Origin of the sequence: Sphingobium estronivorans, assembly GCF_008692605.1 — a bacterium.
GTDB lineage: Bacteria > Pseudomonadota > Alphaproteobacteria > Sphingomonadales > Sphingomonadaceae > Sphingobium > Sphingobium estronivorans.
Window position 1 is genome coordinate 57,672 of sequence record NZ_LFCT01000024.1, and the last position, 40,487, is coordinate 98,158.

A 40,487-nucleotide genomic window follows, 5' to 3' on the forward strand; every position below is an offset into this window, starting at 1 on the left:
TCGGCCGGGACGGTGGACGTCAGGAGGCGTGTCGGTCCTGATGGCGAGCGATGATTGTGCGCGCGAGCTGCTCGATCTCGGCCCGGTCGGCAGTCGCCGTGCAATCGCCGGAAAGAACCACGAGATCGTCCAAGGCTGCGCTACCCTTGCTGATGAAGATCCGCCAGACATTGCGCCGGATCTCGCCTTGCTCGCGGGGCTTCGTGTCGGGGTGGAACATATCCGCCCATTGGCGCCGATCGGGATCGTCGGAGACGTCGGTCCAGTCGCCCAGCATGCCCCAGACGGCATAGCCGTCGATACGGGCGTGATGCTCGTGGGCCGCGCGGCGTTCGGCCTCTCGCTTGGGCGCCTCTCGCTTGGCCTTGGCTTCGGCCTGTTTCCACTGGACCGACGCCAGGCCGCGTTCGAGGCCATGGATGACATCGGCGGCCACAGCTTCCTGGCGTTGGGGCAGGACATAACAATGCCGGGCGGCGGCGATCTGCTCGGCGCCATATTGCGCGAGCTTGAGCAGGGCCTGCAATTCGGTCTTCGAGAGCGTGACCCGTAGTCCGCTCGCCATCGCATGGGTTTTCATGTCCGGCGCTCCTTGTGCCAGGGTCTGAGACCGGCGAGCGGAAGCTTGTGCTCGCGTGCGCTGTGATGGTGGTTGTCGGAAAAGAAGCCCCAATGTCCGGTCGATGAGTATCGCCGAAAGAAGAGCTTCTCGCCTTCCTCCGTTCGGATCCACATGCCGGGTTCTATGGGATATTGATCGGCACCATCCATTGGATTGCCCTCATGAAGATTGCTGGTGGAGAAACCCGCGCCGACCTCGCCAGCGGCCCCGAGCGGGAAATTCGCCGATGGTGCCGACCTGCCGCAATGTCGGGCATGGGCTATCGGACGAATTGGGTATGGGCGACGGTGTCGCAGGTGCGAAGCCCGGCGGCGGCGCGCTGCCGGCCGACCGCCTGGGACGTCGTAGTCAGGCGACGCGCAGGACCAGATTTTCGTCGTTGGCCGGACGCGCTTCCGTCACGCGGAACGGCTGGACGGGATCGCCGGTCCGAATGACGAACTGGTTGCGACCGGTGGCGGTCCAGCGCTGGATCGCGCAGGCGTAGGCGTGAGGGAATGAAGCGAGGCTCGCCCGAAGCGGGGACAAGGAGGACATGGGTTTCTCCTGGATGCAGATGGGTGCCAGTGCAGGCATGGTCGGCTTTCCACTCGGCGTTCTGTGATGGGTTCGGGAAGCCGGCGCATGTCAGCCGGAGATGATAGTCTTGAGTGCGGTTTCGATGGCCTTTTGAGCCTCTTCGATATGTTCGTTTCCTTCGTCCATTCTGGCGATGATAGGAACCAGATGGGGACGATGCTGATTGAGCCAGGCTCGGGCGCCTTCGGCATCGACATAACATTCGAAGCCGATGGGGTTGCGGCTAGTGCCGGCGATCGAAATGTAATCGAACATCTTCCGCAGTTCGGCATTCTGATCGGCCATGTAGTCAGCGACATAGTCAGCGGGATAATCGCCGCCCCATTGGCATTGAGCGAGTTCGAGGATTTCCCGCTCGGCAGCTTGATCGAACCAGGGGACGGCGTCGAAATCGACCTCGACGCGATGGTCATCGCTGTGAGCAGAAGCAGCGATCGGTAGATCGAGATTGGCCGTTGAGTCGGGATTATCGGCAAGTTTGTCCTTGTCGACCCATTCCCCGTCAATCGGAAGATTTGAAGTCGCTCTCACCCGATCATTCAAGGCAGTAAGGCCTTCAAAGCAGATATCGACCCACCCTTGGTCGTTGGACCAGAACAGGGCGCGGTCATTTTCGTTTCGGATGAGCCAGGTCATAGTTTCGTGGCCTTTTGGGAGAAGACAAGTTCAGGTGAACGATGCGATGCGCGACGATTGGCCTGATCGCCGAAGCACTCGAAACGCCGACGGCCGATTCTTCCTGATCAGCGACGGTTCTTCCATCTGGCATGGAAATAGACGCGGGCCGGCAGGTCGCGTGCGGCCGCTGCCACAGCCTCTTCGAGCCCCGCGCGCCAATCGATCGGAATTGCAACGAGGATGTTGGTTCCGCGAAGGCCGGCGTCGGGCTCGATCGTGATCGGCGCCTTATCGCTCCAGGCTTCGGGCGGTATCGTCGCGCTCCATCCGGGCTCGGTTTCATCGGGACCGGATCGGACGATGGTGTGGAGCCCGACGAGGCTGGAGAGTGCTATGGCGTCGGACCTTTCGGTTTCGCACCGCCCGAACGCACCGAGCCTCAGCACGGTTCGCGGATCGTCGATCCCGCAGCCGTTATCATAGACGGAAAGGGTCGCACGTCCCTCGTAGACGAACGTTTCGACATGGATTTCATAGGCGTCAGCCTTGCAAGCGATGCGGAACAGTTCGTGCAGAATCTCAGGGAGTGAGGCTGGATGCCTGTTCGTCGGCACAAGCCGGGACGGGGGGCCGGCAATATGGGCCTTGGTGGAAGATGGCATGAGAACCTCCGGGTTGGCAGCGAACTCCTCGTCGCAATCATCCCCCGCCCCCTTCCCTCCAGGGCGGTCTTCTGTCCGCCGGTGCGTTACCAGCGGGAATGGAGTTACGGTCGCTTGTTCATTCGGCCGCGGACGCTCTCGATCCAGCTCTGCGGGTCGTTGTGATGGTCGAGAAACTCCTGCGTCCACTGGAACACCGTTTCCGTATCCGGCTCGACCGTCTCGAGCGCGTCTCCGTAGTCGGGATGGTGGGCTCCCTTGGCACAGTTCCGCATGAAGATAAGGGCGCCGGCGCACATGGCGCGAGCGTCGGTTCCGTCGCCGGGAATGGTCTTGTGGCACGGCAGCGGCGGACCATCGAACAGGAGCTGCTGTGTGAAGTCTTCGGGGCGATAGCCGCCGAGCCATCCGGCGGGATGATTGCGGCGCCACGGGCATTCGTTGCAGGGTCGCTTGAGGATGGGTTTCATGAGTGCGGCCCCTGCACTTCGGCGGAACTGTCCTCGATCAGGATGCCCGGCGGGCTTTCGCCAGGATCGAAGATCATGCGCAGGCAATCGCCGATGTCGGGCTCGTCGCGAGCACCGCACAGGGTCACGAATTCGGCAAGAAGCTCATCGGCCAATCTCGTTGGCTGCGCATCGTCATAGACTTTGTGGTCCAGGTGCGAGAGGGCATAACATCTGTGGGCGTGATCCCACATGGCCTGGGGATCGAGGATCTCGACATGGAGTGTCACGCTGGCGGTGATCGCGTGCGCCATGATCACGCTCCCGCCCGCAAGGTCTGTAGGGTTTCCTCCATCATCCAGTGCGTCGAGCCGCCGAAGATCTCGGTCTCGGTGACGACGAAATAGCCGCCGCCGAACCCATCCGGTATGACCCGGTCGGTCACAACGGCCCATTCGAAGCCGAACGGCATCGCCGACTTGCAGACCTTCTGGATGAGGGATGCGAGCGCCGAAACATCGGCCTCTTGGCCGTGGATGAACGCGACCTGTCCTTTGCCGTCACGGTCGTCGTGTATCGTCAGTTCGGCGTCGAAGCTGGGGAAGTCGGGATCCGACCAGAGGCTGAGGAAAGCCGCGAACGGGTCTTCCTCTTCGGCCTGCACCGGGAAGATCGCCTTGAATGCGCTGCTGCGGGTTGCATAATATGTCTTCGCGGCGTCAAGCTCGTCCACCTCGGGGATGCTGACGAACTCAGCGGAAATTTCTGCAGCGGTCGCGAAGCATTCTTCGAGCATCGCAGCCTCGTCGGGTGTCACCGGCAGGTTGAACGCCGTTTCCAGATAGGTGTTGGACATCTTGTGTCTCCCTGTTGTCGAAATCATGAGGGGAAATGGGCCGCGCACGAGGCCGGCTGGCGCCACGGGCGTTGCCGGCTGGTAAGCGCCACCGTCTGATAGGATGCACGCTGAGGGCGCCCGCCCCAACCAAGTCGTCTTGGTGCTTGAGATGACGGCTCCGGGGCGGGTGCCTGGCACAGCGTCGCGGCGAGCGCGAACGGTCCGGTTCCGCGGCGTGTGTATATGGGCCCGGTCGTGTGTGATCGTCAGCCGATCCGTACAGGACAGATGTCAGGCGACGGTGAGTTCCGACACGCCGGGGTCGACGAAGGCGGCTTCCACCTTGTGATTCACAGCGTGCATGGTGATCGCCCGATCTTTGGGGATCAGCCAGGAGACATGTTCGCGCATGGCCTCACGGACCCGCTCGATGATCGCGGCGTCCTCGCCGAGCAGGAGCATGTTGGCGGCAAAGCGTGCCTGCATTTCGAAGGCAACCTGCTGGGTCTCATAGCTGTCGGCATCGCTGTCGTCGCTGGGCCAGAAGCAGGCGTTTTCCAACAGAGAGGCGAGTTGGGTGGGCGTGATTGCACAGTCGGCGGTGAGGAGGACGGAGACCTCTTCGAGACCGCTCCAGCACTCGCCGGGAACGATGAGGACGTCCGTGGGCAATCCAAGGATCTCCGTGGGCTCGTCGGCACCGCCCCCTTTTTGCACGGCAAGTTCGAGGGTGATCGCATCGACCCGCCCGGAGACAAGGGAGGGCGGCAGTTGGGAGCCGTCCGTATAATCGAAGATGTCGTCCGGTTCCCGCTCGACCCGAAAGGAGCAGCCGAGCATGCGCGGCAGGGCATCGTACCAGCTATAGCCCGCGAATTCGCCTTTGGGATGGACCGGGCGTGCGCGGAGCAGATGTCCCGAAGCGATGGTGCGGCCGGCGCATTGCTCGATATGGGGTTCATCCGACGACATCAGGATCATCGGCTCGCCGGCCACCCGTTCGCCGAGGAAGATGCTGTCCATCTCCGCGGTGCGCGGCGCCCAGGCTGAAAGCCATGGCGCGGCTTCGGGCAGGACGATCCCCAATGACTTCGCTCTCAGCCATTGGGCATGGGAAAGCCGGTGGTGGCCTTCGCACGCGATGGCGCGATAGATTGCCGCCTCGCAGGCTTCGCGAAGGGCATCGAGCGCGGCGTTCTGGACGACTTCCTTGCGCGCCGGCAGCACAAGCTGGAGGGTCGGCGCGTCGACGATATCGACCTTCGCATACCATCCGCGGCTGCCATCGGCATCGCATATATGCGGCAGGCTGCACGGCACGGTCAGTCCGTGAAAGTTGATCCGCGGCTTTTCGCGATGCGGACTGCGTTCGTCGACGAAGATGCCGATACTGCAACCGTTCCATTCCTCGGTCCGCGTCGCTTCGCGGAGGAAGCTTTCGCGGTGCAGCCGGTTCCCATTGAAGGAGATCGGCACCGGGCAGAAGCGCGCGGCGTCCTTCACCGCCTGCTCGAGGGCGCTGGCCCAGCTTTCGGGCAGGTCGATCTCGATTTCGGTGCCCTTGGCAAGCGAGGACGGGACAAGGTCGAGCAGCTTGCCGCTTTCCCACGCGTCGGGCGTGATGGTCACCTGCCAGGCCGCGCCAAGCTCGACCGCATGAGAGCGAACGGTGACGTGACGGCCCGCCAGGCTGAACACGCCCATGCCTGCCGGATCCTCGGAGCGGGCAATGGTCTCGTTCCATCCGGAATCGCCGAGCGTCAGGAACTTGGCCGGCTCGGCAATGCCGCGCCCATCGTCACGAATGAGGAGCACAGGGCGATCGTTCTTTTCGATCTTCGCGATTTCGATATGGGTCGCGCCGGCGCGCCTGCTGTTCTGGATCGTCTCGGTGAGGCAGTCCGACACGGTCCCATTGAAGAATCTTCCGATCTTGGTGATGAGGGACTGGCCGACCGTGGTTTTGATCGTGGCAGGAAAGGTCATGGAGATCTCCGGATTGGCCGCGACATCCTCGTCGCAACCATTCCCGGCTCCCTCCCCTCCACCCGCACTCGCACTGAACTGGCCGAACCGGTGCTGGATCATGGGGTGGAAGGGATCGGACCAGTCGACATGGCGGGTGATCCAGTCGGGAACGAAGTCCCAATCGAAGCACCCCAGATAATCGTCGGCGACGCTGCTCCAGTCCCTATCGACGGCACTGGTCCAGCCAATGACGGTGGAGCGCATGGTGGCAGCGCCGACGGCTTCAAACGAGGCGCGTATCTGCAAAGCGCGCTCGATATCGCCGGGGAGCGAGGGGGGATTGTCGCGGAGGTCCATCACAGCCTCCCAGAGACAGGCCGCGGTTTCGAGCGCGAAGGTGCAATGGGAATCATGCATGGCGCATGTCCTTTCGCTTGGAAGAAGGGTCAGGCAGCGATCCGGCCGGAACCGGTACGGTCGATGTCCAGGAGCGCGTTCGCACTTTGGGCGACCGGCGATGTTTCCGCAGGGTGTCGGCCGCGCCTGAATTCGGATGGAAGGGAGGCAAGGTGAATGCGGATGATCTTTGTCCGCACCCTGGCCGTTGGAAAGGTGCCAGCGGGCAGTTCCTCGAGCGTCTCCATCCCGTCGGTCTGGAAGGCGATCGGGACGAGCGCCACCAGCGTCGGCGCTTCGCTATGTCCGTGCCGTCCCATCAGGTCTCGAGCGGCAGCTACATGCTTGTCCGCCTCGCTGAAGGGCGGGTTCATGATGACGCGGGGAAACTCAACCTTGCCGCGCACCTCCGCCGCATATTCGAGAAAGCAGCGATTGATGACGGTCCCGAACCGGTGGAGCTGGGCGGACAGCGCGACATGCCGTTCGACCTGCACCAGTTCATACCGGCTGTGCCCGCTTTCGATGAGGGCGCGGGAGAGGTTTCCGGTTCCGGCGCTAGGCTCGAGGGTCAGATAGTCGCCGACCTCGCCGAGGTAACGCACCATCCGCGCCGCGACATCGGGCGGCGTCACATGGCACTCGGTCGATTTGTCGACGGCGAGGATGTCGGATGCGGACGCAATCTCTACCTTTGCGAAATTGTGTTGAGACCGCACCGTGAGACGGAGCGGCCGGGCGGGCCGCGTGTAGGCGCTCGGTTTCATGCGGCTATCTCCTCGTTCGCGGCCTGGCGCGCGGCTGCCTCGAGGGCGTCGAGGTCGATTGGCAGAGGCTTCCCCGGCTTGTCGGCGATCACAACCACGCTGTCGGGCTTGTAGAATTCGGCACCGATCGTCGAGATGCGGATGCGGGCGACCGGCTCGGCGGAGCGCACGCGCTCCTGCTTTTGCCATTCCGTCCGGACGCGCCGGCCGTCGGCGTCGATTTCGATCGTCTTGAACGGGGAATAGTCTCCTTTCGAATTCTTGGAATAGACGGCCTGGGTCGTCGTGTAGACCGCCGCGAACTTGGCGGCGCCGTGCTTGCCCTTGTACGATCCGATCATGCGCAGGTTCCAGACCGCCTGGAGCCGCTCGGCCTGCTCGCGAGACAGGTTGATCAGCGGCACGGCGTCAGGTTTGGCCGAGACGCGCCGCGCCGCCTTGACGGGCACGGTGTAGCCGCTGGCCTGCATCAGGTCGCGCCAGCCATCCTCGCTCAGCGCGAGCGAGGTGTCCGGGGCGATATGCGCGGGAAGCGGGACCGGGCTTTCGAGGCGCAGGTTCCCCGGATACGGGACGGTGCATTTGGGGCTTTCCGCACCGTGCTCGCGTGCGAAGGCCTGGATCACGACCGGGGTAAGCTCGCCCTCATAGCGCTGGACATCGCCCAGCATGGAGCGCTCGAACGCCAAGCGGTTCAGGACGTGCTCGATCCAGCGGCGGCGGATGGGGCCGTTGACGGCGAGAGTTGCCCCTTCGATGCACGATTGCCGGGCATTGGCCGGCGTGATCTCGCCCTTGTCGACCTTGTAGTAGAGATCGTAATTCGACCAGGTCTTGCGGGGATCCATGTTGCCGAGCGCATGGCGAATCTGGTCGTCGGTCGTGAACTTTTCCCAGATCGCCAGCGCCGCATAGGCCGTGTTGATCCCGCGCTGGAGGTCGCGCAGCTCGGCCAGCAGGGTCTTGATCCGGTTCGCGCGGGTGCGCGGATCGTTCTTCATATTGGCGAAGCGCTCGACGCCGGTGGCCCGATAGAGCCAGTAGGTCGCGGCCTTGTCGGCCTCGTTCGAGGCGGTCATGGCCGAATGCATGCGCTCCTGGGTTCTGCGCGCGCCGCGCTCGCTATGATGGCCGGCGAGAATGGGCTGGCCCATATGGAACGCTTGGGAGAGCTGGTCGGCGCGGCGGGCGAAAGCATTGGCTTCGGTATGGCGCTTGTGGGCCAGGCCATCGAGCCGTTCGGCCTTGATGGCGGCGCGCTCGGCCAGCGTCATCTCCTCGGCTTCGATTTCGCCGGCGAGCTCGACGGCAAGGTCCTCGCGCTGCGGCGTCCATTTGGGAGCGACGAAAAGCTCCTGCTTCGGGGCCCAGACGAACCCCGCCTCCTTGACCCGGGTATAGGTCTCGGCATCGAGCCGCGACGATGCGTAGAGGCGGATCTTGTTGTCCTCGGGGCTATATGTTGCGGTGAAGCTGGTCATTGATCGTCCTTTCAGGAGTGGGGCCGGCATGTGCCGTGGGTGAACGGGGGCGTCGCGCCGGTGGGTGATCGCCGCGCATCGTGGATTGGCGGCTTTTGCGATCGCCTGGCGGCGAGCTGGCGACGATGTGTTCGGGCGTGAGCCGGAACGTCAGCCAGGACTAGGAAAGCCGGAGCGTCTTCTCATCGGGCGTTTCGATGTCGACATAGCGCCTCCCGGCGCTGCGGCGTTTGCGGATACGGCCGTCGACGAACGCATCGGCCCATCGCTTGGCTTCGGAGGCGCGGGCGCCGCTGGCACATTCGTCGGCCTGCTCAAAGAGAGCATAGGCAAGCGCATATTGCTCCCGTTCCGGCAGCGCGAGGAGAGCTGCGGCGATCGGCAGGGCGCTTTCGTAGAATTCGAGAACATGACGGCCGCGGCCGTGGTGCATCAGGATTGCAAGACGGCTCTTGCCGCCGATGCCTGTCGGTCGGGCGATCCGCACATCGTGCGACGCATAGGTGATCGAAACGCGCGAGGTATCGGATTCACCGCGTTGGAAGACGCGGTCGTCCCGGTTGGGCAAGGGATGAGCCAGGACATCATAGCCGTCGAAGCTCTCGACCCTGCGGATCAGATTGTGTCCGATAACAGTCATGGCGATGGTTCTCCGGTTCGGAATGAGGGAGGACGGCGGCCGGTGTCAGGCGGCGTCGCAAGCAGCGGCACAGCGCAGGCCGAGGTCGAGGTCGGTGAGGACATCGAAACCGGGCTCAAGGCGATCGAAGGCGCCGGTCAGGTCGGTTATGTCGGTCCAGGCGAAAGCGTCGCCCGGGTCACATTCGAGCTGGAAAACGATGGGCGGCGAGGCCGCAGTCATCTCGGGGAAGATAGCCCTGATGATCAGCGTCTCGACGCGGCGCGCGAGGCCCCCAATGCGGGAGGCGAGGTCGCCGCGCTCGCTATGAGGCATTTCGAAATAGCGCTCGGGCGCCAGCAGCGGGGCGATGCGAACGCAGGGGAAGCGTCCGACATTTCTGGGCCCGGCGACAGTGCCGGCGAGCGCACGGCGCTCCGGCGCGACAGTTTCGGCGGGAACCAGAGCGCGATAGACATAGTGCGGGAGCGTCCCCGCGATGCGGGAACGGGTGACGATGATTTCCATGGCGTGTTTCCTTCAAGCGGCCAGTCGAGCCGCAGCGTCCGATTGGGGCAGATGCAGTTCGCGACGGATGCGCGCGGCCAATCGAGCCGGCCGGACCAGTTCTTCGACCGATGCCCAGTTGTTACGATCGCCAATATGATCCTGGCGACCGGCGACCTTTCGGAACATCACCTCGCGACCACGGTCCATGAGGTCGAGGCTGAGCTGCACGTAGATGCAAGTGCCGTGAAGGGTGACCGAGCCGCTCACCGCGATCCCGCCGCGGTTCGAGCGAATATCGTAAGTGTCGCTGGCCAGACCGAGCGCGTCGGCGAGCGCACGCAGCGCCTTGCGTCCATCGCTATGGAACAACTTCTTCGCGCGTTCGTCATAGGCGACGCCCTTGTGGGCCAGTGGGATAAGTGCCGGCTTGCGCCGAAGGTCCGCGATGGCGTCCATGCATGCGTGGCGAAGCTCGGCATCGGAGTCCCCGATTTCCGAGGCGATGGCGCCGAGATGGCGCGCGAGCAGGATGACGGCTGGATCGCGATCTTGCGGTCGCCCGGCGTTGCGGCAGTCGTCAATCGCGGCATTGAGCGCGTAGAGGGCGTTTGGCAGAGTGCGAAGCGCCGAAGGGTCGAGCGCCTGCTGGTGCCGAAAGGCCAGGTCATAGGACATGGGGATGTCTCCTGAGGTCCGGGCGCATCTTCACGCCCGCCCCAATCCCCTCCCCCTTCCCTCCCGTCGGGCGGTCACCATTCGAAACATGGCAGCCGGTCGGTCGTGGACGCATCGCGGTCCAGGATCAAATAGTCGCATCCCTTCTCTTGCGCGAACGACAGCGTATCGGTGAGGTCGTCGGGGATCGCTGACCGATCGCCGAAGGAGGACGGAATGGTGCAGATGAGCCAGCCATAATGTGTGTCGGCAATACTGACGGGGCGGTCAGATGGCTCGCGCCTCATCCATTCGTCGATCGTCAGGGTCGTCGGCCACGAGATATGGCGTGACGACAAAGCGAGATAGTTGCCGATCTCGAGGCGCTCGGGATCATATCCGATGTCCGGTTCGATCCAGTCCATGCGGCTGACCAGTTGGTCTTCCGGGTGACGATTGAAATAATCGCGCACAACGAGGGAGTCGTCGAGGCCAGCGGGATCGCGGCGGTCGTTGATCTCACTCCATTGCGACCGGCAGAATGTCGCGACCTGGTCCAACAGCCCCTTGTGACTGACTGCGGCCGCGACGCTGGTTCCGTGGCCATGGCCGATCAGGGCGAGATAGACAGGAACCGGCCAGGGAACGGGCGTCAGCTTGATCCTTCCGATAGTGGCTTCGAGATCAGCAATAAGATCGGATATACCGGTGGATGCGTCGGCGTGGGGCGCGAGGGCCGCTTTGGTGCGCGCCAGCAACTCCAGATGCGCAGATCGTGTATGGTCAACCACGGGGTCTGTCCTTCCTGATAGGGGTTAGCGATTGAGCTGGGAGACCCGTCATTTCTGCGGGCCGGCAGTGTCTGATGGCGACGGCGCCGGTATCGCCGCTGATTACCGTGCGTTTTCGGCGTGAGGCCGCTTTCCCGCCGATCAGGCTGCGGAGATGGCCGGGGCCGACAGCAACTCGCCCTGATTTTCGCCAAGGCCGGTCAAGGGCGCGTTGTCGTTGCCAGGGTCGAACTCGCCCTTGGTGTTTGCCAGCTCGGCTTCGAGGTCGGCCAGTTCCTGAAGTTTCTCTTCCAGCAACGCGGTGTCGGAGAAGTCCTGACCAAGGCGCGCCTCGAACGCCGGGAGTCGTCGCTCAGCGACTTCGAGGCTGGTCCTGAGGTTGGCGAGTTCGGTGTCGAGATTGCGAATGGAAGACTCGATCCGGCCGATCACTGTGCCCGGCCGCGTCTTCTCGGTGACTTCGAAGCCGCGATGCTCGCCGTGGTGCTGGATGACGGCGGCGCTCGAAATACACCGCTCGCCCTCATCATTTCTGTCGTCGCTGCCCAAAATCTCCAGCTCGAAACCGTGGAAGGTTCCGAGCAACCAGCGAGCCGGGGCGCTGCGCAAGCGCATCTGGTTCGCCAGACGGAGGATATGCTCGCCGACGGCCTTGCGATCGGTCATGGTCCTGCCATCGGTCTCGAAAATGATCGCATCATCATCGGTAGGAACGCGCTGCGCGATGTCGGATTCCAGCAAGGCGATCTGCCGACGCCCGCTATCGATTTCATCGGTCGTTCGCTTGATCGTCCGGCGGATATTATACTGGTCGTCGATGTGGGCGTCGCGCAGTCGCAGGAGCCGCGCCACTTCGGCGTCGAGCCCGGCCTTCTTCATCAGGCGGTCGTCACCGGAAGCGAGCGCCTTCGCCAGAGCGAACTGATTGACGTTGGAGCCCACGTCTTCGATCCGGCGAATGGAGCGATCGCCCGACATAGCCATGGCGATGAAGCGCGCCTTGCGCTCGAGCATCTGCCAGTTGGTGGCATCCATCGAGCCACTGGTCGCGTAGCCATAAAGCTCGATTTCGTCGTTCTGATTGCCCTGGCGCTCGATCCGGCCCTCACGCTGCTCGATATCCGAGGGAAGCCAGGGGACATCCAGGTGATGTAGGGCTATCAGCCGCTGTTGGGCATTGACGCCCGTGCCCATCGTGGCAGTCGAGCCAAGGACGAAGCGCTTTCGCCCCTGGTTAAGGTCGTTGAACAGGCGCTGCTTCGCGCTGTTCTTCTTGTAGTGCTGCATGAACGCGATCTGGTCGGCTGGGACGCCCATCTCGACCAATCGATCGCGGATCCAGACATAAGCCGAAAAGCCGCGGGTTTCGAGAGCGGCCTCCGTGCCGAGATCCGAGAAGATCATCTGCACGGCACCCGGCAGCGGATAGGGCTTGCCGGTTTCCGGGTCGGTGTAGCGATTGTCGGCCGTCTCCTTCCAGATGCGATAGGCATTCTCGATCAGGAGATTGAGCTTGTTGCCCTCCTCGTTGCCCGTCCCTGGGTCGACGAAGCGTAGATCGATGGCGGAGTGCCTACCGTCGGTGATCACCGACAAGAGAATGTCGTCGCCCTTCTGCGGCCGCCCGCTGCGGTTTTCGATGGCCTTGATGCGGCCGGCCAGCACTCGCTGATAGGCTTTGAAGGGCGCGCCGGACTTTGCGACGATGATCTTGCGCTTACCGCCCTTGATGGTCGGAAGGCGGACATATTGGCGAAGATCGTCCTTGAGCACGACGTCCGCGACACTGCGGTACATCGCCATCAGGTCGGCGACGTTCACGAATTCGCAGAAGCGTGTGACCGGCTTGTAGCTGCCGCTCGGCTGCAGTTCGAGCTCGGTGCGCGTGTCGCCGAAATTCGCCGCCCAGGCGTCGAACTCGTGCATGCCTTTTGCCTGGAGCTCGTCGGGCTGCATGAACCGCTGGAGCGTGTACATTTCGCCAAGCGTGTTGGTGATAGGCGTGCCGGAGGAGAGGATCAGTTCGCGTCCGGGGTTGATGCCGGCCAGATAGCGGGTCTTCACATAGAGGTCCCAGGCGCGCTGCGAACCCGCCGGATCGACGCCCTTCAGGTCGCCGAGGTTCGTCGCAAAGGTCAGCTTGCGGAACTGCTGGGCCTCGTCGACAAGGATCTGGTCGATGCCGATCTCGCCGATATGCACGAGATCGTCCTTGCGGGCCTGCAGATTTTCGAGCCGCTGCTTGAGCCCTTCCTTGAGGCGCTCGACGCGCTTGCGCGAAACGCGATCCTCGTTGTCGATGCCCGTGATCAGCACTTCGTAGCTCGCGAGCTGATCTTCAATCAGGTTCTTCTCGAACGCGGTCGGCGTCGGGATGAACTTGAACGCATCATGCGTGATGATGATCGCGTCCCAGTTGCCGGTGGCCGCGCGTGCCAGGAACCGCTGGCGCTTTTCCTTCACGAAGTTCGTGTCGTCGGCAACGAGGATCCGGGCCGTGGGATAGAGCATCAGAAATTCGCGCGCTATCTGTGCGAGGCAGTGATTGGGCACCGCGATCATCGGCTTGTTGGCAAGGCCGAGACGGCGCTGCTCCATGACGGCGGCGCAGAGGCTGAATGTCTTTCCGGCGCCGACGCTGTGAGCGACGTAGGTCGAACCCGCGGCGACGATCCGCCAGACGACACGCTTCTGGTGATCGCGCATGCGGATCGTTGTCGATGCGCCCGGCAGCTTCAGATGCTTGCCGTTGAAAGTTCGCGGCACGAGGTTGTTGAAGGCGTCGTTGTAGATCCGGACCAGTCGATCGGCGCGCTCGCTTTCCTGCCAGACCCACGTCTCGAAGGTCGACTTGATCGCCGCGAGCTTCTCTTTCGCCGCTTCGGTGTCGGTCGTGTTAAGTTCGCGGCGCTCGGAACCGTCCGCATCCCGGTGGACATCGTAGATCTTGGGGATGTGCGAGTTGAGGGCGTCTTCCAGCAGGTCGGCTGCGCCGCGGCGCGCGGTGCCCCAGATCGAGGTCGAGCTGACATGTCCGAGGAACGGCGCCTTGTCGACCGTCCAGCTCGCGACAGCTACCGTGTGATGAATGCGGGTGGTGACCTCCATGGTCTCGGCGACGAACGTCTCGATGACGTCCACGGGGATCCAGGGAGCGCCAAGACGCGCGGTGATCTCGCTCGGCTTGAGGTCGACCGGCTGGACTGCCTCGAGCGCGGTTGTGGTGGCTGCGAACCGCGGATCGGTTTCGGCCTTCTCGCGCGCCAGGGCGAGCTTGGTACGGACCGGACCGGAAAGGGCTTCGTCGGCCGACACCCAATGATCGAAATGCGGCGTGCTGCGGAGCGGGTCGAGGTAGACGTCGTCCGCGAGGTCCGCGAGCGCTTCTGCTTCAGTGACGCCGAGTAATCCGGCGATCAGGGAGACATCGACGCGCCCGCGATCATGGAGTGACAGCGCAAGGGCGTCCTGCGCCGAGTGGATTTCCTGGACCACCGGGGGCTTGACGACTCGTTCGGTGAAGATCGCGCCGGGGGTGCCGGCATCGCTGGCCTCGTCGTAACTCTCGATCGAGGCCACCAGCCAGACGTCGGGGTCATCGAGGAAGGGCTGGAGGTTCGGGCGGCGCTGATATTCCTTTTCGGCGCCGGTCTCCGGATCGATGCGGATGCTGGTGATCGTCCGGTTGATCGGCCCGTGCTTCTTGATGAAGCGCCGGTAGTGGTCGAGCAGCGTTTCTTGCAGGCCGGCATAGGGTCGGTCATTGAGCTGCGCGCGCAGGATCGCCCGGACGGCGTCACGGATGGGGATCAGGCCCCTGATGATGTTGGCGTGCTTCTGGAACAGGCCGCTGTCGCCGCGCCCGGTCTTGATGCTGACTTCGGTGGGAACCCCGTCGACGATCTGGTGCAGGATGCCGCTCGAAACGAGATAGCTGCCTTCCTTGAAGTCAGCTTCGTCGGCCGCGGTGCCGACTGCAACGTCCGCGGCGACATCGAGCTTGTCGCGCAGCGATGTCGCGCGGTCGATCGCGCTGTGGGTGCCCTCGTGTTTCGATGCGATCGCCGACAGGGTGGACGCGAGCGCGGTTCCCAGTTCGATGTCTGGCTCGGCCGCGCAGGAATATTCCATGCCGAACTGGCCGCTTCGCCATTGATGGACCCCGAGGACGTGATGGGGGTGGTCGAGGAAGTAGCTGTTGATCCGGAGAGGCCCGAAGCCTTCGTCGCTGTCGGGAATCTCGGCGAGGTCGATCCAGTTTCGCACGGCAAATGGCGCATTGGACGCGCGCTTCTTGAAGAGCAGGATGTCGACGACGACGTCGGTGCCGGCTTCTTCCTTCATGGCCTTGCTCGGAAGGCGCACCGCTCCCAGGAAGTCGGCGATGGACTCTATATGGAGGCGGGCTTTCGGGTCGCTCTTGTCGAGCGTGTATCGCGAGGTCACGAATAGCGCGATGCCGCCCGGACGAAGCTGCTCGAGCGCCTTCGCGATGAAGAAGTCATGGAGCGAGAGGCCGAGGCGACCGAGCTGCGTCTTGTTCTGGATGGTGAGGTTCGAGAAAGGCGGATTGCCGATTGCGAGGTCGAAGTCGGCCGGCAGCGACGCCTTGTCGAAGTCGATGCAGCGGATGACCTGCTTGGGATAGAGCGCGCTTGCGATCCGGGCGGTGACGGGATCGTTCTCGATGCCGACGAAAACCGTGTCGTCGGAGAGATGATCCGGCCGGAGCCCCATGAAGAGGCCGCTGCCGCATCCCGGCTCGAGGATCTGGCCCCCGGTGAAGCCAAGGATGCGGGCGGCGTCCCACATTGCCCGGACGATATATTCGGGCGTGTAATGGGCATATTGCGTTGCGCGCTTGAGCGACTGGAGCTCGCGCTCGGTCGTTTCGGCGATCAGGCTCTGGCCGAGGTCTTCCCAGCCATCGCGGAATCCGTCCGAGCGATCGGCGAAGATATTGTTCGCAAGCTCGGACGCGCCGAAGCCGATAAATCTGGCGATACGGCTTTGCTCTTCCGCCGTGGCTGGCCTTTGTTCGCGGTCCAGCAGGTTGAGAAGCTTGATCGCCTCGACATTGTCCTGTGCGCGGCCCTTCCAGGAGGGCGCCAGGGTCCGGGCCGCGGCGAACGAGAAATCCAACGATCGGACGGGCAACGCGCGACCGATGAAGTCGATCGCGGTCGGTGCCGTGAGCGTCGCTTGCCCGCTGTCGCGGGCGATGGCCTCGCTGGCACAGGCAACGATCTGGTCGAAGTCGAGGCTCAGCTGGAGAGCCAGCGCGGATGCACTGTTTCGCATGGGGTGCTTCCTCTTCTGGAGGTTTCGCGGGCGCGGCGCGGCAGCCCGGATCCCGAAGGGGGCCGGACCGCGGCGGGGCCGAGAGAACTGGGAGACGAAAATGCGCGCCTCGATGGCGCCGTGGCTGAGAGGCCTCGCCCGCGAGCGGGGCCTTGGTCGCGTCAGCGCCCCGAGAGGAGCAGGTCGAGGGCGCGTGTGAGGACGTCCTCACCGGCGTCGTTGACGATGACGACTTCGGGGTTGGTCGCACGAACTGCGCGCGCGACGATCGCCAGCGGCCGTTTTCGCAGGGGATATTGCAGGATCTGACCGTTCTCGATCGTGATCAGGTTGGTGCGGAGCAGGCGCCTCAACCGGCGGCCTTCGACCGCTCGGGTAAGAAGATCGCTCACCTCGAGTTCGAGATCATGATCGCAGGCGAAGTCGCCCAACGAGCGTTGGGGCCGGTTCGCCTTGAGCCAAGCGTCGACTTCGGCTTCTGTCCACCGGCCGACCCGATGATAGAAGTCCGCGCCGCCCGTGCCCTCGTTGCGGGCATGGAAGGCCAGTTCGCCGTCGATCCAGATGTCGGCGGTATAAGCGGCGGTCTCCTGCGACAGGGCGGCGCTATAGTGGACGTTTCGTAGTTCGATGAGCATGGGGAAGGCTCCTGACCGCTCCACCGAGCGGAGCCCCTTCCCCTCTCCCCCTTCCCTCCATGCGATTAGTGTTGGCCGTCCTGCGTCTCCTCGGGGCGGTAATCCGGGCCGTAGGAGCAGCTATTCTCGAACTCGGGATCGTCCGCTTCGTCGACCAGATAAGCGGTGATTTCCTCAGCCGGCTGGGCATCGAGCACGGCCGCAGAATGGGGCAACAGGCGAACGGGGAAGACGCCCCTGCCCACGATTGCCTCGGCTTGCCGCATTGCGTCCGTGTGGTCGTCGGCAGTCACGGCGACCTTGACCCTGATCGTCGTATAGACGTGGACATGGTGGATTTTGCTCATCCGCCGACCTCCTCGACGCAGCTCTCACCATCGACGCTGAACGGGCCGGTGTCGGTGTCGATCGGCTCGTGATCGTCGCTATAATCGTCGATCTGCTCGATTGTGGGAGAGAGCCATTCGACAAAGTGATCGGCGCGTTGGCGCGCCTCGCCGGGTGCCTCCGCATCGACGACGACGGTGATGAAGGCCTTCACCTCGACCTGATATCTAGCCATCGTTCGTCTCCCGTCCCTTGCCCCAGCGATGGACCGTGTCGGTCGCGACCTGTTCGACCACGACGATGCGGCCTCGGTTCATTGCCGCGTCAACGGGCGCGCAGAGCATGAAGTCGACTTCGAAGGCGTTTTCGGGATCGTACCAAGGACCAAAGCCGGGCTGTGTTTGCCCCGGCAGCGGCTCCCGGCGGCGCAGGGATTTGCGCGCCTGCATCTCGATATCCGCGAGATCGGCTTCGACCTTGGGATTCATGACGTCGCCGATGACGTTCACCTTGGCGGTCACCTCGACCAGTTCGGTGTGAAGATGGCTTGATCGCATGACGACAAGCACCTTGCGCTGGATTGTCATGATTGGCTCCTTTCCTGGCGTGAGGCGTCGACCGGATCGCCCTCGACGATCAGGGGCGGCACGCGAAAATCCGCAGCGTCGAACCAGGCGATGATCGCTTCGAGCGAGCCGAGCCGCTCGGCAGTTCCCCGGTTCATGACGACATGGCCGGCTTCATCGGCCGGATAGGATGCAGGCTCGCCTTCGCCGGTGAAAACGACACGCTCGGGGTTCCACTCGGCGAGATAGCCGTCACATAAGCGGACAAAGGGCAGCTTGAGCTCGACGCACCTGTCTTCGAGTTCCTGGAACCGTCCGCCGATCACCTCGTGGGCATAAAGGTCGAGCGGCTCGCCGGGCGTGCGATGGGAGGGGTCGAAGGGTTCGCCGTCCCATTCGATCGACAGGCGCTTGGCGAGGATGATCCCTGCCAATTCCTCATAGGCGGCCGGTGGGAGCGCCCCTCCCAGTCGGATGGATGCGGAAACACGATTGGCCATGAAAGCCTCCATAGGTTGGCCCCCCGCTCGACAAGCGGCGGGCTGGAACAGACTGGCGTGGATGCGTTTGGGGAAAGGTCGCGCGTCAGCTTTCGCGGCCGCGCGTGATGGCGAGGTCGAGGTCAGCTTGCGCCTGTGCGAGTGACAGGCGCGCGCGTTCGAGGGTCGCATGTGCGCGGTTGATCGCGACAGCGCCGGCGCGGGTCGCGGATCGGCCGAGCCAATCGCCGCAGAAGCGGGCAACGAAACATCGCTCGGCCAGACCGCAAAATTCGGGTGCGACGGTGTAGCGCCGATCGCATAGCGAACGGACGGATCGCAGATTGGGCATGGAGGTTTCCTTATCGGCAGGTAGGCTTGATGACGTTCCCAGCGGCAAGGGTGCCTGGCTGGCAATCTCGCGGGGGCTTGCCATCAACCGAGGCGAAGCGATGCGGCATATTGACGCAGCAAGTCGGCCATCGCGCTGCGAGCATGGCCCTTGTTCCCGATCACGATCTCCGGGTGGAGTTCCCGGCCAAGCGCCGTGCGATAGCCGAACGCCGGCCCGCCGTTTGCATCTTCGACCACGATACGGTGACCGCGTGGTTTCGCAGGCCCCGCATAGCGCGCGGTGAAATCTCCAAGCCGCCCCGATAGTCCGGCAGCCATCTTGCTCCAGCGGATATGTCCGGCGGCGAACTGGTCGCCGAAAGCGCGGCCGCGTGCGAGCCAGTGGCGGAATTGCGCACGCTGTTGGAGCACGGAATTGCGCGTGCGTTCCATGGTTCGGGCGAGCGGCAGGATGTTGGCATCGGCGTCGATGCGAGCGAGTTCCGCGTCGTCGGCAACGATCAGAATATCGGAATAGTCGCCCCGGCGCAGTTGCTCGCGGAGCACGACGCCATCGATGGCCGCCGGTCCGGTCGGTATCGATAGCGATTGGAGACCGGACTCCTTGTCGATCGTGAGCAGCGTCGCGCCTTCCTGTCCGGGCCGCTCGTGCAGCATCGCGAGGATACCGATCGTTCCTTCGGCGAGTTCGGATGCTCCGAGGAGGAGCAGGCGCCGATGCCATGAGACCGGCGGCGGGACATCGGTCGGGCTCGGCCATTGGCTGGGAAGCGGTCGTGCAAGTTGCAGGCTGTCTGTCTGCATGGGCTCGGGCCGATCGGCCACAAAAGATCGTCGGGCGACGTCGAAGACATCGTCGGGCTGGCCGCCGCCATCGAGAAACCCCTGGTGGTAAGCGAGGCGGCGGTCGTCCGGCTGGCCCGATCGGGGCGGTGACGGGGGCCGTGACACCCATCCCGCGCGAGCGGCATATTGGCCTTCGGCATAAGCATAGGCGGCGTCCCAATCATAGCCGTGAACATCGCGGGCATGGAGGATCGTGGCATGGCGGCTGTCGGTGCTGCCTTGTACGATTTGGCGCTCGACAAAGGCGAAGTTCGCGGCCCTGCGCTGCAACTCGGTTTCCAGGCTGATGGCCTCATGGAGCGGTCGAAGCATCTGCACGCGCTCGCGGGTCCGCGCCATGCGGGCGTCCAGCGGAGCGTCGTTCGGGAGATCGGGGAAGCATCGCCACGCCTCGGCAATCGCGTGGGCATGGTGAGCCGGACGGCCGCGCGCCATCCAGCACCCCGCAACGGCGGGGTCGAAGATGTCGGTCATGTCGAGAATCCTTTGTGCGGTTTCTCAAGCTGCGAGGTGAAGCAGCAGGAGCGCGGTCACATCGCCTTGCGTCGTGGCGCGATCTAGGACCGGATAGGCAGGCTTGAACCTTCGGGCCGAGATCCAGACTGTCTTCACTAGGGGAATTAGAAACATGAAACTAGGTTCGTTCCTGGATCCGTCGTGTTGTGGCCGTGACCGGGCGGCAGCGTGCAGGAAGCGCACCCGGCTGTTTCGACGATATTATCGTCATCAGCGTCCGGAAATCACCGATGAAAGGGACGTTGGATCACTCGCGCCGAAGGATCCGGCCTTCCTCCAACACGACGTCGTCGAGATGGATGGAAATCGGTTTATCCATGTTCGGATGCACATCGCCTTGGTCAGTCGTGATGAAGGCGTCATGCGTGACCGCATCCGTCGGAATTGGGCCATAGTATGCCAGAAGCGCGTGATTGAATGCGCTGGACGGCAGCTCAAGGGCAATACCGAGAAGAGGCGTTCGGCGATTGTGAGTGATCTCGCCCAATGCCGCGATAAACCGCTCTGGATTCCTGAGTGGATAGATATGACCTTCGCGGAACGGCATCTTGGTCCTCCTTCGTCAGCACTTTATCATTCTGAGCGCTCGGAAAATCATAATAGTCGCGCATTGCGCCACCAGATGGGGCACTTCCTTAGTATCGCCGCGCTCAGGCGGCATGAGCCAACAACGGTAATGCGGTGACGTCACCTTCGGTCGCCGCGCGATCGAGCAGCGGGTAAGGCAGGCTCGGAACCTTGCGGGCGGCGATCCGGGCTGCCTTGGTCAAAGGAAATAAATAGGTGTGGCAGCCGGGGTGGCGCCGTCTGCGCAGGAACCCAGTGCGCTCAAGGTCTCTGAGCCAATCTGCCCGGTCTTCGCCGAAACGCGGCGGCCTCGCCCCGGCCTCGAGGAGTGCGTCCATCGCGTAGCGCTGACCGCACTCCGCGTTGCGTATCTTGGATATGGCGCGTGAAGAGATTGGCTGGCCATCGGGCAAAATCAGGTCCGTGCGCGGGCTCGATCTTCCCGAATATTGGCTGCCCGCCGCGCAATAGATGAGGCCGCAATGCCCTGGTAGAACAACTCGGCCATCGGCGTCGATGCGTCGCACGGGATCTGCATAGGAGATGACCGAAAGGATTTCAGGCTTCTCGCGCCGCAGAAGCCGGAACGCTCTGGCGATCAGGAAAGTCTCGGCGTTACCTCCCTGGGAATCGCTGATAACGAGACGCCCTAGGTCGCAAGCCGTGCGTGGATCAGGGAGGCCCGCGCTCTTTGGCACGCTGGCATTGTTGACCGGGTGCGAGAAGACGCAGACCCCGACCAGCTCGGGGCGACCGCCCTTGCCGTCAGCAAAGAGGCCCACCGAAAGCCGCGCGACGGGCATCGAGGCCGTATAATGATGCGCCCGCACGAAGGCAGCCGCCTGATACTTTGTGCTGATGACATCGACAGCGAGGCGCTTGGGGTCGATTTCCGCGGCGTTGGGAATCCAGCGGCAGCGGCGGTCGCGCCAGCGCTGGCTGCGGGTGGTGAGCATGGTGGCAATCTCCATTGGATCACCATCTCCCTCCCTCTCCCCTCCCGCCGGTTTAACGCTTTGATGACGGCTAGAAAGATCGATCACAGCGCCAAGTCGCACCAGGTCCGTCTTCGACCAAGCGATGTCCCACGCGGCTAAAGAGGATCGACGCAAAGTAAATCGTTTGGACGCCGTTTCTCGCGCCTCTTATTCATTGCGTATGGAAGGAGGATTCGCACATGGTGACGACACCCCCGGCATGGCTGGCGGATTATGGCGGATCGTCCGAGGCGATCGACAAATTTCGGTCCTATGTCAGCATCGAGACTGTTTCGCGGGTCTACGATGCCTGGAAGAAAATCAGAAGCGTGCCAGTCCCGTTCAGTCATTGGCGATGGCATAGCGTCGCTGCGCCCGGTTGCAGACAGGACAGCCGCGAGTGGCAGGACATCCACCGGCAGTTGCGCGGCTACATGGACGACGGCGGTGTTCTGGTCATCACCGGGAGCGCGCTGACCGGGAAGACGTCCTTACTTGAACGACTGACGCCGGACAGCATCATCGACAACTCCCGGTCGGGATTGGAGCCTGGCGCAGGTATTCCCTCCGAGCAGGTCCCGTCGGGCTTGTTCTCGATCGACGAAACCCAAGCGCATGATAGGCGCGACATCGTGCGCATGATCGCCGAGATGAAGGCCGCAAAGCGCGGCTTCGCGCTAGTGTTTCAGCGCCCTGAGACTTTTCGGGATCATCAGATCGGGGAGTATCTCGCGGCGCATCCGGTTCAGTTTCTGAATCTCTCTGATCATTAGGAACAACCAAGAAGCATCGGCCGCTTCTGCATGGCGAGGGCGACACGATCGATCACGCGCTGCGGCCCTTCAGCAGCGCATGAATCAGCTGTTCTTCCTTCTTGCTGATCCGGTGGCGTCGGCGATCGCGCTCGATTTGCTGTTGCACCGCGTCGGCGCAGTAGCGCGGCGGGGATTGCCTGGCCGCACGAGGAAGCTCTGACCAGCCGTCGGCAGCGCTGATCCAAACCATGCCCAAGGCAGATGGCCGTAGCTCGCGCTCGCCGGTGATTTCGCTATTGGGATCATTGACGATCACGCCGCCGCAGTCATTGATCCGCTGGGGCGCTCGCCCGCTAAGGACGATCCGTGCGCCATGGCCAGTCGGCAAATGAACCGTGTCGCCCGGTTCTACGGCGGCGGCCAGTTCGCGGCCGATGGTGTAGTGAAGCGTCCAGCCATTCTCGGTGATGTGCGTCATGCACGTTCTCCTTCCAAAAGCTTGTGGAGGTCTGCGTTCCGTCGCGGCCGCAGGTGGGCAATCCGACTGGAAGACGAAGGCGGTGTCGTTGCCCAGGACGCGTGTCCTGTCAGGCGCGCGGCTTCAGTCGGCTCGCGGTAGCGGTATCGGGACGGCTTGCCCGCGCGCGAGGTTGAGGAAGGCGCCGACGTGGCCGATCGAACCGCGTCCGAGGAGATCGAACAGCAGCGAGAGGGCGTGGCTCGCCAGCACACGGTTGACGAACAGGGACTGGCGCTCGAGCGCTTCTGCGACCGAACAGGACGGTGCGTCGTCGTCGGCCAGGCTGTCGTCGGCAAGTTCCGGGAAATATTCAAGCACCGTCGGAAGGCGCGGGCCAGCCTGGGCGCCGCCACGCCCCGGGCAGCCGATCAGATATTGTCCGTCGGTCGCGCGATTGCCGAGGTCCATCCAGTAGGATGGAGCGGCCCTGCCCTTCGTGATAGCGGCGCCGAGCGCGCGGCGAGCCGAGGCCGTATCGACGCAGGTGATGAGGATGTCCGCGTCGTCGACGCCAATCGCCGCGGGCGCGCGACCGTGAACGGCGTCCCAGGACAGGCCATGCGCGAGGTTGATCCGTTCCGTCAGCGTGCGGGCTTTGGAATTTCCGAGGTCACACCGGTAGAAGGGCTGGCGGCCGAGATTGGCTTCGCTCACGGTATCGTCATCGACCACGGTGACGTGTAGCGATCGGGAGGAGATCGCCCGCAGTGCCGTGTCGAGCGAGGCGAGCCCCATCAGCATCTGGGCGCCGTTCCCTCCGCAGCCGACAAGCAGGATCTTGATCGGGCGATTGTCAAAGGCGGAGGGAAGATAGTGGCGGTCGTTGGTGTCAGGCTGCATGGGACTCTCCTGAGAACGGACTGCGCGGAAGGGGCAGGAACATGCCGTTGGCGCAGAGGCGTGATGCCATCTGCGGTCCGTCCGGGTCGTTGAGCCGACCGATGACCAGCGCGATCTTCGTCGCAAAAGCGTCGTCGGCATTGTCGGTGGCGCTGAAATAGGCCGGTCCCACAGCGTGGCTGTGGATGTCGCTGATCAAGTGCCAACCGGGCTGCAGGACCGGCGATCGATAGATGAGGCGCGAGGGTGTCGCCTCGTCAATGTCGGGAAAATGCAACGCGAACGCCTTGGCCGCCTCGTTCCAGAGCACGAAGGCCGCCGCCTCGTTGGGGAGTGCCGCTCGGAAGTGATCGACAACCCGCTCGAGAAGCTCGTGCGGGATGAGTCCGCACAAGAGGTCGGCCCTTGGCTCGCCCACGCTTCCATAGGGGACATAGGCGGAGATCGGCGGCGTGACGTTAATATCGAGCGCGAGCCAGGGCCGGCGCAGGATGAGCATCACGCCATCGTTCCCGATCGCCAGACCGTGTCCGGCGCGTGCATCACGGAGCGCATCGAGGGCGGGCGATCGCCCCTGGGGCGGGACCGGGTAGCAGGGTACGGCGGCGAGCACCGCGGCCGCTGTCGGATCGTCGGCGAGCAAGCTCATGGCCGTGTGCTGGCCGCGATAAGCCTGCCGACAGTGACTGGCTCGGCCGCAGATCCTCGCGATGCCGGACCGGCAAGAAGGGGCCTGAGCCGCTTGGTGGGGAAGCGGACAGCACGTCGGGCAGCGAGGTCATCCCAGAGTTTGACAAGACCACCCTTGCCGGTGACGGTCAGGTCCTGGCCCACATTGGGGTGCGTCGACCAGGAGTCGAATACCGCCCGCTCGAATTCCGGGATGGTCGCGATCGTCAGTGATTTCGGCTTCGGGATGTTTCCCCAGCAGAGCTGGCCATTCCTGTAGACATTGAGGATCGGCGAGTGGAGCAGCGAGGTTTGGGCGGTGGGGCGCTCATCCGCAGGCAGCGCGTAGACGCCGAGCGCCGATCGGGTAGCGACGAAGAGATGGGCCGGGTACGGCACCGGCAGAACGACGCGCTCGGACAGGACCCGCAGACCCTCAGGCGGGCTGGATAACGCGAAATAGGCGGAACGTACCTGCGCCGGGATCCACCATGCGAGTATGTCGGGATGGGCGACCAGCGCATTGGCTGGCAGGATCTCGGGAACGACGGTGCGGCCGAGCATTTCGGTCCAGTGGCGCAGATGGGCGCGCGTCAAGGGGGTGCCCGCCCCGATTGAGGGCTGGCCTTCATCATCGTGCTCGACAGCGTGGAGGCTGGCGAAGGCGGGTGCATCCCGTCGGATCCCGCCGTAGGAACTGACTCCCCGCTGCGTTTCCCTGCGGTAGAGCAGGATGGCATTGGTCAGGACCATGCCGCCGCCGCTCGCTTCGAAATAGGTGCTATGGTCGGGCATGTCAGCCTCACAATTTGGTGGGGTCGAGTTCGATCAGGTTTTGGGCGGCGAGTAGGAACTCCGCGCCGAGCCGCAATGAGGTGAGCCAGTCGTCGATCCGTCCCGGATCCGTCAGCGGGCAAAGTCCCGCTATGTCCATGAAGCCCATTTCCATGCCGCTCCGGCCGACATCGTCGAGTTCGCGAGCGAACTGCTCTGACGGCACAAGCGTCAGTGGCGGCACTGAGGAGGCTTCTTCGAAGCCGGGGACGTACTGGTAGACAAGATCGATGTCGCAGTGCCAGGCATTGCGATCCGGTTGCAGGCCCTTCAAGGCGCGGCGCGCGCGGCGGAGGCTCCGCAACTTCTGCCGCAGGCCGCTGGGGAGTTGCGCGGGCTGTGCCGCGTTCGCCGCGATCATCCAATCGGGACGGCGGGCGTTCATCGTGGACGGAAGCGACTGTTCATCGATTTCGCCTTCGTCCACGCCATGATATTCGATCATGCATCGACGGGCCGCTTCGTCATCGGTCTCGCCGTCCCAATAATACATGGAAATTTCATCGAATAGGTGATCGTAGCCGAAGATCGGCAGAACGATCCCCAGGGTTTGCTCGAGTTCTTGATAGACAGCGGCACGCCAGGCGATCGGAGCATCGCCGGTCTCGATCCAACCGAGGTCGATCTGTCCCATGCTGTCGCAGACGATGGCGATCGCGGGTGGATCGCCCTCCTCGCCCTTCAGAACCGTCGTCCGCAGATCGGCGAGTTCGATCGGTGCGAGGATCTCGAGCACCGCCGCACGGAAGACTTGTTCGATGCGCCGCCGGGCCTGCGCGCGCGTATATTGCTTGGGCGACGCTTCCCTCGCCGCAACCCAGGCGCCGATGAGTTTGTGATGCGGGCCCAGTGGACGATCGAAGAGCGTGGGAACAGCATCGGATATCGCGACGGATCGACCCGCGAGATCAGCCGAGAGGCGGGAGCCCGAAGGACGCGGGCGGCTCGAGCGGTTCGGGGCGGCCCTCGCCCGTGTTTTCCGGGTCGGCGAGCATCCGGGCGTGGAGGACCTGGATGCTCGTGTTGCAGGCAGGTGGGGAGAAGTCGGTCGTGTCGCCATCGTCGGACCCGATCCATTGGAGGAGCGTCTTGCGGGGTGCGGCCGGGATGGCCGCGTGCTTGCTGCCGGCCATGGTCAGCCCTTGGTTCCGACGGCGCGACGATATTCGGTGACATGGGCCGTGCCCGAGACGCCGGCGTCCACCATCTCGGCGTTGACGATCGCCGGAAAGAGCGTGGCATGGTAAGCGCGTAGGGCGGCCAGGTCATCGGCGAGGTGCGGCGGGACCGGAAGGTCGATGCCGTCATATCTGTAGGTGCGGGTGAGACGATTGATCTGCATGGGTGCCTCCCGGCTGATGTGGGAATGTTCGAGCGAAGTCGGTCAGAAGAGGGTAGCGGGTTCGTTCGGCTTGGCGTCCGCCGGCGGACTGGTCCGCACCGGCACTTTCGCGGCGCTGGTCGGAGAGGTCGCCTTGGACGCCGTTGCAGCTTTCGCCTTGGCGGCTTCGGCGGCGGCGGTTCTGGCGGCTTCGGCGGCTTCCCGCTGTTCGGCGAGCTGGTCGGCGAGCGTCTTGCGCGTGGCGATAAGATCTCCGAGCGCGCCGTGTGGCCCCTTGGCGAGTTCTGCGTCGATCTCCGCGGCGGTGGCGGTGATCGAGATCGGCCGGGTCTCGCCGGCTTCGAGCTTGGCCCCCGCGCCTTCGGCCTTCCGGGGAATGACGGTGAGGGTGACGGTGTCATCGGGGCCGGCAACGAGGTCGAGGCCGAGCGAATAGCGCTTGAGCAGCGGAAGCAGGCTTGCAATCAGCATGGCGGTCAGTCCTTGTGTTGGAGAGTGTGGAATCCGGTCAGGCCGCGAGGTCCGTAACCGGAGCCTGGACTTGCGGGGCGACTGGCGCCGCGGGCGGCCCATAGGTGCAGTCGAGGGTCATCGCGCTCGGCAGGCGCCCGGACCAATCGAACCCGAGCGCGTTGAGCATGCTCGAGATGAGATCGGATTTCTTGGAACCGAGGCGCTTTGCGAAGGCCTTCTGTCCCATATGGGCAACGAGGCCGCATTCGTTGGCGATGAACTTAAGCTCTTCCTTGGTGTATCGCTCAAGGAAGGCTTGATCGACTTTCCAGGTATCGCGCAGATCGACCTCGAAGGCTCTGGCGAGATCGGCGACATGATCGAAGGTGAGGACGTCCTTCGCATAGGCGGCGCCGATGACGGAAAGCACGATTTCCGCCTGCCGGTCGGGCAGCGTCCTGATCGTCGTGATCTTCGCACCGTAATCGAGGTCCGGGAAGGCAGCGCCGACCAGCAAACCGGCACGGGATGTCAGGGTATCGGCTTTGATCTGCGAGAGCGTGCCGGACATCGCCGCGACAAGGATCGTGGTTTGTGCGTGGCCGGCGTTGCTTGCGAGCGCACGGGCGAGCGCGGTGCGCCAGGTAGCCTCACGAAGGTCGGTGGTGCGACGTGCGATCGATTTCGCAGTGACGGCCGGTTTGTGCGCGGATGAGGCGCTGCCGGCCGAAGGTGCCGTGATCGACGGTGCGGGTGAGGGTTTTTCGATATCGTCATCAACCGACGGCTCGGTTTCGACCGAGTCCTCTTCATGGTCGGTGCCGGTCTCGTCGGTGGGGTCATCCTGTTCGTCATCCCCAGAGCGATCGGCAGCCGCAGGAGACGCGGTCCTTGCCGCCTTCGCAGCGCGTTCCTGCTCCTCGAAACGGATCGTTTCGGCGGCTTCGGTTTTCAACTGGAAGCATGTCGGATTGGTGCAGCTCCCATCGTCGACATGGGTCTCGAAAAGAACGCGCTGCACGCCGGAATTGAACGGACAGTTGAGGCATTCGGTCTTGTCGAAACAGGCATTGGCGAGGCTTTGCGTGACCCGCATGAGAAGCTTGAGGGTCTTCGCCACGTCGAGGCCAGCGTCCAGGATCGTTTCGAGGGCTTTTTCCTGCTTGTCGGCGGGCACGGCAGCGAGCAACTCGGCGTGTCCGACCTTGATCCGGCGCTCATCGAGCGCGCATTTGGCGGCGTCGCAGAGTTCCGCGAGTGCGAGCCGGCGATCGAGCTTGGCCCGAGACCACCCGAGCCGCCGCGCGGCTTCGGCGCGGTCGCCCTGGCACGCCGCGAGGTAGCGAACCGCGGCATCGGCCTGCTCGGTTTCGGAAGGGTCGTCACGGTCGTCGTTCTCGGCGATCGCGGCTTCCAGAGCCTCCTGGTCGGTCATCTCGCGGACGATCACGGGGATCCTGCCGTCGGGACCATAGACTTCCAGGGAAGCATTATATCGCCGCTCACCGGCAACAAGTTCGAAGGCATCGGCACCATCCGGTGCGGGGCGGAGCAAGGGCGGCTGAAGAACGCCGCGCAGGCCGATCGAGATTACCATTTCTTCGTGCTTTTTCGGATCGAAGAAACGGCGGGGATTTTTCCCCTTTACGATCTTGGAGAGCGGCAGCGTAGTGGGCCAGGTCGGCTGTGGAGCGTTCAAGGCTGATCTCCTTATGGAATGTGGCAGGGCCGTCCGCGCCGGGTCACGCATGCGCCTGCGGCGGGTCGGGCTGTTGACGGCGATGGCGGGGGAATCGATGCCGGTCGGGTCATCGAGGGGGCGGATATGTCGGCAATCTCAAGCCGACCACCAAGACCCCTCCCCCCTTCCCTCCGGTGGCGCAGGGAGTGGCTCGGAGGAGGGGCAGGCGCTTTCTTGCACATGGAATTGGCGCGCGCCGAGCGGCGAGACATCGCCGACGTCGCGCGCTTTTGTCCGCAGTGGTGTCGCTGGCTACCGCGTGATCACGCGGCGGGTCAGGTCGGGGATGCGAACATTGTCGTAGGGACTGCTGACCGACATTTCCAACGCGTCTCGCTGGGCGCGATACCAGTCAGTGGCCTCGACGGTGTAGGTTTCGGTTGCATAGGGTTCGCCCCCGCTGGCGAACTCGATCTCGATGGCGAAGCGCTGGCGGTCGATATGCGAAGATGCTTGCATGGTGACTTCCTTTCGAAAGCGAAAAGGGCAGCTCCGACCAAGGTCGAAGCGGCCGAGCAGAAGTGAGGGTGGAGCTGGAGAAGCGACGCGGTGATCCGCACCGGATCGAGCGCGGTCATGCGAGAGCGATCAGATTTTCATCCGCGTGGAACAGCGTGAATAGCCATCGGCGCGGGGAGCGATCCGGCATGGGACTTCGCCAGGAAGTTACGGCGCGGCCCAATCACCACGCCACCCATAACCGCCCTCCTCCCCTCCTTTTGACTTGCCCGTCGAATATCGGCACTTGTTCGTTTACGTTTGCGCAAGTGGGCCTGGTTCAAGGCCGCTGTCTCCAGCGAGAAGAGGGATATTGCATGGCCGAGACCGAAGAAGCCGGCGTCATGTCTTTGACGGTGACGTTGCTCAGCGCCTATTTCGTGAACAACACAGTTCCGAGCAGCGAACTGCCTGCACTCGTCGAGGGAACAAGACGGGCTCTGCTGGGCGACGCAACCGTTGCCGCCGCGGCGCCGCTGGCCGAGAGCAAGGAAGACGCGGTCGAAGCCGCCGCTTCCGCATCCGAGTTCAAGCCCGCCGTGACCCTTGAGGAAAGCCTCGCCTCACCCGACCATATTCTGAGCCTGATCGACGGGAAGCCGTACAAGGCTCTCAAGCGGCACTTGTCGGCGCACGGGCTGACGACGGTCGAATATCGCGCGCGCTATGATCTGCCCGCAGACTATCCGATGGTCGCGCCGGGTTATTCGGCCTCGCGGCGCGAAGTCGCGATACGGCTTGGATTGGGTGGGAAGCGCAAGGGCGTGTCGGCGCCGCCGACACCGGCCCCCGAAGAGGTGGCGACAGGCGGGGTGGAAACATCAACTGCACTGCCCGGTGCCGAAGAAGCTCCGGCCGAAGCCGCGCCGGTCCGGCGCACGCGAGCAAAAGGCGCACCTTCCGGAAAGGCCGCGAGCGCGCCGACGAAGGTGAAACGCAAGGCGGCAAGCGGGACGGCTAAGCCCGTTGCGGTCAAGGCGGCGTCGAAGCCCAGGCGGAGCCGGGCACCGAAGGACAGCGTCGGCACGGCAACACCGCCGGAGGTCGCGCCCGCCGAGGCCCCTTTGGCCGGCTAGCAGCGGAGGACCGGTTGCGACGCCCTCAAGCCGCCTTCGCCTTGCCGGCCATCCGCAGGACGTCGTTCCAGTCCTTGAAGCCGAACGGCGGATATTCGGTCTCGATGGTGCGCCCGGGCATCTCGTAGGCCTCGATTGCGTTCGCCACGCCGATCTCGCCCGCAATGTCATTGTCGGGGAAGAGGACGAGCCGCGTCACATTGTGGGGAATCGCGATATGGTGCAGACGCTCGCTGCCGAGCGTCGCCCATACGGGCATGCCGAAGAGCATCATCGCCGAGAGCGCCGTTTCCACGCCCTCGGCCAAGCCGAGAACCGATGTCGCGGGAGCGAGCATCACGGCGGCGCGGTCCGGCCGTCCGAGCGTCATTCTTGGATCGGCGAGGTCGCGGGCGCGTCGCGCGTCATCGCGCTCGAGGAAGGTTCGTTGGATCGCCACGAAGCGGCCATCTCTGTGGAGGCCGCCGTCGTGCAGCGCCGCGATCATGGCGGGCCGGAAATCCACCGCATCGCCCTGCCCAAGCGGCGTGCGCGGATGGAAGCGCAGCGAACGCGGCAGGATGGCGATCCTGCGGCGGCGCAAATAGAGTTCGGCCGGCGTTCCGCTGAGCGGCCGCGCTTCGTCCCAGATGCGCTGCGCGATCTGGCGTCGCCACAAGTCCGTTCCCGCGTCCGAGGGTGCATTTGCGGTCCTCTCGACATTGAGGAGGGCATTTTCCTCCAGGCGCAGGATCTCGCGGATGACGTCACGCGTGTCGCAGCCGGCGAAGCATTTGAAGAGGAGGGCGTTGTCTCCGACCCGCACGGACAGGCTGGGGCTGTGGTCCGTGTGCGCCGGGCACAGACACATGGCGCCGCCGGGCTTCCAAGTGCCGCCGAGACGCTTGACGATTTCGGAGCCGATCGCCTCCAATTCCGGGTTTCGGTTGTTGCTGGTGCGCGCCATGGGGATATCCGAGCAATTGGCCCGGCCCGCTCTGGTCCCTTATGCGCGCGCTCGGCGCAGCCATGCGAGGATAGACGGGTCAGGCAAGTAACGGCGATTGCAGGACCGGTGCGGCCTTGAAATCACCCGGCAACCCCACTCTCCCTCCCCTCCCGAACCACTCGCGGCGCTATTCGGACGGAGGAGGCGCTCTCAGCGAGCTCGGTTCCCCGGGGGCCGAGACAGGTATCCACAGGTAGCGAAACCGGCCGGCCGGAAGGCCCAGATCGGAATAGTCGCGCCAAGCGAGCGGATATCGGCCGCTCAGTTGCAGGGGCACGTCCCGACCCCTGGTCGTTCCTGCGCCGGCCTTGTCACCCCATTGGAGTGTGCCGGCGAGTTCCTTCGCCTCAGCGATATCGAAGGCCGCATCGACCGTATCGCCGCGCCGGCGGGGTTGCCAATAGGCAGGGTCGTTTGAAAGGACCAGGACGGCTGCGTCGTGGTTCGTCCGGCGAACGAAGGCCTCCATTCGGGCCACGTCCTTGCAGACGTCGTGGCGCCGGATGTCATGGGCGCTCTGCTGCCGGAGTGTGAATCGCTCCCCGTCAACTTCGGCAACGAGGCTCTTGCAGAGATATTTCAATTCCAGAGCAAAGGGTCGTTCCCCGAGAAGGAGGACGTCGATCGCGCCGCGCAGGTCGCCGCCAAGCGGATATTCCAGTCGGATCTGCTGGTGCGGCTGTCGGATGCGCAGTTCCATGGCCAGTTCATGCTGGAGATCGGCCTCCGAACAGAAGACCGGACGCCGTCTGGCCATATCGGACATCACTCGATCAATCTCGATCAATTCAAGCTCCCCCGCACAGTTCAAACGAGGTTGCTATAGCGGCCGGGGTTAAGCGAGCGTAGCACGTTGGAGACTCATCGCTGGCAGCAGATAAACTAAATTGAATCGCAATAGTGGGTGGCGTAAGCAACGATCCTCTCACATGAAATTGAGAACCGCAACGCATCGACTTAAGAGCGCCCTATTCCATATCTCAGTCTTTTTCACCGCCCGCTTCGCAATCATCCAAAATGGAGCAATGCATTCCGGGCGCAATTTACAGGCAAGAACTTACAATATGCCGCGTGGAGACATGAGCTTCTTTCTCCCATGAGAAAGGAGCGTGTCATGCCCATTCCGACCAATTTGATTGCGGATCCCCGACCAACGGACAGGTCGCCCCGGGAGAGGCTGACATGATGGAGGGCGCTCGCATCGCAGCGACGGTGGACCGGTGCAGCATGGCCGACTTCGCGGAACAGGTTCAGCGCTTGCTCGCCAACGAACTGGGTCGCGATCTCTTCACCATCCCGGCATTCGAGATGCTTCTCGATCTCTATACGTGCAGGTGCCGGCAGCCGCGTTCGCTTACCGCCCTGACCGCAGCATCGAGTGCATCGGAGCGAAACTCGCAACGGATCGTCCATCGCATGGCTGAACGTGGGCTGGTCAAGCTCCGACGCGATCCAACCGATGGTCGAAGGATCATTGTCGAGCTGGAACCGGAAACGCGGATATTGCTCGACCGCTTCTTTGACCGGTTGGTGGAACTCGTGACGGTTGAGCCGGCGCCCAAGAAGGCCGGACGCTAGGAATGCGATACAGAGCGGCGAATGGGAGGCCTCGTGCTCTTAGTATCTTGCAACCACCCGGAAATCGTTGCAGAGTTTTCGCGCAGTGCGGAAAGCGGCTGGGAACCGCCTGCAGGATAAACCTTCCAGGCATGGCAACGGGCCCATCCATGACGGTTGGGCGCACGCATTGGACGTTATTGCCCGCCACCCTTGGGTGGTTCTGTCATGCTGTCTTCGTTGTCTGCCTGCCGTTGCCCTTTGGCGCGCTTCGACCTCCAAACGTGCGCGTAGACCCATGTTTCGCGCCAGTGAGGATAAAGGCACCTGCGTGCGTGCGTCCGCACGCTATGGCGACCGCCAGTTCGAAATCGTCTATCGGAGGGAGGCGCCTAAGCTGCTTTTATACCTCAAACGGCGGATCTGGCAGGAGGAGGACCGGCACGACCTGGTCCAGGAGGCTTTCACGAGGCTGGTCGCGTCGCGATCCAGCGCGGCCACAAGCAATCCCGGCGCCTATTTGCAAGGCATTGTTCGACATCTTCTCGCCGATCGCGCGCGGGCCTGGGCCAAGGCAGAGGCCTTCGATCCGGTCATCTATTCGGCCGGTAAGGACATTGCCGGGCCGGATACGGTCGCGGAAATAAACGACATGCGGGAAAGCTATCGACTGGCTGTCGAAAGCCTCCCGCCAAGGACGAAAGAGGTATATTTGTTACATCGTGCCGAAGAACTAGGATATAAGCAGATAGCTGAGCAGCTTGATATCAGCATCCGAACCGTGGAGTGGCATGTGGCTGAGGCCATTGTGCGCATCGGCAAGAGCATCGGAATTACCCATGGCTGAAGGCGAGATGCCGGAGCCTATGCCGAGGATGGACCAGCAGATGCGAGAGGCGTCCCTGTGGTTCGCCAGGATGCGGGGTCCTGATGCGGACGAGTGGCGCCCTCAGTTCGAGGACTGGCTGGCCCTCGGGGCATCGCATCGGGGTGCCTACAACCGAGCTGGCGAGATATTTGCCTTGGGTCGCTTCATGGCGGCCCAGCATGAGGAGCAAGCCGTCGAGGCCAATGACAATGACGAGAGCGGACACCGTTGGAGATGGACGGCGATCGCCGCCAGTCTCCTCCTGACCGTCGGCGTCGGAGGATGGATCGCGAAGATGGAGCTGACCGGCACGCGAAGCGTTCCCGTCCAGGTGGCGCAGCCGAGGATGGATCAACGCGCCGAACGCCAGCGCTACGCGACGTTGAACGGTTCCAAAAGGACGGTTCGGCTCGCCGATGGTTCCTCGGTCGAGCTCGCTGCCAACAGTGAACTCTACACAAACTTCACCTCGGACCAGCGCGAGTTGAAGCTCGAGCGCGGCCGTGCCCGCTTTGAGGTCGCGCATGAGGCTCGCTCCTTCGTCGTCCTGGCCGGCGGAGGGAGCGTGACTGCGCGCGGGACGATCTTCGAGGTCAGTCTGGAGCGTGACGAGCGCGTGACGGTGAGGCTGCTGCGTGGTGCTGTCGATGTCGAGCGTCCCAGCACCATCAAGGGAACGACCGGCCCGGCCGCCATCGCACGTCTTGAACCGGGCGAGATCCTCAGTTTCGCGATCGTCACGCCGGCGCTGCTTCATCCCCCTGCGACAAAGGGTGAGCTTCAGCCGCTCGAACCCCCGGCGAATATCGTGCCGGTGCGTGAGTACGAGCGCACCCCATTGGCTGCGGTAATTGCTGAAGCCAACCGGGATTCCGCGACCACGATCCATCTAGGCGACCCGAGCATCGGGGCGTTGCGGGTGAGCGGCCGGTTCCGGGTGAACGATGCCGATCAGGTTGCCGATCGACTGGCTTCGCTGTTCGACCTTGACGTCGAAAAGACCAAGCCGGGTGAAATCACTCTCAAGCGGCGATAGACAGAAACTTTTTTTGTGACCTACCCCGTAGGTTGCAGTTTTGTTGCGATGCTCCCTGAAAATCCCGCCAAATTGTCGGGAGTTTCCAACGGGGGCAAAGATGGTTCGAATGGGGTCTCGGTTTCGGTGTGCTCTCCTTGCAGCGGTGGCGATCGGCTCGCTGGTGCCAATCGCCCCTGCCCTTGCTGCGGAAGAGCGACGCATCGAGTACCACATCGAAGCCGGCGACCTGGGCGAGGCCCTGAAGACAGTCAGCCGCCTGTCAGGAAAGGAGATCATCTTCAACTCCGAGGCGGTGCTCGGCAAGGCGGCGCCGCGGCTCCAGGGTTCGTTCAGCGCGGATGAAGCTGTCCGGATGCTTCTGGAAGGGTCCGACCTCGTCGCCCAATATCGAAAGGATGTCATCATCATCCGGGGGCGATCGGAGCCGTCGGGCGATCTAAGCGATCGCTCGGCGGTCCAAAGCGAGATCGTGGTCACGGGATCACGAATTCGGGGGAGCGAGCCCGTCTCGCCCGTCGTGGTCGCTACCCGAAGTGAGATCGAGAAAGAGGGTATCCACGATCTGGGTACCTTCGCGCGCAGCTTGGTTCAAAACTACTCCGGCGGTCAAAATCCGAGCATTCCGGGCGGAGGCCAGGGGACCTCTGAAAATGTCAGTTCTTCCTCGACCCTGAACTTCCGAGGGCTTGGTCCCGATGCAACGCTCACGCTCTTCAACGGTCATCGAGTCGCTTACGACGCGATGAGCCAAGGCGTGGACATTTCAGCTATTCCCCTCACAGCATTGGATCGCGTCGAGATCGTCACGGACGGCTCTTCTGCTCTCTATGGGTCAGACGCGGTGGGCGGGGTGGCGAACGTCATCTTCCGCAGAGATTATGACGGCGCGACGGTGTCGGCGAGGCTCGGCGGTTCGACGGACGGCGGCGATTTCGAGCAACAATATAACATTGTCACCGGCAAGCGTTGGACCGACGGCGGTTTCATGGTCGCCTATGACTTCCGGGACGTGACCCCCATTACGGCGAAACAGCGATCATACACTCAGAGCAACGATCCAACAGACACGTTGCAGAGCGGCGAGCAGCAACACAGCGTCGTTGCCGCCGGACATCAGAAGATCACCGACTCGCTCTCGTTTGAATTTGACGGGCAGTTCAACGATCGTTCCAGTCGCCTCTGTGTCAATTACACGATAACCGACGGATGTCATGGAACAGGCGCCGACATACGAATTAGTACGCGCTCATGGACGGTGGCGCCGGGCCTGAAATTGGCTCTCGCAAACAAATGGGATTTGAGGCTAGGCTCGGTTTTCGGCGAGAGCAGAGCGGAACAGCTCGCAGATGTAGCTTTGGGCGGATCACCCTATCTGACGCAAAGGGGCATCTACACCAACCGCGTGCAATCCTTCGAGGCGAGCGCGGAAGGCCCTCTTTTTAGTTTGCCTGGAGGTAGCGCGCGTCTCGCCTTCGGTGGTGGCATACGAAAGTCAAAATTCATCCTGGACATTGCTTCCATCCAGAGCGGAAACGCGGTCCCGTCGCAAGAATTCGTAATCAATAGAACCACCTCTTACGGGTACGGCGAAATATCCCTTCCGGTTATATCGCCGGGCAACAGCGTGCCCCTCGTAAATCGCCTGAGTTTTACGGCAGCGGTGCGGTATGAGAACGTCAGCCACGTTGGTGATGTTGCTACACCGAAATTGGGCGCCATATATGCTCCTACTCGAGATATTGCCTTCAAATTCAGCTGGGGGAAGTCGTTCAAAGCGCCGACGCAATATCAGTCCGGTCGGCCTCGAAGTGGCTACTCACAGATCGGCGCGACTGCTTACTTCCCTCCAAGTCCCATCTCGGGGACCGTACTTTACGTCTCGGGCGGCAATCCAGACCTCAAGCCGGAGCGCGCGACGAACTGGACAGTCACAGCCTCACTTACACCCTCCATCGCAGAGGGGCTGAGAATTGACGCGAGCTATTTCCGCATTGACTATCGTTCGCGAGCGGTTTCCCCGATACCGCAAAACTCGCTCGCCTTCTCTCCGATCTACGGCGCCTATGTTACGCTTAATCCCACAAGGGAGCAGGTTCTGGCCGCGCTTGCCGGAATAACCACGCTCTATGATCAGGGCGGTGGCGACCCAACGACAGCCAACGTAGTCGCGATCGTCACCAATTACCTCCAAAATGCGGCCATTCAAAAGATCGACGGCGTCGACCTCGCCATCGACTACAGCTTTCCGGCCGGACCGCACGATCGCATCAATTTGCACGGTGCAGCGAGCTATCTCGAAAGCGAGCAACAACTAAGCGCCAATCAACCGATGGTCCAACTCGCTGGCATCCTCTACAGACCCCCTCATTGGCGGGCCTCGTCGTCTATCGAGTGGCAGCACTCCAACCTTTCGGTGTCGGGGGTGCTCTCGTATATTGGCGGTTCTCTCGACAATCGCCTGCCCCCATATGTGCGAGTGGGAGACTATAAGTCGATCGACCTGATTGCCCAATACGAAACGGCCGCCGATATCGGCGCGCTGTCAAATATGAAATTCTCTCTTTCAGCTTTGAACATCTTTAACGAGAAACCTGCCTACGTCCGGACTACGAGCGCCGGCGGCTATCATTACGACTCAAGCAACTATCCGATTACGGGTCGGTTTCTCAGCGTCACGATCAGCAAGAGCTTTTAATGCGACGTCCCCTTCTGGAGGGTGCAGCGATGCTCGCCGCGTCGTCTCTTGCGACTTGGGGCGCGTTCATGTGGTGCAGTGCTGCGGCGGGGTCGACCGTTCCAGCAAATGCGTCGGAAGTTCGACTGACTCCTAGCGATCTGGTCCGCATATCAGATTTCGGCCCGGTGTTCCCAGGCGCGGGCGAGCGCATTATCAATCTGTCTCCCGACCGGAGGATGGCCGCTGTCCAGGTGCGGACGGCAGACCCATCATCGAACCGATATCTAATCCGCATCGATGTAGTCGATCTCACCTCGCGCGGACCGTCGAGAACGATTGATGAAGGCGGGGATTTCACCCTCCAGTTCGTCAGCGGAATCGGAGGCGCGGAAGTGAGCACCGGATACGCGGCCGCCACCCCAATCACATGGTCACGCGACGGGAGATGGGTATATTTTCTCAAGCGATCAGCAGGAACAACGCAGGTATGGCGCGCCGCAGCCACCGGAGAACTTAGCGAGGCCGTGACGCACGAGGCAGAAGGAGTGGATGATTTCCTCCTCTTGGCCGATGATCGGCGTCTAGTCTATTCGTCGCGCCAGCGAGACCCCGTTCTCGAAGACGCCCTGGGAGCAGAGGCGCTCCGGGGATTTCGCTTCGACTCACGTTTTATCCCTCTCATCGACGATGGGCCGCAGGAGTCGGTTATCAAACGGGTGACTAAAGCAATTGACATGCCCACCGATCATCCTCGGGAGGCAACCGCCGACGAAGAAAGAGAGTTCGTCAGGCATGTCCAGATCGCGAGCGCCGGCCCCGTAGCGATATCAAAATCGGGTCGAAGCGCGTTCGTTTCCGTTCCGGACGGACAACATGGCCTAAACGGCGGCAAGGTAGCTGTCAGGCGAGAGAGCGGCGAGGAACAAGTTTGCAATTCGGCGGATTGCGCCGGAGCCTTGGCCATCTGGTGGACGAAGGACGGCAATCGTGTGCGGTTCATTCGTCGGTATGGCTGGGGAAACAGCGAGATGGCCATCTTTGAATGGAAGCCGGGGCGTTCGGAGCCGGAACGCCTGTATGTCACGCAAGACTTGCTGCTCGACTGTCAACCGTTGGATGAGGAGTTGGTGTGCGCACGTGAGCGGTCGGCAGACCCAAGGCACATTGTCGTCTTGAATCCGGATACCGGCCGGGCCAGAGTTGTTTACGATCCCAATCAGGGGTTTCATCGGTTTTCACTTGGCCGCATTGAGCGACTTCATTGGCGGAACGAATTCGGAATCGAGACCTTTGGAGATCTAGTATATCCCGTCGGATATGTGCGCGGCCGGGCCTATCCGTTGATCGTCGTCCAATATATTTCGCGAGGCTTCCTGCGGGGAGGCGTTGGCGACGAGTTCCCAATTCAAGCCTTCGCTAACAACGGCTATGCGATCCTCAGCGTTCAGCGCCCGGACGCAAGTCTCCTTCAACGAGAGTTCATCGGCCGGACGCATGACGATAAGTCAATTGAAAAACTCATAGATCGCCGAAGCGTGCTTTCGTCGATTGAAACTGCTGTTCGCAGCCTAATAGACCGCGGCATCGCAAATCCACTCCAAATCGGTATTACGGGTTTGAGCGATGGATCGTCTACCGTCCAGTTCGCGCTCATCAACAGTTCGATGTTTCGAGCTGCGTCAGTTAGCGGATGCTGTTGGGATCCATACCAAGATGCACTTGTCGGGCCAGGGGCTGCGGAGGCCTATCACGAGAGCGGCTGGCCAGAGCTAATCAACTACGACTCCGACTTCTGGTCGCATATGTCCCTCATAGAAAACGCCCGGAGAGTCTCGGCTCCCCTGTTGATACAGCAATCCGATGATGAATTCAGAGGAGCGATCGCGAGCTATATCGCTCTAAAGCAAGCCAATCGCTCAGTGGCACTCTACGTGTTTCCAAACGAACATCATGTGAAGTGGCAGCCAGCTCACAGACTAGCAGCCTACGAACGGAATCTTCGTTGGTTCGATTTTTGGCTCCGCGGGCTTGGAGATGGACACGAGTGGCGGTCGGACAACTAGCCTTCAGCGGGCTTCCACGAGAAGAATCTCCCATATGGCGCTGCTACATGCGGCGCACTTGTGCCCTATCGCCTCTGATCTGAACTACGCCACCTCGGCATTCAAACCTCGGCCCACGCGCATCGACCGCCAATGCCGGACCCATGCTTCCGTGTCGACCAACATCAACAGTCGCGTGACATCGCCAACTGTTGGCTGAATGTCGGGGTCGAAGGCCGCTTCAATTGCGACTCTGTCAACAATCTTCTCCCCCGCGAGAAAGCCATTCATTAGCCTCTCCTTTATCTCGTCTCGGAAGCGATAGAATATTTGGAAGCTGAACCCTTGTGGACCACCCTTGGTCTTGCGATCGACGACGACATCCGGAAGTGCCGCGCGGAAGGCCCTCCTAGCCACGGACCTGTCAACGCCTTGGTCGCACTGCAACCAGGCGGGGATCTGCAGGCAGGTCTCCAGCAGAGGCTGGGACGCCAGAGGATGAAAAACCGGCATACCGTCGCGTTCACGATAGGCATCTAGGGAATGGTGCATACGGATGAGCATAGCGATTTGGGCGGCCTTCGCAGGCAGCTTCAAGCTTTCCGGTTGTTCAAGCCAGGGATGATAAACTGGCTTTGAAGCCAGTTCGTCGACAACGGAATCCATTAGAAACCCGAGCTCGGATTTCCAAACATATCCATCGGCGGATCGACGCCAGGCGCGGATTCCATGCAAGATGACTTCGACACCGTTTGCGCCCGTCAGCGTCGAAATGTCGCTAACCGTCTTCAGCAGCCCGAGCGACCAACCATTTGAAAGGAGACGATCGGCCAAGGGCCGCGCCGAATGGCTCATGTAGAAGACGTTGTCGCCTCCGTTGCCCGTGAAGATTGCTCGGGCATCGAACTGCTTTGCGACCCGGAGCATCGCTGCGTCATATGCTTGGAGATCTAGACGGCCAAAAGGCTTCGGCAGATGGCGGATCGACGACTGATCCAGGTCGACGTCTTCCAACGCATAGCGCTCTTCGAAAAGGGTCTGAAGCGCCCCGGCTTTTCCGGAG

At 62.7% G+C, this 40,487-nt stretch carries 44 protein-coding genes; 7 read left to right on the top strand and 37 right to left on the bottom strand.

Annotation, left to right across the window (positions count from 1 at the left end; genetic code table 11):
- Window positions 1–19 precede the first annotated feature (19 nt).
- The 24 genes from F7P65_RS16605 to F7P65_RS16725 form a co-directional block, all read right to left on the bottom strand.
- Window positions 20–580 (bottom strand): hypothetical protein, encoded by a 561-nt coding sequence (locus F7P65_RS16605; protein WP_150293613.1) that lies wholly within the window; start codon window positions 578–580, stop codon window positions 20–22.
- A gap of 390 nt (window positions 581–970) precedes the next feature.
- Window positions 971–1,159, bottom strand: coding sequence for a hypothetical protein (locus F7P65_RS16610; protein ID WP_150293615.1), 189 nt, complete (start codon window positions 1,157–1,159; stop codon window positions 971–973).
- A 90-nt stretch (window positions 1,160–1,249) separates the two neighbouring features.
- A complete protein-coding gene (locus tag F7P65_RS16615) occupies window positions 1,250–1,837 on the bottom strand; it encodes a hypothetical protein (RefSeq protein WP_150293617.1) in 588 nt (195 codons plus the stop codon).
- Between the two features lie 107 nt (window positions 1,838–1,944).
- The gene (locus F7P65_RS16620) at window positions 1,945–2,481 is read right to left on the bottom strand and encodes a sensor histidine kinase (RefSeq protein ID WP_150293619.1); all 537 of its coding nucleotides are present in this window, start codon (window positions 2,479–2,481) and stop codon (window positions 1,945–1,947) included.
- A 104-nt stretch (window positions 2,482–2,585) separates the two neighbouring features.
- The gene (locus tag F7P65_RS16625) at window positions 2,586–2,951 is read right to left on the bottom strand and encodes a hypothetical protein (RefSeq protein WP_150293621.1); all 366 of its coding nucleotides are present in this window, start codon (window positions 2,949–2,951) and stop codon (window positions 2,586–2,588) included.
- Window positions 2,948–3,244 (bottom strand): hypothetical protein, encoded by a 297-nt coding sequence (locus F7P65_RS16630; protein ID WP_150293623.1) that lies wholly within the window; start codon window positions 3,242–3,244, stop codon window positions 2,948–2,950. The genes F7P65_RS16625 and F7P65_RS16630 overlap by 4 nt, the downstream gene beginning before the upstream one ends.
- 2 nt (window positions 3,245–3,246) lie before the next feature.
- On the bottom strand, window positions 3,247–3,786 hold the full coding sequence (locus F7P65_RS16635) for a hypothetical protein (protein ID WP_150293625.1): 540 nt from the start codon (window positions 3,784–3,786) through the stop codon (window positions 3,247–3,249).
- A 273-nt stretch (window positions 3,787–4,059) separates the two neighbouring features.
- Complete coding sequence (locus F7P65_RS16640; protein ID WP_240334344.1) at window positions 4,060–6,153, bottom strand: ATP-binding protein; 2,094 nt, start codon at window positions 6,151–6,153, stop codon at window positions 4,060–4,062.
- 29 nt (window positions 6,154–6,182) lie between these two features.
- A complete protein-coding gene (locus tag F7P65_RS16650; RefSeq protein ID WP_205452127.1) occupies window positions 6,183–6,899 on the bottom strand; it encodes a methyltransferase type 11 in 717 nt (238 codons plus the stop codon).
- A complete protein-coding gene (locus F7P65_RS16655; RefSeq protein WP_150293627.1) occupies window positions 6,896–8,380 on the bottom strand; it encodes a DUF3560 domain-containing protein in 1,485 nt (494 codons plus the stop codon). Before F7P65_RS16655 ends, F7P65_RS16650 begins: the two co-directional genes overlap by 4 nt.
- 160 nt (window positions 8,381–8,540) lie before the next feature.
- Complete coding sequence (locus tag F7P65_RS16660; protein WP_150293629.1) at window positions 8,541–9,020, bottom strand: hypothetical protein; 480 nt, start codon at window positions 9,018–9,020, stop codon at window positions 8,541–8,543.
- Between the two features lie 45 nt (window positions 9,021–9,065).
- Window positions 9,066–9,527 (bottom strand): hypothetical protein, encoded by a 462-nt coding sequence (locus tag F7P65_RS16665; protein WP_150293631.1) that lies wholly within the window; start codon window positions 9,525–9,527, stop codon window positions 9,066–9,068.
- Window positions 9,528–9,539: 12 nt separating this feature from the next.
- Window positions 9,540–10,184 carry a hypothetical protein gene (locus F7P65_RS16670; RefSeq protein WP_150293633.1) on the bottom strand — a complete coding sequence of 215 codons (645 nt, stop codon included), beginning with the start codon at window positions 10,182–10,184 and terminating at the stop codon, window positions 9,540–9,542.
- 74 nt (window positions 10,185–10,258) lie between these two features.
- Window positions 10,259–10,921: a DUF5983 family protein gene (locus tag F7P65_RS16675; RefSeq protein ID WP_240334345.1), complete on the bottom strand. Its 663-nt coding sequence runs from the start codon at window positions 10,919–10,921 to the stop codon at window positions 10,259–10,261.
- Between the two features lie 174 nt (window positions 10,922–11,095).
- Window positions 11,096–16,255, bottom strand: coding sequence for a helicase-related protein (locus tag F7P65_RS16680; RefSeq protein ID WP_240334346.1), 5,160 nt, complete (start codon window positions 16,253–16,255; stop codon window positions 11,096–11,098).
- 161 nt (window positions 16,256–16,416) lie between these two features.
- Window positions 16,417–16,893, bottom strand: coding sequence for a hypothetical protein (locus F7P65_RS16685; protein WP_150293637.1), 477 nt, complete (start codon window positions 16,891–16,893; stop codon window positions 16,417–16,419).
- 65 nt (window positions 16,894–16,958) lie between these two features.
- Window positions 16,959–17,240, bottom strand: a complete 282-nt coding sequence (locus F7P65_RS16690; protein WP_150293639.1) for a hypothetical protein — start codon at window positions 17,238–17,240, stop codon at window positions 16,959–16,961.
- A complete protein-coding gene (locus tag F7P65_RS16695; protein WP_150293641.1) occupies window positions 17,237–17,455 on the bottom strand; it encodes a hypothetical protein in 219 nt (72 codons plus the stop codon). Before F7P65_RS16695 ends, F7P65_RS16690 begins: the two co-directional genes overlap by 4 nt.
- A complete protein-coding gene (locus F7P65_RS16700; protein ID WP_150293643.1) occupies window positions 17,448–17,807 on the bottom strand; it encodes a hypothetical protein in 360 nt (119 codons plus the stop codon). Before F7P65_RS16700 ends, F7P65_RS16695 begins: the two co-directional genes overlap by 8 nt.
- The gene (locus F7P65_RS16705; RefSeq protein ID WP_150293645.1) at window positions 17,804–18,286 is read right to left on the bottom strand and encodes a hypothetical protein; all 483 of its coding nucleotides are present in this window, start codon (window positions 18,284–18,286) and stop codon (window positions 17,804–17,806) included. Before F7P65_RS16705 ends, F7P65_RS16700 begins: the two co-directional genes overlap by 4 nt.
- A gap of 85 nt (window positions 18,287–18,371) precedes the next feature.
- Window positions 18,372–18,617 carry a hypothetical protein gene (locus F7P65_RS16710; RefSeq protein WP_150293647.1) on the bottom strand — a complete coding sequence of 82 codons (246 nt, stop codon included), beginning with the start codon at window positions 18,615–18,617 and terminating at the stop codon, window positions 18,372–18,374.
- Between the two features lie 83 nt (window positions 18,618–18,700).
- The gene (locus F7P65_RS16715; protein WP_150293649.1) at window positions 18,701–19,939 is read right to left on the bottom strand and encodes a hypothetical protein; all 1,239 of its coding nucleotides are present in this window, start codon (window positions 19,937–19,939) and stop codon (window positions 18,701–18,703) included.
- Window positions 19,940–20,228: 289 nt separating this feature from the next.
- Entirely contained in the window at window positions 20,229–20,528 is a 300-nt protein-coding gene (locus tag F7P65_RS16720; RefSeq protein WP_150293651.1) for a hypothetical protein, read from the bottom strand.
- Between the two features lie 103 nt (window positions 20,529–20,631).
- On the bottom strand, window positions 20,632–21,519 hold the full coding sequence (locus F7P65_RS16725) for a Mom family adenine methylcarbamoylation protein (RefSeq protein ID WP_240334347.1): 888 nt from the start codon (window positions 21,517–21,519) through the stop codon (window positions 20,632–20,634).
- Between the two features lie 206 nt (window positions 21,520–21,725).
- Here F7P65_RS16725 and F7P65_RS16730 point away from each other — a divergent pair, with 206 nt between their 5' ends.
- Window positions 21,726–22,298, top strand: coding sequence for a hypothetical protein (locus tag F7P65_RS16730; RefSeq protein WP_150293653.1), 573 nt, complete (start codon window positions 21,726–21,728; stop codon window positions 22,296–22,298).
- A gap of 52 nt (window positions 22,299–22,350) precedes the next feature.
- Here the strand turns inward: F7P65_RS16730 and F7P65_RS16735 are convergent, their stop codons facing one another.
- The 10 genes from F7P65_RS16735 to F7P65_RS16780 all read right to left on the bottom strand — a co-directional run bounded on the left by F7P65_RS16735 (window position 22,351) and on the right by F7P65_RS16780 (window position 29,138).
- A complete protein-coding gene (locus F7P65_RS16735; RefSeq protein ID WP_150293655.1) occupies window positions 22,351–22,758 on the bottom strand; it encodes a hypothetical protein in 408 nt (135 codons plus the stop codon).
- 123 nt (window positions 22,759–22,881) lie between these two features.
- The gene (locus F7P65_RS16740; protein WP_150293657.1) at window positions 22,882–23,640 is read right to left on the bottom strand and encodes a PRTRC system ThiF family protein; all 759 of its coding nucleotides are present in this window, start codon (window positions 23,638–23,640) and stop codon (window positions 22,882–22,884) included.
- Window positions 23,630–24,289 carry a PRTRC system protein A gene (locus F7P65_RS16745; RefSeq protein ID WP_150293659.1) on the bottom strand — a complete coding sequence of 220 codons (660 nt, stop codon included), beginning with the start codon at window positions 24,287–24,289 and terminating at the stop codon, window positions 23,630–23,632. The genes F7P65_RS16740 and F7P65_RS16745 overlap by 11 nt, the downstream gene beginning before the upstream one ends.
- Entirely contained in the window at window positions 24,286–25,104 is an 819-nt protein-coding gene (locus tag F7P65_RS16750) for a PRTRC system protein B (RefSeq protein WP_150293661.1), read from the bottom strand. The genes F7P65_RS16745 and F7P65_RS16750 overlap by 4 nt, the downstream gene beginning before the upstream one ends.
- Before the next feature lie 7 nt (window positions 25,105–25,111).
- Complete coding sequence (locus F7P65_RS16755) at window positions 25,112–25,879, bottom strand: hypothetical protein (RefSeq protein ID WP_240334348.1); 768 nt, start codon at window positions 25,877–25,879, stop codon at window positions 25,112–25,114.
- Between the two features lie 172 nt (window positions 25,880–26,051).
- A complete protein-coding gene (locus tag F7P65_RS16760) occupies window positions 26,052–26,276 on the bottom strand; it encodes a hypothetical protein (protein WP_150293664.1) in 225 nt (74 codons plus the stop codon).
- Between the two features lie 2 nt (window positions 26,277–26,278).
- Window positions 26,279–26,485 (bottom strand): PRTRC system protein C, encoded by a 207-nt coding sequence (locus tag F7P65_RS16765; protein ID WP_086485683.1) that lies wholly within the window; start codon window positions 26,483–26,485, stop codon window positions 26,279–26,281.
- Window positions 26,486–26,527: 42 nt separating this feature from the next.
- Window positions 26,528–26,956, bottom strand: a complete 429-nt coding sequence (locus tag F7P65_RS16770; RefSeq protein ID WP_150293666.1) for a PRTRC system protein E — start codon at window positions 26,954–26,956, stop codon at window positions 26,528–26,530.
- 37 nt (window positions 26,957–26,993) lie between these two features.
- A complete protein-coding gene (locus F7P65_RS16775) occupies window positions 26,994–28,688 on the bottom strand; it encodes a PRTRC system ParB family protein (protein ID WP_420853323.1) in 1,695 nt (564 codons plus the stop codon).
- Window positions 28,689–28,931: 243 nt separating this feature from the next.
- Window positions 28,932–29,138 (bottom strand): hypothetical protein, encoded by a 207-nt coding sequence (locus F7P65_RS16780; RefSeq protein WP_150293668.1) that lies wholly within the window; start codon window positions 29,136–29,138, stop codon window positions 28,932–28,934.
- Between the two features lie 356 nt (window positions 29,139–29,494).
- On the opposite strand from F7P65_RS16780, the gene F7P65_RS16785 reads away from it, so the two are divergent.
- A complete protein-coding gene (locus F7P65_RS16785) occupies window positions 29,495–30,253 on the top strand; it encodes a Ros/MucR family transcriptional regulator (protein WP_150293670.1) in 759 nt (252 codons plus the stop codon).
- Between the two features lie 25 nt (window positions 30,254–30,278).
- On the opposite strand, the gene F7P65_RS16790 is transcribed toward F7P65_RS16785, so the two are convergent.
- Together F7P65_RS16790 and F7P65_RS22210 are read right to left on the bottom strand one after the other, a co-directional pair.
- Window positions 30,279–31,199, bottom strand: coding sequence for a DUF7146 domain-containing protein (locus F7P65_RS16790; protein WP_150293672.1), 921 nt, complete (start codon window positions 31,197–31,199; stop codon window positions 30,279–30,281).
- A 169-nt stretch (window positions 31,200–31,368) separates the two neighbouring features.
- Window positions 31,369–31,941 carry a hypothetical protein gene (locus F7P65_RS22210; RefSeq protein WP_240334349.1) on the bottom strand — a complete coding sequence of 191 codons (573 nt, stop codon included), beginning with the start codon at window positions 31,939–31,941 and terminating at the stop codon, window positions 31,369–31,371.
- A gap of 482 nt (window positions 31,942–32,423) precedes the next feature.
- Between F7P65_RS22210 and F7P65_RS16800 the strand changes: the two genes are divergently transcribed.
- The 5 genes from F7P65_RS16800 (at window position 32,424) to F7P65_RS16820 (ending at window position 39,445) form a co-directional block, all read left to right on the top strand.
- Window positions 32,424–32,819: a MarR family winged helix-turn-helix transcriptional regulator gene (locus F7P65_RS16800; RefSeq protein WP_150293676.1), complete on the top strand. Its 396-nt coding sequence runs from the start codon at window positions 32,424–32,426 to the stop codon at window positions 32,817–32,819.
- A 277-nt stretch (window positions 32,820–33,096) separates the two neighbouring features.
- Entirely contained in the window at window positions 33,097–33,645 is a 549-nt protein-coding gene (locus tag F7P65_RS16805; RefSeq protein WP_150293678.1) for an RNA polymerase sigma factor, read from the top strand.
- Window positions 33,638–34,702, top strand: a complete 1,065-nt coding sequence (locus tag F7P65_RS16810) for a FecR family protein (RefSeq protein ID WP_150293680.1) — start codon at window positions 33,638–33,640, stop codon at window positions 34,700–34,702. Before F7P65_RS16805 ends, F7P65_RS16810 begins: the two co-directional genes overlap by 8 nt.
- Before the next feature lie 163 nt (window positions 34,703–34,865).
- The gene (locus tag F7P65_RS16815; protein WP_162854681.1) at window positions 34,866–37,400 is read left to right on the top strand and encodes a TonB-dependent receptor; all 2,535 of its coding nucleotides are present in this window, start codon (window positions 34,866–34,868) and stop codon (window positions 37,398–37,400) included.
- Window positions 37,400–39,445, top strand: a complete 2,046-nt coding sequence (locus tag F7P65_RS16820; protein ID WP_150293684.1) for an Atxe2 family lasso peptide isopeptidase — start codon at window positions 37,400–37,402, stop codon at window positions 39,443–39,445. The genes F7P65_RS16815 and F7P65_RS16820 overlap by 1 nt, the downstream gene beginning before the upstream one ends.
- A gap of 84 nt (window positions 39,446–39,529) precedes the next feature.
- Here the strand turns inward: F7P65_RS16820 and F7P65_RS16825 are convergent.
- Window positions 39,530–40,487: asparagine synthase-related protein (locus tag F7P65_RS16825; RefSeq protein ID WP_240334350.1), on the bottom strand; the 958-nt coding region annotated here is incomplete at its 5' end.

Excerpts from the sequence above, each read along its gene's own strand:
- F7P65_RS16605 (WP_150293613.1), bottom strand. The coding sequence starts at position 580 with ATGAAAACCCATGCGATGGCGAGCGGACTACGGGTCACGCTCTCGAAG.
- F7P65_RS16610 (WP_150293615.1), bottom strand. The coding sequence starts at position 1,159 with ATGTCCTCCTTGTCCCCGCTTCGGGCGAGCCTCGCTTCATTCCCTCAC.
- F7P65_RS16615 (WP_150293617.1), bottom strand. The coding sequence starts at position 1,837 with ATGACCTGGCTCATCCGAAACGAAAATGACCGCGCCCTGTTCTGGTCC.
- F7P65_RS16620 (WP_150293619.1), bottom strand. The coding sequence starts at position 2,481 with ATGCCATCTTCCACCAAGGCCCATATTGCCGGCCCCCCGTCCCGGCTT.
- F7P65_RS16625 (WP_150293621.1), bottom strand. The coding sequence starts at position 2,951 with ATGAAACCCATCCTCAAGCGACCCTGCAACGAATGCCCGTGGCGCCGC.
- F7P65_RS16630 (WP_150293623.1), bottom strand. The coding sequence starts at position 3,244 with ATGGCGCACGCGATCACCGCCAGCGTGACACTCCATGTCGAGATCCTC.
- F7P65_RS16635 (WP_150293625.1), bottom strand. The coding sequence starts at position 3,786 with ATGTCCAACACCTATCTGGAAACGGCGTTCAACCTGCCGGTGACACCC.
- F7P65_RS16640 (WP_240334344.1), bottom strand. The coding sequence starts at position 6,153 with ATGCATGATTCCCATTGCACCTTCGCGCTCGAAACCGCGGCCTGTCTC.
- F7P65_RS16650 (WP_205452127.1), bottom strand. The coding sequence starts at position 6,899 with ATGAAACCGAGCGCCTACACGCGGCCCGCCCGGCCGCTCCGTCTCACG.
- F7P65_RS16655 (WP_150293627.1), bottom strand. The coding sequence starts at position 8,380 with ATGACCAGCTTCACCGCAACATATAGCCCCGAGGACAACAAGATCCGC.
- F7P65_RS16660 (WP_150293629.1), bottom strand. The coding sequence starts at position 9,020 with ATGACTGTTATCGGACACAATCTGATCCGCAGGGTCGAGAGCTTCGAC.
- F7P65_RS16665 (WP_150293631.1), bottom strand. The coding sequence starts at position 9,527 with ATGGAAATCATCGTCACCCGTTCCCGCATCGCGGGGACGCTCCCGCAC.
- F7P65_RS16670 (WP_150293633.1), bottom strand. The coding sequence starts at position 10,184 with ATGTCCTATGACCTGGCCTTTCGGCACCAGCAGGCGCTCGACCCTTCG.
- F7P65_RS16680 (WP_240334346.1), bottom strand. The coding sequence starts at position 16,255 with ATGCGAAACAGTGCATCCGCGCTGGCTCTCCAGCTGAGCCTCGACTTC.
- F7P65_RS16685 (WP_150293637.1), bottom strand. The coding sequence starts at position 16,893 with ATGCTCATCGAACTACGAAACGTCCACTATAGCGCCGCCCTGTCGCAG.
- F7P65_RS16690 (WP_150293639.1), bottom strand. The coding sequence starts at position 17,240 with ATGAGCAAAATCCACCATGTCCACGTCTATACGACGATCAGGGTCAAG.
- F7P65_RS16695 (WP_150293641.1), bottom strand. The coding sequence starts at position 17,455 with ATGGCTAGATATCAGGTCGAGGTGAAGGCCTTCATCACCGTCGTCGTC.
- F7P65_RS16700 (WP_150293643.1), bottom strand. The coding sequence starts at position 17,807 with ATGACAATCCAGCGCAAGGTGCTTGTCGTCATGCGATCAAGCCATCTT.
- F7P65_RS16705 (WP_150293645.1), bottom strand. The coding sequence starts at position 18,286 with ATGGCCAATCGTGTTTCCGCATCCATCCGACTGGGAGGGGCGCTCCCA.
- F7P65_RS16710 (WP_150293647.1), bottom strand. The coding sequence starts at position 18,617 with ATGCCCAATCTGCGATCCGTCCGTTCGCTATGCGATCGGCGCTACACC.
- F7P65_RS16715 (WP_150293649.1), bottom strand. The coding sequence starts at position 19,939 with ATGACCGACATCTTCGACCCCGCCGTTGCGGGGTGCTGGATGGCGCGC.
- F7P65_RS16720 (WP_150293651.1), bottom strand. The coding sequence starts at position 20,528 with ATGCCGTTCCGCGAAGGTCATATCTATCCACTCAGGAATCCAGAGCGG.
- F7P65_RS16725 (WP_240334347.1), bottom strand. The coding sequence starts at position 21,519 with ATGGAGATTGCCACCATGCTCACCACCCGCAGCCAGCGCTGGCGCGAC.
- F7P65_RS16730 (WP_150293653.1), top strand. The coding sequence starts at position 21,726 with ATGGTGACGACACCCCCGGCATGGCTGGCGGATTATGGCGGATCGTCC.
- F7P65_RS16735 (WP_150293655.1), bottom strand. The coding sequence starts at position 22,758 with ATGACGCACATCACCGAGAATGGCTGGACGCTTCACTACACCATCGGC.
- F7P65_RS16740 (WP_150293657.1), bottom strand. The coding sequence starts at position 23,640 with ATGCAGCCTGACACCAACGACCGCCACTATCTTCCCTCCGCCTTTGAC.
- F7P65_RS16745 (WP_150293659.1), bottom strand. The coding sequence starts at position 24,289 with ATGAGCTTGCTCGCCGACGATCCGACAGCGGCCGCGGTGCTCGCCGCC.
- F7P65_RS16750 (WP_150293661.1), bottom strand. The coding sequence starts at position 25,104 with ATGCCCGACCATAGCACCTATTTCGAAGCGAGCGGCGGCGGCATGGTC.
- F7P65_RS16760 (WP_150293664.1), bottom strand. The coding sequence starts at position 26,276 with ATGGCCGGCAGCAAGCACGCGGCCATCCCGGCCGCACCCCGCAAGACG.
- F7P65_RS16765 (WP_086485683.1), bottom strand. The coding sequence starts at position 26,485 with ATGCAGATCAATCGTCTCACCCGCACCTACAGATATGACGGCATCGAC.
- F7P65_RS16770 (WP_150293666.1), bottom strand. The coding sequence starts at position 26,956 with ATGCTGATTGCAAGCCTGCTTCCGCTGCTCAAGCGCTATTCGCTCGGC.
- F7P65_RS16775 (WP_420853323.1), bottom strand. The coding sequence starts at position 28,688 with ATGCGTGACCCGGCGCGGACGGCCCTGCCACATTCCATAAGGAGATCA.
- F7P65_RS16780 (WP_150293668.1), bottom strand. The coding sequence starts at position 29,138 with ATGCAAGCATCTTCGCATATCGACCGCCAGCGCTTCGCCATCGAGATC.
- F7P65_RS16785 (WP_150293670.1), top strand. The coding sequence starts at position 29,495 with ATGGCCGAGACCGAAGAAGCCGGCGTCATGTCTTTGACGGTGACGTTG.
- F7P65_RS16790 (WP_150293672.1), bottom strand. The coding sequence starts at position 31,199 with ATGGCGCGCACCAGCAACAACCGAAACCCGGAATTGGAGGCGATCGGC.
- F7P65_RS22210 (WP_240334349.1), bottom strand. The coding sequence starts at position 31,941 with ATGGAACTGCGCATCCGACAGCCGCACCAGCAGATCCGACTGGAATAT.
- F7P65_RS16800 (WP_150293676.1), top strand. The coding sequence starts at position 32,424 with ATGATGGAGGGCGCTCGCATCGCAGCGACGGTGGACCGGTGCAGCATG.
- F7P65_RS16805 (WP_150293678.1), top strand. The coding sequence starts at position 33,097 with ATGTTTCGCGCCAGTGAGGATAAAGGCACCTGCGTGCGTGCGTCCGCA.
- F7P65_RS16810 (WP_150293680.1), top strand. The coding sequence starts at position 33,638 with ATGGCTGAAGGCGAGATGCCGGAGCCTATGCCGAGGATGGACCAGCAG.
- F7P65_RS16820 (WP_150293684.1), top strand. The coding sequence starts at position 37,400 with ATGCGACGTCCCCTTCTGGAGGGTGCAGCGATGCTCGCCGCGTCGTCT.